Consider the following 57,671-nt stretch of genomic DNA (forward strand, 5'->3'; position numbering starts at 1 on the left):
AAACTTTTCTAATATACTGAATTTCAGTATAGTGCACAACTTATTTGTTAATTTAACTGCCATAAACTATAACTTCCTCAAACCGCACAACGGGTATTACCTATTCTTTCATCGGTGGAAATTAAGAGTGATGTGGCAGCGAGTAGGGATGCCAAAGATAATTATTTGCTAGCATTAAGCAAAGACGGTGCTGCAGATTATCTCATTACCGGTGATCCGGATTTACTAATTCTAAAACAGTATGGAAAGACTACCATACTTACAATGGCGGAATCATGGAAATAAATCCGAAATAGAGTCGATAGGTTGATTCATGCATTCGGATCATAAGACCAACCCGGTTTTCGCTTGCAGAAAGAAAGGGTGCTATGAGAACGAATCTCTTTTCCAAAAAAGGATTGATTTCCCATTGTATATATCAGTTACGTTTGTATCTTCATCGTTGGATTTACTAATTATATTCCAAACCTGTGAGTTTATGATGAATACAAATGATCGACCGCATCAAAACGTATGAACTGCCGGGAAGTACAATTCTTCAGGATTTTCAAATCTATGAGGTCAAAGGTGGTGAAATAGCCAATAAGCGCTATCCGCACAAAACGGATCGGCCGCATCGGCATAGTTATTACGAAGTTTGCCTTTTTATGAATGAAGCGGGCAAACACGAGATTGATTTTAATACGTATCCAATTTTGTCCAATAGCGTTCATTTTCTTTCCCCGGGTCAGGTACATCGTATTTTTAGAGATAAAGATTATCATGGTTATTTGATCGTCTTTTCAAGTGAGTTTTTCCCATTGGGGACTTCCCGCCAGGAAAATCCGCTCTTTTATTTTCCATTTTTTAACAACCCGACCATGCTGCCCGTTCTGGATTTAGACGGACAAGCGTTTGATGAAATCCTGCTGCTCGTACGTCAAATGAAGAAAGAGAGTGATCTCGAACAACAGTCAACCAGTGAAATTTTACGAGCGTATCTGCAACTACTGCTGCTGAAATGCAAGCGGCACTACATGTGGAAATTTGCAGAGAAGCAACATATAGGTACTTCTTATTTCGCCCACGTTCAACAGTTCAATATGCTCGTGGAGAAAAAATTCATGGAGCACCTCTTGATTCAGGATTATGCAGAAATGATGGGGATATCGCCGGCGATCCTCAATAGAGCCGTGAAAAAAATAATCGGAAAGACAGCGGCGGAGATTATTGTCGACAGACTCATCTTGCAAGCCAAACGTCTGTTGATTTACACCGATCTTTCCAACAAGGAAATCGCTTTCAGCTTAAACTATGCAGACCCTTCTTATTTCACGCGCACATTTAAAAAGAAAACCGGTAAAAGCCCCTCCCAATTCAAAAAGGAGCTAAACGAAAAGTACCAGTATTAATTAAAAAAATGCTAGCCATCTTGGTGGAGATCGGTAATTTTGAATCCGATTCGGTAAATTGCTCATCGATCAAAAAATCGTGGCAATTGTTCTGGAACAATAACTGATTCATAAACTTAACAGCATTTTATAGCACTTTGCTACGAATTTGACATGTAAATTCGGAAAAAGAAATGGCTAGCGTACATAAACGGCTTTTTTGGTGGGCAGCATTGTTCTTCATGCAGACTGGTTGCGGAGAGCGGCATCAGGCTATTACGACCAATGATTTCGAGACGGCCGAAATCGGCCCATTTGTCGAGGCGGGATTTCCCTTTATCACGGGACCGCTAAATTCCGACAAGTTGGGGCCGGGTTTCCCGGAGCGCAACCGCTCCGCCAGGACGTTGTCAATCAACCTGGGTGACAGTGCCTACGTAGGGTTCGATATGGATTTACTGCGATGGTCGGTGGCTTGGGACGGTGAGTTCTTGCCCATGGTAACCATGTCCCAAATTTCGTATGACGATTTTTTCAATAAAGGTGATCAGATCCCGTCAATTTTGGGTACGCCTAAAATAGCTACGGGTGAGTACGCTGGGTGGACGATTGATACACCGAATTTTCGCGACCCGAGGAATCCGATCGGCGAGGCGGATTCCTATCGATACGGGCCGTTACCCGAGCAGTTCGGCAGGTGGAATGGCCTCTATCTTAAAGGAGACGATATCGGACTATCTTATACGATTGGAACGACAAATATTCTGGAATATCCAAGCAGTACGCGTTTCGGAACCGAAACTGCCTTTTCAAGGACGTTCGCATTAGATGGATTGCAACACGCATTGTATCTCAATGTTGCCGAAGTCGGGAATGAATTGGATACCGAAGTAACGGGCTCCGTCCTGTATATTTATCATGGAGAGGCGCGGGACACCGTTACTGCAATCGGAGTAGTAACCAATCATGCGGAAGGCTTGAGGCCGTCGATCGTCGACAATAAATACATTACAGTACGTTTCCCACCGACCGATGCTCCCATTGAGGCTACCGTGTTGATGTGGAATGGGCCGGTAGCAAAAAAGGACGCTTTTCTGGAGCTATTTAGCAAAGCCAAAATCGAAATGCCAGATTTCGGTCGTGGTGGACCGGCTTACTGGACGGAAACCGTTTATACGCAGGGTGCGTTGTCACCCGATACGGCCGCATACGTTACGGATATATTGACGCTTCCGCTACCTAATCCCTGGAAACGGAACGTACGGGTCGCTGATGCAGCTTTTTTTGACGGCAAGCGTGCCGCTGTCGTTACGTTTTCGGGTGATGTTTGGATCGTAGAAGGAATAGACAAGAACCTGGAGCGTCTGAAATGGCGCCGGTTTGCCTCGGGGCTGTACGAACCGATGAGCATCGAGGTGGTGGACGGTACGGTTTACGTCTTCGGGAAAGAAGGGATTGTGCGGTTGCATGATTTGAACGATGATGGCGTGGCAGATTTTTATGAAAATTTCTGCAACGAAATGGAGCAATCGCTCCACTCGCGTGAATGGGCGGCGGATATGGTGTTGGCGCCGGGGGGCGGATTCTACGTTGCAAAGGGGGGAATTGGCGGCTCTTCGCAGCGAGGCACCATACTCAAGATATCGGCAGATGGGCGGCATGTGGAGACCGTGGCGACGGGTTTGAGGGGACCCTATATCGGTATTCACCCAACGAAAGGTACGCTATCGGCTTCGGATCAGCAGGGCAATTACGTGCCCTCTACTCCCTTGCTGTTGGTGGAAAAGGGGGACTACTTCGGTTTCCCTACCACGCCCGAGGCGCATCAGGCAACCATCAAATCCCCGCTTACCTGGATTCCGCACCGTGTAGATCGCTCGGGTAACAGTCAGACATGGATTACGGGTGGAAAGATGGGGCCGTTGGATGAACAGATGATCCATTTCTCATTTGCGCGCCCCGGCTTGTTCAGGGTACTCATCGATACGACCTCAAACGCACACCAGGGAGGAGTTTCGTTTTTGCGCGCAAATTATCCGGCTCCTACACAAAAAGGTACCATAAACCCGGCCGACGGCCAACTGTACATAACCGGATTTAATTTATGGGGTTCAAGCTCCCAAGGTATAGCGGCTTTTGTCCGGTTGAGGTATACCGGCTTGCCGTTCTATTTGCCTGAGCGGTTCAAGGCAGGTGCGCAGGGAATTGTACTGCGATTTGGTGTGGAGTTGGATTCGGCAGTAGCTAAGGATCCGTTGAGTTTCCAAGTCAAGAGATGGAATTACAAACGTACAAAGGAATACGGGTCAGGCCATTTCAAGCTAGACGGTACGCCGGGAGAGGAATCGATGCCCGTATTTTCATCACACCTCTCTGCCGACCGTAAGGCGGTTTTGCTGGTTGTACCCAAGATGGAGCAGGTGATGCAAATGGAGGTGCTGTATAACCTTCGGTCGGCGGATGGAGCCGTGTTGGAAGATGGCTTTTGGTTTACCGTGAACGAGGTGGACGAAATCGATCTGACCGGAGAAGGGTTTAACCAGCCGATCGATTTGTCGATAAACCTGGCTGCGGATCGTTCAGGGAGAACCGCTGACGAGCGTCCTTCCGAAGAAAAAGGCGCCCAACTTTTCAAAGCGGTGGCATGCGCAGGTTGTCATTCCACCGGTGTCAAGACCGACGGATTTTACGGCCCGCCCTTCAAGGATCTCTTCCTATCGGAGCGCCGGTTTGAAGACGGCACATCGGGAAAGGCCGACGCGGATTATATCCGTGAATCCATTCTAACGCCCGCTAAAAAAATTGTAAAAGGATACGATGCCGAGATGCCTTCCTATTTAGGAATGCTCTCCGAGAGCGATGTCGAATCGCTGGTGTTATATATTAAAACCTTATAATTGATCGCATATGTCACATCGTAAACAGCCCCGACTCTTGTCACGCAGAAGCTTTATGAAGCAAGCCGCAGTTGCAGCAGCCGTATTGCCGGCGGTCTCAACCGGTTTATATCCAGGTGGTCCGGCAAACGGAAAAAAGGCAGAAAACGCATTGGAAGTGCATATTTTTTCAAAGAGCCTACATTTTCTCGACCATCAGCGCATGGCGGAGTTTGCTGCAAAAGTAGGTTTTGACGGCGTGGATCTCACCGTGCGGCCCAGCGGACATGTGGAGCCGGAAAATGTGTCTGTAGACTTACCGAAAGCGGTCAAAGCAATTCATCAAGCAGGTTTGAAAGCCAAGATGATCGCTACGGCCATGGCAGATCCAGCCGATGCCGTGGGACGTAACGTTTTAGAAGTGGCAGCCGGTCTCGGCATTCGCTTTTACCGGACAAACTATTTCCAATACCTTAAGGATGAACCTGTGCCCGAGTCGATCGCTTTTTTCCAGGATCGTGCGAAAAAACTAAGCGAATTGAATCGAAAGCTGGGTATTGTCGGATGCTACCAGAACCACGCCGGATTGATGATGGGGGCCTCATTGTGGGAACTGTGGGAGATCCTGCGGCATGCAGATCACGACAGCTTGGGGGTGCAGTATGACGTTCGCCATGCCGTTGCAGAAGGAGGTCTATCTTGGGTAAATGGCCTGCGGTTAATCCATCCCCATATCAAAACGATCGTGTTAAAAGATTTCAAATGGGTCGAACAGCAGAGTGGGCAATGGCGTCCCGTTAGCACACCGATTGGGGAGGGAATGGTTGATTTTAAAAAGTATTTCCGAATGTTGAAAGACTTCAATATACAGGTACCGGCGTCGTTGCACATGGAATACCCGTTGGGCGGGGCCGAGTCGGGCGCGAAACAATTGACCATCGGGCAGGAAAAAGTATTTGACGCGATGAAAAGCGATCTGTTGGCGATTCGTAAGCTTTGGCAAGAAGCTTAGTAATAGTATGGGTAAGCCGAACTAAACAAAAAGTACCAGTTTTAATTCGAAAAGTGCTTACCCACCTTCCGGGTGAACGATATATTTGAATGCTATAAAGCTAATTATTAACATTAAACGCAAAAAAAATTATTGAATGATTAGGATCGATTTTAACCTCATGCCGGTTGATTTATCGGGTCAGTTACAGCGATTTTGGGAGCTTTCGGGTGAAAAAATCAGCGCTATCGAAAGGGAGTATGAGCTCGGAAAAGGGACGCCCGTATTTACTGTTGAAGGTAAATATACCACCCGCGGTTGGACGGAATGGACCCAGGGGTTCCAGTTCGGGTCTTCCATCCTCCAATTTGACGCTACGGGAGGCGACGAATTTCTTGAAAAGGGGCGGACAAAGACATTAGCGCTCATGGCTCCGCATGTAAGTCATACCGGTGTGCACGACCACGGGTTCAATAATGTCAGTACCTATGGCAACCTGCTTCGGTTAATGGTGGAAGGAAAGACCCCGTTCAATGAATGGGAGAAGAATTTTTATGAGCTGGCGCTGAAAGTGTCCGGTGCGGTCCAGGCCAGCAGGTGGACACCGATCAAAAACGGTGGATTCATTTATTCCTTCAATGGTCCACATTCCCTTTTTGTGGATACCATGCGTACCATCCGGATTCTGATGCTTAGTCATAAACTCGGACATGTACTGCAACAGGAAAATGACGTGAAAGTAAATCTGTTGGTCCGTGCCTTGCAGCATGCCCGGGCCACCGCAGATTACTCAGTTTTTTATGGTGAGGGCCGGGATCGTTACGATCTTTGGGGCCGGACCGCCCACGAAAGCATCTTCAATACCAACGATGGGAATTTCCGCAGTCCCAACGCGCAGCAAGGGTATACCGGTTTTTCTACCTGGACAAGGGGCCTTGCGTGGGCGATGGTCGGATTCGCCGAACAGCTGGAGTTCCTCGATACGGTTTCCGACGAGGACTTGGCGGCTTACGGAAGCCGGGAGGGAGTTGCGCAATTTATGCGCAGGGCTGCGGAGGCGACCTGTGATTTCTATATTGAACATACACCTATAGACGGTATCCCGTATTGGGACACCGGTGCACCCAACCTGCATAAACTTGGCGATTACCTTTCTGTTCCGGCCAATCCTTACAACGACTTTGAGCCGGTGGATAGCTCGGCTGCTGCTATTGGGGCACAGGGATTACTCAGGTTGGGCAATTACTTGAAGAACAAAGGTGAGCAGGAAAAGGGTACGAAATATTGGCAGGCGGGACTGACGGTTTTACGGTCGTTGCTGGCAGAACCCTATTTGAGCACTGACCCCGATCACCAAGGCATTATTCTCCACTCCATTTACCATCAGCCGAATGGATGGGACCACATCCCAGCGGGCCAGAAGATTGCCTGCGGCGAATCCAGCATGTGGGGCGACTACCATGCCCGCGAGGTCGCACTCTACGTGCAGCGAGTGATCGAAAATAAACCTTATTATACATTTTATAATGGCGTGTTATGAGTGCGGGGAAGATCGTAGACCTCAATAAACTATGTATCCATACGATAACCACGAAGCATTGGTCGATCGAGGAAGCGGCCGAAAACTATAGCAAGGTCGGCGTAAAAGGGATTTCGGTATGGCGGCAGTACCTGGATGGACGGAATATTGCGGGCACGGGGGAAATGCTCCGTGCGCACGGCCTGGAGATCGTATCCCTCGTGAGAGGTGGGTTTTTCGCTTCGACTTCGCTGGATGCGAGAAATAAAGCATTGGCAGCTAATAAAAAGGCGATTGATGAGGCTGCGGCGTTGGGTGCTCCGATGATTGTGTTGGTTTGTGGGGCGGATCCGGGACAGCCGTTGGAAGTGTCGAGACAGCAGATCCAAGCCGGAATCGAAACCCTTTTGCCGCATGCGATCGAAAGCGGCGTCAAATTAGCCATCGAACCCCTGCATCCGATGTATGCCGATACGCGGTCGGCTGTGAACACCCTGGCACAGGCTAATGACATGGCCGAAGCAATTGATTCGGAATATGTTGGTGTAGCGGCGGACGTCTATCACATCTGGTGGGACCCCGATCTCGAGCAGCAGCTCATGCGGTGTGGCCGTAACAATAACCTGTTTGCTTTCCACATCTGCGACTGGATGAGCCCGACAGTTGATTTTTTAAACGACCGCGGACTTATGGGTGAAGGTTGTATTCCCATCCGTAAAATCCGCGGGTGGGCAGAAGCTGCGGGATTCCGTGGCTATAACGAAGTGGAAATTTTTTCCGATCGATTGTGGTCGGGGGATCAGCATGAGTTTTTAAAAAGAATTGTAAAAAGCTATTATCAAAGTTGAGTTAAAGTATATGAAACATCGTGTAGGAATTATTATGAATGGTGTGACGGGCCGTATGGGCACCAACCAGCATTTAATGCGAAGCATTGTTGAGCTAATCAAGCAAGGCGGCGTGAAGCTGGCTAATGGTGATACCATTATGCCCGACGCGGTGCTGGTGGGAAGGAATCAAGCCAAGCTGGAGGAACTGAGCAAACGGTCAGGGATTACTAAAATATCCACGGATCTGGATGCCGTGCTCCAGGATGAAAGTTATACCGTTTATTTCGATGCCCAGACAACCGGGCGCCGCGCAGAAGCCATCCGGAAGGCCGTACAGGCCGGTAAACACATTTATTGTGAAAAGCCAATGGCAACCGACACGGCCACTGCCTTGGAGCTATTTGAGCTATGCAAGAAAGCCGGCGTAAAAAATGGCGTGGTGCAGGACAAACTGTGGTTGCCGGGTCTCAGGAAAGTAAAGCGGTTGATCGAAAGCGGTTTCTTTGGGAAAATTCTTTCCGTCCGGGGAGAGTTCGGTTATTGGGTGTTTGAAGGGGATACCATTCCTGCCCAGCGGCCTTCGTGGAATTACCGTAAAGAAGACGACGGCGGCATTATCGTGGATATGCTCTGCCATTGGCGGTATGTGCTGGACAATATTTTCGGAAAGGTAAAAGCGGTTTCCTGTCTGGGCGCAACCCATATCAAAGAACGGGTGGATGAACAGGGGAATACCTATGCGTGTACGGCCGACGATTCGGCGTATGCCACATTCGAGCTGGAAGGCGATGTCATCGCGCATTTCAATTCATCGTGGACCGTCAGAGTAAGAAGGGACGACCTGCTCACCCTGCAGATTGACGGCACCAAGGGGTCGGCAGTGGCGGGGTTACGGGAGTGCTATGTGCAGCACTACGGCAATACGCCCAAGCCGGTATGGAATCCCGACATTCCGCAACCGATTAACTTCTATGAAGGATGGTCCAAGGTCCCCGATCAGGAGACCTATGACAACGCGTTTAAAGTACAATGGGAACTTTTCCTGAAGCACGTCGTGCTGGATGAACCCTTCCCATGGGATATGAAAGAAGGTGCGAAAGGGATCCAGCTCGCCGAAAAGGGAATCGAAAGCTGGGAGAAGCGGGCTTGGGTTGAAGTTCCGGAATTATGAAAAAGGTAGCATTGATAACCGGTGGGTCCAGGGGAATTGGACTGGGTATCGCGCGATCTCTCGCCGGGGCTGGATTCGATCTGGCCATCAACGGTATGCGGGAAGAAGAAAAGGCCGCAACATCGCTTGAAGCATTGCGGCAACTGGGTGCCGATGTGATGTATTGCCGGGGTGATGTGGGTGACGCGCAGGCCCGGCGCGAAATTATGGACCAGGTAAAGACACATTTTGGGCGGCTGAATGTGCTGGTGAACAACGCCGGGGTGGCACCGAAGGAGCGGAAAGATATTTTGGAAGCCACGGAAGAGAGTTTCGATTATGTATTACGGACGAATCTGACCGGTCCGTACTTTTTATCGCAGGCTGCCGCAAACTGGATGATTGAACAAAAATCGGCGGATGCCGGTTTCGAAGCGGCAATTATCAACATCTCTTCCATTTCGGCTACGGTCGTATCCACAAATAGGGGGGAGTATTGCGTAGGCAAAGCAGGCATGAGTATGGCCACGCAACTGTTTGCGGCGCGATTGGGCGAATACTATATACCGGTATATGAGGTTCGCCCGGGGATCGTCGCTACAGATATGACCGCAAAAGTAACGGAAAAGTACGATAAGTTGATCGCAGAAGGTCTTTGCGTACTGCCCAGGTGGGGGATGCCAGACGATGTGGGAAAAGCGGTTGCGGCGCTGGCTACCGGCTATTTTCCCTATACGACGGGGCAAGTCATAATGGTTGACGGAGGGATGAACATCCCCCGGTTGTAGGTCATTCATAAAACCCAAGAAAATGGATAACAGCATTCAATTGAACCCGATGGAACCAGGACTGAGAAGTTCAAAAAGGTACATCCTTATTACCGCGTTTTTGGCGCTCTTTGCCGTTGTAGGATTTGGATTCTATGGCTTGCCGTTCTTTTTTGATTTCATTATGGAAGAGCGCGGTTGGTCCAGAACCGTCATCACATCGGGTAACGCTGTTGGCAAACTGGTTGTGGCCCCGTTGTTTGGTTTTTTTGCGGGCTGGTTGATCGATCGATATGGGCCCAGGCAGCTGATGATGACAGGCGCTTTGATGTTGGCCATTGCATTGATCGGGATTAGCTATTCCAGCTCCCTGGAAATGTTTTATCTCTTTTACGTATTTAATGCACTAGGTTATGTTTTTGGAGGGCCTCTGCCGTGCCAAGTGTTGATTTCCAGGTGGTTTAATAAAAATAGAGGCAAGGCGATGGGCATCGCCTATTTAGGTATAGGCGCCGGTGGTGCATTAGCGCCTTTGCTCGCAGCCAGACTTGAACAGCGGTATGATTGGCATTTGGCACTGGCTATTTTGGGGATACTCGGGTTTCTGATGGTCTTTATTTTTTCCTATTTTATCAAAGACAAACGGGAAATGCCTGTGCCGGCGGTTGAGCGAAAAGTGGATGGTGGCTCCATGCGGCAGATTCTCAGAAGCCGCAATTTTTACCTGCTGGCCATCGGTAGTATGTGCTCAATCGGGGTCGTAGGCGGCATAGGTCAACATATCAAGCTCTATTTGAGTGATCTGAACTATTCGCAACAGGAGGCCGCAAATGTGATGTCGTTTGTGTTGCTGTCGAGCTTGATCGGCCGGGTCATGATGGGCTGGTTGGCCGATCTAATTAACCGAAAGTATGTCATGTTACTGATATACCTCGTTGTCATGGGATCGATCCCGCTGCTCTTGGTCCCGGAATTTCCAGGACGCATCTATATTTTCGCGATTATTTTCGGTATCGGGCTTGGTGGCGATTACATGATCATTCCCTTGATGGCCGGTGATTTGTTCGGCTTGAAGGCACTTGGCAGGACGATGGGGATTATTCTTGTAGCCGATGGGGTCGCGGAGGCAATTTTCCCGGTTCTCCTGGGTGCATTATACAATGAAAGTGTAGGGTATACCGTAGGGTTTTCGGTATTGATCGGAGTTGCATTGCTGGGGGCGGTGTTTATTGTGCTTATACCCAGGCCTTTGGGAGCAGATCAGGCATACAAAGCCGGGCACTGACGTAAATCAGCTCACACCTCGAATACGGATTATCCACGGGGTAGTAAATGGACAAAGGCTGTAGAAAGCTTGCTGGATACCTGTTGCGGTTATGCAGAAAGAGCATGTGTTTGGACCCGTGCGAAGACTCCAGCCCGTAGCGGACTGGGCTTCGCTTCAACGCTACAACGAAAGCCGTCTCTAGCAAATAGGGCCGGTTTTTTAATTTTCTGTTGTCGGTTTTGTTGTCAGTTTTTGAGCCGTTCCTCTCATTCATTACGTAATCCTAAAAAGCTAATTTATTTAGCTATTCTCTGTTGTATTTATTATGTTTGGCCCATGCCTAACGAAAAGAATAAGATAACCGAAGCCGCTATCTACGATAAACTGTTTCGCGAGATATCGCCTGTTTTCCTGATGGTGTTAGTGGAAAAGGTTCTCGGGTTGGATATCGTGGAATATACCGAACTGAAAGATAAACTGCAGATTACTCGGCAAAAGGAAACCGATACCTTGCGCAAGGTGAGGGACAGCAACGGCAATGTTTTTATCCTGCAGATTGAGATACAGACTCAGAATAATCCTAAAATGGCAGTGCAGATGGCCGATTACTGGATCCTGTTGCACCAGATACATGAGTTACCCATCAGGCAATATGTCCTTTATGTCGGGCCAGATCCATTGGCGATGTCCGACCGGTTGGAGTTGCCCAACTTTAATTTCCAGTATACGTTACTGTCATTTTCAGATTTGTCTTATGATTTGTTTATTGGGGCCGAGCAGCCGGAGGTTAAGATGTTGGCGTTACTGGGTGATTTAAAGGGAACAGATCCATTTGGCCTTACCGAGGACATCGTCAGAACGATTGATAAGCTGCCCGAGCCGGTAAGCATCAAGGAAAACCGGCTGATGCAGTTGCGGATATTGATTCAATTACGTAAATTTACACCACGATTGGAGGTAGCTATGTTGAAAGCAGCATCATTTTTTAAGGAAGAAAAAGACCCATTTTATAAGAGGGGGCAAGTCAAGGGTGCAGAAAAAGAGCGCGCTAAAGCCTATACTGAGAAGCTGAGATCGGCTCAAAAAATGAAACAGAGCGGCTTTGAGGATGCTATTATCGCCGATGTTCTTGAGTTGCCCCTGGAGGTGGTTAGGAAACTACAATAACCTGCGTTCTGCCAAGTGAGGATCGGTCCCGCTGTCTTTCCTGCAATTTCCCTTCGTATTCACCGGCCTCTTTGGTGAAAATCGTTCCAGTTCCCTTGACCATGGCTAGCGTGAGTACATTGCTGGATTCACCCGTAGTGCCCCATGCATCTACCCCTTCCAAGGTTGCCAGCAAGTCACCGCAGTGGGTGATGCCGTATTGCGCAAGATCGACGGTGATCCATTTGTTCTTCGCACCGGTATGGACAACGATGTTCTCGGGTAGAAGGGAGCTGCCCGGTTTGCCGTCTTTAAATGGCAGCAGATCTAACCGGAATGCTACGCTGTCCCATTCGTTGTTCCGGATACGGAATACGAACGATTTGATGGGGTTGGAACGATCTACGTCACGGATAACCACGCCACGCATTCGGCCGCGGCTACTGGAGAAATCCCCCCAACCCGTTCGTCGGCTATCCGGTTTGGTAAAACCGATTGCCCGGGTTTTCCGTTCCCTCGCGGTAACAATGACCGGTTCGATGGTATAGACCAACGGACGAAGTTGCAGCAGGTGATTGGTCGTGACGTCTAGATCTCTAACGCATATACCGTCGTTTGATATCCGATATAGGAAACCGTGATGCTATCTGAGGCGCCTGACCGGGAAATATCCAATGTAAACGTTCCGTCACTTCGGGTGACGACCCGTTGATTCTGTCCAATGATGGAGACGGTCGCATAGCATAGCGGTTCCCGAGTTTCTGCGTCCCCGACGATACCTTTGAGTGTTTGACCGAATCCAAGGAATGAAGATAGCAGCAGGGTGCTAACTAACAGTCCTGCCTGTTTTGAAGTGTTTATCGAGGCCATTGTAATCGATCATTTAGCGGACACTGTTTATTCATCCCTTAAGCTATCCACTGGATTGGTCAGCGCAGCCTTGACGGCCTGCGAACTTACGGTGAGTACCGCAATCACCACAGCAACCAATCCTGCCATCGCAAATATCCACCATTGGATATCAATACGGTAGGCAAAGCCTCGTAGCCAGTCATTCATGATCCACCAAGCGAGGGGCGAAGCAATGACGATGGCTATGAGGACCAGTTTCACGAAATCCTTCGAGAGCAGTCGTACGATGCCTGCAACCGAGGCACCCAGTACTTTACGAATGCCAATTTCTTTGGTTCGGCGTTCCGTATCGAAGGCGGCGAGACCAAATAATCCCAGACATGAGATCAAAATCGTTAGCAAGGCAAAATATTTTGCCAGGACAAGCGTCTGCTCTTCCGCCACGTACTGTGCCCGGAAGGATTCTTCCAGAAATTTCAGATCCAGCGTATAACCTGAATTCCATGTTGAATAAAGGCGGTGGAGCTCGGCAATAACATCGTGCGCCGACCCTTCCCGGATACGCACCATGGCCATACCGATTTGTTCGGGATTGTAGTAAAAAACCAGGGGGGCGATAGGCTGGTGAATGGATGCGGTATGAAAATCCTTGACCACCCCCAGTACGGTCTTTTCTTCCCCCCAAAACGTTACCTTGGTTCCAACGGGATCCGTTAACCCCATGACCGCTGCCGCAGTTTCATTCAACAGGAGGTAGGACGCGTTATCTCCCAAATCAGTCGAAAACGTTTTTCCTTCATCCAGGCGTATACCAAGCGTTGAAATCAGGTTTTCGTCGACCGACCGGACCATGAAGTCGATGTTCCGGCTTGCGTCCTTTCCGGGCCATTCCAATCCATAGGTAGACGATCCCCCGTCTTCCGTGATAAGTGTCTGGCTGATTCCGCCTGCCTGAATTACGCCCGGAACTTTTTTGATCTCTTCAAAGAGGGTTTTTTTGTGTTCAAATGCTCTGCCCTCTAGGTTAAAGTAGACGACGTGTTCCTTTTCGTAGCCAACCGGCTTATTTCGTGCAAACTCAATTTGTTGGTAAACGATCAGGACCGATACGATCAGCACAAACGATACGACAAACTGGAAGATAACAAATCCCTTTCTTACAAGGAACTGACCAATCTTGCCTTCCAATTTTCCTTTGAGTGTAACCAAGGGCTTGAATCCCGAAAGGTAAAGGGCCGGATAGCTGCCGGCCAGTATGCCGGTTATTAGCGTAAGTGAAAAAAAAGCGAACAGCTGGCTGGGAGCGTACTGAAGTGCCAACTGCTTACCCGTAATGAAATTGAACTGTGGTATCAATACGGACACGAGGACCAACGCGATGACCGCCGCCACGAACGTGACCAAAATCGACTCGCCCAAAAACTGGTAAATCAAGCTCCGTCGCCCGCTTCCCAGCAGTTTCTTAATGCCGATTTCCTTCATTCTGCCTGCGACTTTCGCCGTGGATAGATTCATAAAGTTGATCGAAGCAATCAGCAATAGCAGGAAGGCAATGGCAGAAAATAACCTGACATAGGTAATCCTGCCGCCGGCCTGCTCGCCGTCCTCATAGTTGCCGTAGAGGTACGCATCGGAGTATTTTCGTATAAAAAGGGAGAAAATGTTGCCGTTTTGGTACCGGTCGATATACCGTTCAATCTTTTTATTGAACGCCGTTACATCCACTCCTTCCGTTAATAAAAGATACGTTTGAGGACCGGTATTATTCCAGGAAGCGCCGTTTGTCCAGACGTCTTCAATCAACTTTTGCTTGGTGAGTACCACATCGAATTGAAGCGTGGAGCGGGGATCCACATTTTTAAATACGCCTGTCACCGCAGACAGATGGTCAACGCCGAATGCGCTCCATTCGATGGGTTTGCCCAATGCCGCCTCCGTAGTTCCGAATAGCTTTAATGCCATGTCTTCGGAAATGACGACACTGTTTTTTTCCTTCAATACGGCGGCGGATTCTCCTTGTATGAGTGGAAACGTGAAAACTTCAAAAAACGTACGGCTCGAAAACAAACAGGCAGATTTGAAAGATTCTTCACCACTCTTCATCGTAATGTCCATGCCTTCTCGTTCGAGATTCATCACCGTGACAGACTTTTCCACCTCTGGAAGGTCTTTTTCCATCGCTTCTGACAAGGGCCCCTGCGTATTCTCAAGAATTCTTATCTGACTGTTTTCGGTGCTTTTTTGCAGCACCTGGTAGAGCCTTTCGTCATTGACGTGAAACTTATCTACGGCCCTTTCATCTTGTATCCATAAGTAAAGTAAAAAAGCAAAAGCCAAACCTGTCGAGAGGCCCACCAGGTTAATGACGAAAGAAGACCGGTGTTTTCGTACACTTCGGAAAGCGATGGTCAGCATATGTTTTAACATACCGTTGTTTTTTGGTTTCTTGATTTTTTCTCTTTCACTCTCGTTTACTCCTCACGCAAGCTGTCCACTGGATTGGATACCGCCGCACGTATTGCCTGCCAGCTCACGGTGAGTAGCGCAATCACCACGGCCGTGAGTCCCGCCGTAGCAAACATCCACCACTGAATGTCGATGCGGTAGGCAAAATCTTCCAGCCATTTGTTCATGGCCCACCAAGCGATGGGTGAAGCGATGACGATGGCAACCAAAACCAGCCTGACAAAATCTTTGGACAACATGGTTACGATGCCGGAGATCGATGCACCCAGCACTTTGCGGATACCGATTTCTTTGGTGCGGAGTTGTGTGGCGAAGATAACCAGCCCCAGTAGTCCAATGCAAGCGATGGCAATCGCTAATACGCTAAAGATACCGATGATTTGGGCAGTCCGTTGGTCAGATTCATATTGTTGGGCAAGTTCTTCTTTAAGGAAGCTATATTCAAAAGGGATATTGGGCTCAAATGATTGCCACAATTGGTTTATTTTCTCCAATACCGATGATATTTCCCCTGGTGAGACACGGACTGCAATAGTCGAATAAGGCGTATTGTACGATTGAGAGGACTCATGGAACAGCGCAAACGGCTGAATCGGTTGATGCAACGACTCCGTATGGAAGTCTTTCATTACACCGATGATTTGATAAGACTCCGCGGCGTTGCCGCCGGGATACTTGATCATCTTGCCGATCGGTTTTTTATAGCCTATTCGTTTGGCGGCCGTCTCGTTGATGAGAACCGTCCGAGTATCATCATAGGTATCCATAAAATTTCGTCCTGCAACCAAGGATATGTCCATGGTTTCGACGAAATCAATGTCGGTTAGGTACGACACCAGCATGATATCCTTGACACTGGGCTCATCACCGGCGTTGGGCAGCGGCACATAGAAATCGCCATGGCCACCCCTGCCGGGTAGACTGGAGGAAATCGAGGCGTTCTTTATGGAGGTAAGTTGCTTCAATTCAGCTATGAAACTGTTTTGTTGTTCGCCCAAACGTTCGGTGTTTGAGATAACCAATACGTTTTCTTCATCCAACCCCAGATCATGGATTTGTGTATATTTCAACTGCTGGAAAACCACGAGGGTGCAAATGACCAGCGCAATGGAAATCGTGAATTGGAAGATAATCAGGCCGCTTCTGGCGCCGCTATGACCTGCTGATCCGGCCGTGGCTTTTTGCCCTTTTAATACGGCTATGGGGTTGAATGCGCTGAGGTAAAAGGCGGGGTAACTACCCGCAAGCAGGGTACAAATGAAAACCAGCAATACCGGGTATATCCAGTCACCGTATGACCAAAGGTTTCCGAAGGCGATCATCTTGCCGGTTAACTGATTGAAATGCGGAATGGTCATGTAGATGAGTATCAACGACATCAGAAAAGCCAAGACGCTTAACGCGAATGCCTCTGCAAAAAATTGCAGGGCCACTTCTCTGCGACTAGAGCCCACAACTTTGCGCACGCCGATTTCCTTTGCCCGCTTTGATGCACCTGCGGTGGATAGGTTCATAAAATTCACGCAAGCCAATAACAAAATAAACAACGCGATGATGCCAAAAAAATAAACGGTCTTGATATTTCCCTGATCGGCAACTTCCGAAATAATGTTGGCAGAATACAAGTGGATATCCAGTAAAGGTTGCAGACTGAAATCCCATTTTCCGCCCTTTTTCAAAAACTCGTCGTACGGTTGTCCGATGCGATCGAAGGCACTGGCCGCATATTGGCGTACCATGGCAGGGAATTTGGCTTCGAGGTTTGCGACGGCAGCCGCATCGGTGGGTACATGGTCCTTGAATTTGACATAGGTAGCGACATTCAGCCAGACCCAGCTCCAATCAAAGTATTTCACGTCGGCAGCATTTGAGATGGGAATCAAAAAGTCGAACGAGAGCGAACTTGGGACAGGCGGAAAAGTCACAACACCCGTTACGATATAGGGCTGCTCGTCGCCCTCAATGAACAGCGCTTGCCCCATCGGGTCGGCATTACCGAAGTATTTGCTGGCCGTGGCTTCGGTAAGTACAATGCTATGTGGATCTGACAGACATGTGTTACGCTCGCCATATCGCAATGGATAGGTAAGCACCTGCAGGAAATTGGAGTCGACCCCAAGTATACCCCGCTCGTTGAATCGGGCCTTCTGATTCGCGTCTCCCGCCGAGCGGACAATTTTTTGTCCCGGTCGGTAAAGGCGGGTATAGCTTTCGATTTCGGGGAAATTTGCCAAAAGTGTTTTCCCCACCGGGGGTGGGGTATAACCGGCGTAAAACTCTTCTTCACCCATTTTGCCGTTGATATTTACCCTGAAGATACGCTCGGCATCCGCAAAATGACGATCATATTGGTATTCGTTTTTGATAAAAAGTACAATCAGCATAACACAGGTAATGCCTAAGGTCAGCCCAAATAGATTAATAAGCGCTTGCACCCTGTTTCGGGTGGCATTCCGCCAAGCGATTTTGAAGTAGTTCTTTATCATTTTATTCCGTGTTCAGTGGCAAGTGAACAGTGTCCGGAGACCTGCCGTTATTGCCTATAGTCGTTTATACGTCTTTATTCATTTATCGTTGTTCCTCGATCTCTGTTCCTGTAACCCTCTCTTTTTCCACCATCACTGACCACCCACCACCGATCACCACCCACCCATCACTCATCCCTCAAGGAATCCACCGGGTTGGCCATCGCCGCACGTATTGCCTGTCCGCTCACCGTCAGCAACGCTATTACCACCGCTGCCAATCCAGCCACAGCAAACATCCACCACTGGATAGCAATCCGGTAGGCGAAATCTTCCAGCCATTTGTCCATGACCCACCATGCGATGGGTGAAGCAATGACGATGGCAATGAGTACCGGTTTTACGAAATCTTTGGATAGCATAGTCACAATGCCCGAGATCGATGCGCCAAGCACTTTGCGGATTCCGATTTCTTTCGTGCGGCTTGCCGTCATTAATGCCACCAGCCCGTATAAACCAAGGCAGGAAATCAAGATCGCCAGCAACGTAAAGCAACTGAATAAATACATCGTGGTGGTATCCTTTCGGTACTGCGCCGCATATGCATCGTCAAGGAATGTGTAATCAAAGACTTTATTTGGGAACAAGTCCTCCCACACAGCCTTTACCGTAGGAAGATCAGTGGGACTGATCCGGATGGAAATAAACCATGGAGCATCCGTGTGGTAGACCATCACCAAGGGCTCCACGAGATTATGCATCGACTGATAATAGAAATTTTTAACCACACCTACAACTTCACCTTTGCGCCCGAATGCTTCTAACCGTTGCCCAATCGCACTTGGCCACCCCATGGCGCTAACAAAGGCCTCGTTTACCAAAAAAGCCGATTCTCTATCAGTGGGAAGGCTGTCGGAAAGATTCCGGCCTTCCACCAATTGAACGTGGAAAAACGGCACGAAATCCGGGTCGATAAAAAAGTAGTTGGCGAATAAATGGCGTTGCTCGCCATTGCTGGAACCTAACGTTGTTGATTTGGCGATATCGGTTCCCTGCACACCGTTTCCTGCCGTTATCGCCTGTACTTCGGGGAGTTGGTGCAACGCCTCGTAAAAGCCATTCACCGTTCCCCGGTTTACCGAGTCCGTAGGAACCCGTATACTCACTACCTGATTGATGGTAAACGGTTGGTCGGGATGAGTGATGTGCCTTACTTGTTGATATACCACCAATGTGCCGATGAGTAATATGATCGCGATGCCAAATTGAAAGACCACAATTCCCTTGCGGAGTAACATACCCGTTGGCTGGATTTTTCGATTCCCTTTCAACACATCCATCGGACGATATCCTGCCAGCACAAATGCCGGGTATAAGGAAGTTAAAAACGTGGTTAGCATGAACGTGCCCGCTAGGAATACGGCATGATCCTGCCAATGAAAGGAAAGGTCGGTGCGGAGCAGCTGGTTGACGTAGGGAATAGCTAACAGCACAAGACCGATTGCCGTTACCCAAGCTAGTCCGATGAGGAGAAAAGATTCGATCATAAATTGCCCGACCAATTGCAGGGGGCGGGCACCACTAACTTTCCGGACGCCTACTTCCTTGCCTCTTTCGGAAGCCTTGGCGGTAGATAAGTTGATGTAATTGAGTAAGGCAATGGCAAGAATAAACAGTGCAAGTAAAGAAAATACGTAGTTGAATTTCCTGTTTCCTTTCGGGGTATCCATCAGTTTTCCTTGGCTAAAATGCACGTCGGCCAATGCTTCAACCGAGAAGCTGACATGGTAGCCTGTTGCTCCCTGGGCATCCAGCTCAGGCTGTATATATTGAACCGCCAGTTGCTGTATTTTTTGTTCGAAGTCGGGAAGCGTTACCTGCTTTTTGAAGCGTACGAACGTATACACTGAAAAGTCGTCTTCCATCCACGAAGTAACATCCGAGAAACTTGCGGACAACAACCCTGCTACCCGTATATCCGAATTGGTAGGTGGGTCGGCTATAACCGCTGTTACCCGTAGTGGCTGATTCCCAGTGACTAGTGTTTTTCCAATGGCCCGCTGGGGGGTATCGAAATACTTTCTTGCCATCTGTTCCGTCAGCATCACACAGTTGGGATCGGTCAACGCACGGGACTTTGTTCCGGCAATGATAGGGTGCGAAAAGACTGAAAAGATACGTTGGTCGGCCTTGTAAAAATCGGGTTCACTGATTAAATCGCCATCGTAACGAACGGTAAGCGAAGACGATTCCATGCGGACAGCAGCTTCAACTTCCGGATATTTTGATAGCAATGCATCAGCAAGGAGGCAGGGGGATGTGGCGAGCGACGCATCGTCTGCCTCTGGCGTATGCAGCGTCGTTGTGATGCGCGCTATGTGATCGTAATGTTCATGGTGTTGGTCATACGTCAGCTCATCGTGCACAAACAGAAAAATCAACAGGCAAGCGGCTACAGCGATGGCTAAACCGGTAACATGGATACATGTATAGAGCCGGTACTTGTTTAAGTTTCGACAAGCGGTTTTAAAGTAGTTCTTTATCATGGCGTTCGCTTTTTTAGCGGCCTGTTTTTCTTTACCTTTCGGGAAGCACGATATTATGAGGACTACACAGTTATTAGGCCAAACCGTTAAGTTGTTGCTTATTATTGATTTGTGTCAGGATAAGTATGTGAAAGTGTTCGATATCGGACACCCGGTTGTCCCATATCGTACAGTATATTAATGGATGCTCAATCGGAAGCAGCGTACCCGTCGCATTACCATCGAGGTATATAGAATCAGCTGGAGATAATACGTCAGGTATTGCGACGTTTTAAGTATTGCTCGGCGTTCATTACCGGAATTCGTGATACCCCTACGAGGGCTACGGCTACGTATCCATTCCCTGTTCCTCGGGTACCGGCTGTTCGCTCGTTTTTAAGCCCAGCTTCATCAACTCGGGTACAAAAAACGAGACAATACCGATAACACCGATTACGCTCCCCAGTATGACAAACGTCAGACTGATGCCGATCGTATCGGCTAGGAATCCGGTGCTCAACAGCCCGATCATCGACGGAAGCAGCGCAATGCTGAAATACATGGAAAATACCCGCCCAAGCATGGCGGGATTTATCCGTTCCTGCAAGACGGTCGTGAACGACGCATTGTAGATAGAGGCAGCTACGCCGCCCAAGATGGTGAGTGCCACAAAAAGAATGAATCCGGAAGGTGGCAATAAGCCAGACGCCGCCAGACTGATACCCAGCAATAGATGCATGGTGTTGATGATCATGATTTTATTCAATGTGGGTTTGAATATCCCCAGCACACCGCCGCCAACCAGCATACCGATGCCCCAGACTACTTCGATGATACTCATTTCGAATTTTCCTCCTTCAAAATGCTGTAACGTCAACAAGGGAAACAATACGGCAACCGGCATGATACAAAATGTTGCCAGGATGGAAAATCCAAAGAGCCACGATATCCCCTGATTTGAGGTGACAGCCGCAATGCCCAACTTCAGGTCATGTAACACCTCTTTTATTCCTGTTCGTTGTTCCGTTGTAGTCTTTTCAGGATTGGGAATATGTACCAGCAGGAGGGAAGTGATCGCCATGATCGCCCCGGCGATATCCAATAGCAACACATACCCGATGTCCATCAAGCCGATGGCAAAAGCACCCAGTGCCGGTCCGCCGATGCTGGAAACCGACTGAATGACCTGGTTAACGCCTCCGATACGGAGCAGTTCGGATTCGGGAGCTAGTAGGGGTACGGATGCTTGCATCGCGGGCATATGAAATGCAGAGCCTACCGACCGCAGCGCGAGGAGGATGTAAACAAACATCAATTCGGAATATCCCAGATAGAAAAGTACGGATAGGATCAACGTACAGATGGCGATGAATCCATCGGCGGCGATCATGGTCCGCTTACGGTCCCAGCGGTCGATGAAAACACCGGCAAACGGTCCGATAATTGTTTGGGGAAGGAAAGCGGCAATCGCAGCAAACGCCAATACTTCAGCCGATCCAGTCTCTAAACTGAGCCAGATGATGATGGCAAAATTGACTGCCGAGCTGGTTAATAAAGATATAAATTGGCCACTCCAGATAATGGCAAACGTTCGTTTCCACGTAGGTGTCATGGTATCAATGATTCGTTTTTTGCCTTTCCGGATCGTAATAAAGCTACTTCGCAGAAAGGTAAATGATTAAAAATAGGACGTAAAAAAACAACTGATTGTTTCAGGGAAAAACCTGAAAAAGGAAAGTGCCAACGGCTTCGCTGCCTAGGGCCTCAAGCCCGATCCCGATAGTAGCGGGCTATTTGGACGCTGTATGCTCGTTTCATTGGGTTAAATCTTGTGAATGCGAAGATAAAACAATTATTTCCTAATTTTGCTTTTTTTTAGTAAATATATAACACATGAATAAGAAGTATTTGGCAATGGTGGCCTTTGTAATCGCCACTGTAACAGCTTTGGCCCAACAGCATCATGCTATCAACCCGGATTTTATGGATACCTCGGTGCGCCCCCAAGACGATTTTTATAATTATGTGAACGGCAACTGGATGAAAACCGTGGAGATCCCTTCTGACCAGTCGCGCTGGGGAAGCTTCAATGAACTAGCCGAGCATACCAATGAGGCGACGTTAAAAATTCTCAAAGAGTCGTTGGCACAAACTTATCCGAAAGGATCTGATGGACAAAAGATCGCAGATTTATACCGCAGCTATACCGATTTCGAAGCACGGGACAAAGCTGGTATTGAGCCGATCAAACCATTTCTCCTGAAAGTGGACGCCATACGGGATTTTAATGATTTATATCAGTACCTCGTGAAGATGGCCCCGATAGGGGGTAACCCGCTTTTCGGTGTCGACGTGTCTGCCCATATGAAAAATAGCGATGTAAATGCGGTCTATCTCGGTGCAGCAAATCTGGGGCTGGGACGGGCCTATTATCAGGAAGACGATGAGGCGAACGCAAAGACATTAGCAAATTATCAGGACTATATCAATATCCTGCTCCCCAAAGCGGGACAGCGAACACGCGATTTGAAAGGTCCCAAAATTGTTGCTTTCGAGAAGGAGTTAGCCAGTCACATGCTTACGGTGGAAGAGGTGCGTGATGCCTCCCTCCACTATAATCCCGTAGCAGTAGCCGACCTGAAAAACCTGGTGAAGAATATCGACCTCGCACAATACCTTGCAGATCTCGGATTTAAAGCGGATACGGTTATTGTCGATGAGTTGAAGTATTATGAAGAGCTGGACCGCGTGCTGAAACCTGAAAATCTCGAAGCGATCAAAGAATTTCTCCGCTACAAGATCGTTGAGGGTGCAGCTACGAGCCTGACCCGTGAACTGGATCAAATCAGTTTCGATTTTTGGGGAAAGACGCTAAGAGGACAAAAGGAACAGAAATCACTCGATAAACGTGGTCTTCAATTTGTGAACGGCGTTGCCGGTGAATTATTGGGGAAATTATATGTTGCTGAGTATTTTCCAGCGGAGGCGAAGGCTGCCGCTGAAGAATTGGTTTCCTACCTGAGAAAATCTTTTGCGCACCGAATCGGGCAACTGCAGTGGATGTCGGCGGAAACCAAGGAAAAGGCCTTGGAAAAATTGAGTAAATTTAACGTTAAAATCGGATATCCGGATAAATGGAAAGACTATTCCAAGCTCGAAGTCGGCACATCGCTGTTTGAGAATGTGTTAGCTACCCGTCGCTGGCGATTTGAAAAAAAACTTGCTGAGCAGGACAAGCCGGTCGACAAAACCGAATGGGAAATGACGCCGCAAACGGTCAACGCCTATTACAATCCGCCTTATAACGAAATAGTCTTCCCCGCGGCGATTTTACAACCCCCTTTTTATGATTATAAAGCCGATCCCGCCGTCAACTTTGGCGGTATTGGTGCAGTCATTGGCCATGAATTATCGCATGGGTTTGACGATAGCGGTTCACAATATGATGGAGAGGGCAATCTGAATAATTGGTGGACCGAAGCGGATAAGACAAAATTTGAAACGGCTACTGCTGCACTGGCAGCCCAGTTTGAAGCGTATGAGCCGGTACCCGGTGTTTTTGTCAATGGGCGGTTTACCCTGGGCGAGAATATTGGCGATCTGGGAGGTGTATCCGTTGCTTACAACGCATTGCAGATGTATTTGAAAGACAAAGGCAATCCCGGGAAGATCGATGGCTTTACCCAGCAGCAGCGTTTCTTCCTCTCTTGGGCAACGGTTTGGCGCACCAAGACCACTGAAGCATTTGTGGTCAATCAGGTGAAGACCGACCCGCATTCGCCTGCCGAATACCGGGCGATCGGACCACTCGTAAATATGGATGCGTTTTACGAAGCATTTGACATCAAAAAGGGCGATAAATTGTTTGTGCCAAAGGACAAGCGGATTGTGATTTGGTAAGCGTGAGATGAAGTAATCGAAAATCACTTAATCGGTTTCGTGTTTCTGGTACTTGCCGTGTATTTTATTTTAAAAAAGTAGGGATGCGCTTATAAGACCGATGCCCACATGGGCTTCGACTTCAATATTTCAGTATGTATGGGGCAGTTGGGGGCATGTGCGCCCGGCAGGTAGCCCGTACTCATCAGGAACTCGTTGACGATTTCGCCGCCCGTGAATTTGAAGGTTTTTTTGAACAGCTTCATCCATTCGGGAAGTGTTTTTGGGTGATGGTGCTCCAGCCATTTTTCAAACGATCCAAATTCGTTTTGCAGTTCAACAATCGCTTTCGCATTTTCAATGGCTGCATTGATTTTAAGCCGGTTGCGGATAATGCCGGCATCGGCTAATAGCCGTTCACGGTCCGCTTCCGTATACGCAGCTACTTTTGCGACATCGAAATCGTCGTACGCATTCCGGAAGGCTTCTTCCTTACGCAGGATGGTCTCCCAACTGAGTCCGGCCTGGTTGATTTCCAAGATGAGTCTTCCGAACAATTCATGGTCATCGTGGATTGGGAAGCCGTAGTGGTTGTCGTGATAATGTTTGTGCAATGCCCGGCGTGCTTCGGGCTGCATAGTCGGAATGTAATCGCAGTAGGACATTGTCGTAACGTATTGGGATATGGATGCGAATTTAAGCAAAAAATTTTAGCAAGCCAAGGTGATCGTCCGTCCGACGTGAATCTGCTGCAAAAAATAATCATCGTGAGACACGACAATCAGGGTACCCTGGTATTCGTTGATGGCCGCCGTTAGTATTTCGACGTTTTGTATATCCAGGTTATTTGTAGGCTCATCTAACACGATGACATCGGGTGGTCGGTTGCTGATTGTTAGACAGCAAAGCATCAACCGCATCCTTTCACCACCGCTTAGGGCATTGCAGGGTTTATCCCATTCATCCTTTGTAAACAAAAAACGGTTGAGCCGGATTTTGATTTCGTGTTCCTGCAATGCAGATGTATTGAACGTTTGTGTTTGCTCATAAACGTTGAGTCGGTTGTCAATAAGCGAATAGTCTTGATCTATGTAAACCGCTCGACTAACGGCTCGTTGTATTGTTCCCGTTTGCGGTTCCAACGGGCCCAGTAGTATCTTGATTAATGTTGTCTTGCCGGAACCGTTACGCCCCTTCAGGTCGATCCGTTCGCCACTACTGATTTGAAACGCTAGTTTTTCTTTCCAAAGTGGCTGATCGTTGTATGCAAAATTGATATTGGTAGCCGAGAATAGCACCTTACCGGTATGTAATGCCGAATTGTCAAAACCGAATTTCATTTGTTCGATGCCGGGTAATTCCTTTCGCAAATCTTGCAGCTCTTTTGAAATTCCACCGATTTTTTCGGCATGGACACCTTTTATCTTAGCGGTACTTTTTTCGGCACTGTTCCGCAGCGTATTCATCATAATCCGTGCAACACCGGCTTTTTCCTGTTTCTTCTTTCCGCGTGCATCCAAGCGTTGTTGTCTTTCTTGTGTTTGGCGTTCCTTTTCCTTGGCTTTTCGAAGTGCTTTTTCCTTGGAAAGTATGTCGTGATGCAAGGCATCGTTTGCCAGTTGCTTTTGCTCGGCATAAAAATCGTAGTTGCCCCCATAGGTAGTCACACCATAGCTGTCCAACTCGCAGACGGTATGCAACAGGTTCAACAAGATCCGGTCGTGACTTACGATCATTAATGTGCGGGGTGTGGATTCAACAAAATCATATAACAGGCGTCTGCTGGCTGTATCCAGGTGGTTGCTGGGTTCATCCAATAAGATGAGCTGCGGTTGATGGATGTGAATTCCGGCAAGAAAAACCCTGGTCTTTTGTCCGCCGCTTAGGGTTGACAGTGGCTGGGATAAATCCAGATCCGTTAGTTGCCACTTATCGAGGGCCTCGATACATCGGTCTTCGATCGTCCAGTCGTCATCCAATATATTCAGGTTGCCCTCGGTCATCTGGCCATCAAGGATTTCGTGAAGTGCATGGATCTTTTCTGCCACATGCAATGCCTGGGCAATAGTCAGGTGATTATATTGGCCAAATAACTGTGGCACATAATAGGGCAGGACGTCAAGGTGCAATTGGCCTTCAGAGGGTTGCAGTTCCCCTGCGATGATTTTCAGCAGCGTGGATTTCCCGGCGCCATTATTGCCGATCAGTGCCATTTTTTCGGTCTTGTTTACCGATAAACGGACGTTGCTGAATAATAAATCTTTATTAGGGAGCAAATAAGCTATATTTTCTAGTGTAATCATCATTTCTTTCTTTGCGTGAGGAAGTTGATAGCAGATCGCTGTTTCCGATAGCGGGGCTGATATAGCGCGAAAGAAATGAATATTACATAAAGCTTGTCTGTTGTACGGGTGCAAAGATATTGATAATTATCAATTATCAGTTATCAATTTTACGGCGTTAGTCCATCGCGAGCTTCTTGATGTCCTTAACCGTGATCACTGTTTTCGGAAAATCACCCTACCATTCCGGTGCTTCCTATTAGGATAATTTTCATGGGTTATGTCATGACAGGTATGTAAGTTACAAAGATTAAACAGAATTTCGTTGGCAACTCACAAATTTCTAAGTTTGTTAAAATTATCTCAACTATGGCGACAAAAGAAATAAGAGCATTCGGCACGGAGGCTGCGGAGGCCCCGTTGGATTCGTTGAATATCCAACGCAGGGACGTAACCCCGCATGATGTAGAAATCGACATCCTGTTCTGTGGCATCTGTCACTCCGATCTGCATACGGCTCGGAACGAATGGCACGGCAGTGTCTATCCCGTGGTGCCGGGCCACGAAATCGTCGGGAAGGTTACCCGTGTGGGCAACCACGTTTCGAAATTCAAAGTGGGCGAGCTGGCTGCGGTGGGCTGTATGGTGGATTCCTGCAGGGAATGCGAATCGTGCAAAGACGGTTTGGAACAATACTGCGAAGCGGGAAATACCTTGACATACAACTCGCCGGACAAACATTTGGGCGGCCATACGTATGGAGGCTATTCCGAGAGCATTGTGGTGGACGAACATTTCGCACTCCATGTGCCCGAGAGTCTCGATTTGGCAGCGGCTGCCCCGCTGCTTTGTGCAGGCGTCACCACGTATTCTCCATTGAAGCATTGGGGCGTGGGGCCCGGTGTGAAAGTAGGCATTGTAGGCATTGGCGGATTGGGACACATGGGCGTTAAGCTTGCAAAGGCCATGGGCGCTCACGTTGTGGTGATCACCACGTCTGCATCCAAAACGGATGATGCGAAACGATTGGGCGCTCACGAAGTGATCTTATCCTCCGACGCGAAGCAAATGCGGGAAAATGCGAATAGTTTGGACTTTATTTTGGACTGCGTATCCGCCAGTCACGATATCAATGCGTACCTCCGCTTATTAAAAAGGGACGGCACGTTAGCCTTGGTGGGCGCACCGGAGCACCCGCTTCCGGTAGCGGCATTCAGCCTGATCCCCTCGCGTAGAAGCCTGGCGGGGTCGACCATCGGTAGCATCGGAGAAACACAGGAAATGCTGGATTTCTGCGCACAGCATAACATTACAGCGGATATTGAGTTGATCAACATTCAGGACGTCAATAAAGCGTACGATAGGCTGTTAAAAGGCGATGTACATTATCGCTTCGTTATTGATATGGCGTCCCTGAAAAATTGAAAACCAAGCGATAAATAGGTATGATACAACGTGCAAATAGATTACTGCTGTTCGTTTTCGCGATACTGCTGGGCGGGTTGTGTGCGGAGGCACAGGAACGGCCTAATGTCATTTTTATATTGGTGGATGACATGGGATATGGGGACCTGGCCTGTTATGGAAATCCGGTAATAGAGACTCCATTTCTTGATGCCATGGCTTCAAAGGGCGTCCGGGCAACTAATTTCGTCCTCGCTTCCCCGACGTGTTCCCCGTCGCGGGCCGCATTGCTGACCGGCCGCTATCCAACCCGGTATCCGGTGCCCCATCCATTGAGCCCGGGGTCTAATCTTGGATTACCGGCCGCTGAAATAACCATCGCCAAACTGTTGAAAGACGGTGGATACAATACCCAGATGATCGGTAAGTGGCATTTGGGTGATCAGCCCGACAACCTACCGCGGAAGCATGGGTTCGATCATTATTACGGGTTGTTGTATAGTCACGATTATCGCGCGCCGTATGTGCAAACCGATACAACCATCAAGCTATATCGCGATGAGACCCCGGAAGTGTACCGTCCCGCCGACAGTCTGATTACGCCGCTGTACAATCAAGAAGCAATCGCTTATATCCGGAAGCAGCGCAAAGGGCAGCCTTTCTTTTTGTACCTGGCTTATAATATGCCCCATTTGCCGGTGTATTTTGCGGCACACAAATCCGGTTATGACGAGCGTGCTGGTGGCGAACTCGGTGCGGTAATCGGAGAGATGGATGCCGGAATCCGGCAGATATGGAAAGCATTGGAACAGCAGGGGTTGGCCGACAATACGATTTTTGTGTTTACTAGCGACAATGGCCCTTGGACCAACTATCCCGATCGCATGGCAGGCGACGGAGAGACCCGTGCAAACCACCCCGGTTACGCAGGTATCTTCCGGGGAAGTAAGGCAACCACGTATGAAGGAGGAGTGAGGGTTCCGTTTATTGTCTATTGGGAAGGACGTACGCAGGCGAAAACATTGAAGTCGCTCGTAAGCGGTGTGGATGTTTTGCCAACGCTGGCCCGATGGTGCGGCGTTGAACCGCCGCAAGGGGTGGCAATTGACGGACAGGACGTGGGAGCCCTGTTTACCGAACAGGCAGCTTCCCTACACCATAAGCCTGTATATTATGTGCATAATGGCGTGCCCGAAGTAGTCCGAGACGGTGACTGGAAATTGCGGCGTGTAACCGAAAATAAACGGGAAATTGTTGAATTATTTAATTTAGCGGCAGACCCGGCGGAACGGGTTAACCTGAAGGATGAAAACCCGCAGCAATACCAACGCTTGGTGGACTTGCTTGATCGCTATCCTGACGGCGACAACGACGGTAATTAAGCAGACTTGATAGCATCGCATGCTTTGTGTATGTTTGAATTTCGCAAATAAGTACGCCGTATGGAAGGTGTCAAATCTACGTCGCTTGACGAGTTCTATCAAGAGGCAGCAGGCTTTACGGGAAAGCATGTTAGTGAGTTGCTGCCACCGGGTATCCACAAAGAGATCGGACATTTTAATGTTTTTGACATCGCAGCGACCATTGCCGATGTAAAAAGGAAGAATGTCATGCCTTATAATCGTCGGGCTTATTATAAAATCAGTCTCATCCGCGGGCGTAACCGGGCCGAATATGCCGATAAGGTACTGGAAATTGAACAGAACGCATTGCTGTTTGCCACGCCAAAAGTTCCATACCATTGGATTCCTTTGGATCCCAACCAGTGGGGTCACTTCTGTGTGTTTACCGACGAGTTTCTGATCAAAAATAAAAGTGGCGTCATTTTGGATGACTTGCCGATTTTTCAATCAGGAGGGTATCCAGTATTCGAAATTTCCAATGAAGAGGCGGATGAAATTGAGTTCGTTTTGTTAAAGATGAAGAAAGAAATTGTATCTGATTACGCGTTCAAATACGATTTGTTGCGTAATTATGTACTGGAGCTGATTCATTACGGGCAAAAGCTGCAGCCTGCGGCGGCGGTATCCACCACGCAAAATGCCGCTACCCGCGTCGCGTCGCTATTTGTGGAATTGCTGGAACGTCAGTTTCCCATTGACTCGCCCCACCAGCAGTTGAGGCTGCGCACCGCGAAGGACTATGCCGAACGTTTGGCGATTCACGTAAACCACCTGAACAAAGTGCTAAAGACACAAACCGGAAAGACGACCACCGAAATCATTGCCACAAGGGTGATGCAGGAAGCTAAGATTTTGCTGAAACAAACCGATTGGAATGTTTCGGAAATTGCATATAGTCTCGGTTTCGATGAAACTGCGCATTTTTCAAACTTTTTCAAAAAGCAGACCACGTTATCCCCGCTGGCATTCCGTGCTTAATGCGGTTGGTTTGAATTTTGTAAACTATTGTTTGTTCCTTGCAAACAGATCCTGTCGTTATGTGCCATCTTTGTCTCATCAAATTAAAAATGAAAGATGAAGACAACAGCAAGTAAAATAGCACTGGTTACCGGGGGTAGCCGGGGCTTAGGCAGAGACATGGCATTGAAACTCGCCGCCAGGGGAATCGATGTAATATTGACATACAATCGCAACCAAGCGGAGGCGGACAATGTGGCGGCAGCGGTGGAGGCAACCGGACAGCGTGCCGTGGCTTTCCGGCTGGATACACGCGATACGCAGTCATTCGCTGGTTTTTTTAGCAAAGTTTCTAGCTATTTGACCACCCACGGGGGGAGCCCAAACATTGATTTTCTAATCAATAATGCTGGCACCGCGCTCTATGCCCCCTTTGAAGAAACAACCGAAGAGCAGTTGGATGCGATGTTCCAAATCCATTATAAAGGTGTTTTTTTTCTTACTCAACAAGCCCTGCCTTTCATCAACGACGACGGGCGCATCGTCAACATTTCTTCGGGTCTTGCCCGATTCTCATTCCCAGGTTCGTCGGCATACGGTTCGATGAAAGGTGCTGTGGAAGTGCTTACACGGTACCTGGCCCGCGAGTTGGGAGCACGTGGCATCGCCGTAAATGTGGTGGCACCCGGTCCCATCGCAACGGACTTTGGTGGCGGGCGTGTCCGCGATAATCAAGCACTTAACACCCAACTAGCTGGCCTAACGGCATTGGGTCGTGTGGGATTGCCTGATGACATTGGTGGAGTTGTCGCATTTCTCTGCTCGGATGAAGCAAGATGGATTAACGGGCAACGGATCGAGGTATCGGGTGGAGTAAATCTCTAACAAATTTCCCGTACCTTTGACGTTGGCTTTAGGGGTATTCTGAAAGGAATTGAGAAAGACCCTTTGAACCTGATCCGGTTTATACCGGCGTAGGGAAAAGTTCAATCGTCACGTTTGTGTGATTACGTTGCGCTTCTTAATCCTTCGATGGAACCTCTTTAGCCGTTGAAATTTTTTGGTCCGTTCGGCGGATAACTCCTGATGCGGCTACAGAGCAGAAGGGATTTATAAACAGCGCAATATGAATACGAAGAACTATCAATACCCTTCTGTGCTGACCATTGCTGGATTTGATGGCAGTGGCGGTGCCGGTATACAGGCAGATATTAAGACAATCTCGGCGCTCGGATGTTATGCTACCTCGGCACTAACTGCACTGCCCGTACAGAATACGCAGGGGGTACGCGCCGTCTACCCAATTCCTTATCGGGTCGTGGAGGAGCAGATCGAAACTATTCTCGACGATATTTTTCCCAACGCCATCAAAATCGGTATGGTGCATACCGGTGAGCTGGTGTATACCATCACGGATACGCTCGCGCGGTATCCGGATGTTCCGGTGGTGTTCGATCCCGTGATGGTTGCGACCAGCGGCGACACGTTAATTGAGGATAAGACGATCGCAACAATCGTCGAACGATTGTTTCCCTTGGCAGCCGTGATTACCCCGAATATGGATGAAGCGGCCATTCTTGCGGAAATGCCGGTACGTACGCTGGATAACATGCATTATGCAGGGGAGAAGATCCGCAAACTGGGATGTCGTTCAATCTTGTTAAAAGGAGGGCACTTGGATTCGCAACGCCTTACTTCCTTATATTTCGATACGCAGGGTAATGTCCACGAGTTTAGCTTTGACAAGCTCGAAACAAACAATACGCACGGCTCGGGCTGTACCTTATCATCGGCGATAGCAAGCTATATCGCGTTGGGTGATAGTTTTTTGGAAGCAGTGGTCAAAGGGCAGGAGTATGTGCATCAAGCTATCCTTCATGGGTGCGACGTACTTGCCGGTAAAGGCAACGGTCCACTGAACCATTTTTTCAATCCACAGCAACTCACAAAATATGGCCTAGCCTGACATTTGCCATCTGACCAAAATACCCTACATTTGGTGCCATGTATAACATGAAAAACTTACTTCTTTTACTCTGCTTATGGGGGATTTCCGTATCAGCTTCGTGGGCTCAGCGCTATCAATATACCGTGGATTTGACTCAGCTTCAAGATGATAAATTCAACGTATCACTTCTGGCGCCCAACGTGACGGAGAGCAAGGTGATTTTCGCCCTACCGAAGATTATCCCGGGTACATACGCTATCAGCGACTACGGCGCGTTTACATCCAACGTGGTAGCGACCGACCGAAAGGGTAGACGCTTGCCGGTGAAGCAGCTAAATACCAATCAATGGGAGATCAGCAAAGCTAAGAAACTCTATAAAATCAGCTATCAAGTGGAAGATATCTTTGATACAGACAAAGAGCACCAGATCTACCCGATGGCCGCAACTAACATCGAAGATAAGAATATTGTTGTCCATACGCCCGGTATCTTCGGGTATGTCGAAGGACAAAATAACTTGCCCATTGAGCTAACCTTTGAAAAACCGGCTGATTTCTATGGATCATCGGCTAAGCTGCCCGTGGAAAGCACGGCTACCCGTGATGTTTTTCATATGGAAAGTGTGGATGATCTTTACGACACGCCCATCATGTATGGTATTCCCGATACGACAACAGTTCAAGTGGGCAATTGCGAGGTGTTGGTTTCTGTCTATTCCCCGAATAAAGTGATCCAGTCGCGGGAAATTGCCAATTGGTTGACTGACCTGCTCCACGGAGCCAGGAAATACCTCGGAGGCAAACTCCCTGCCGATCGCTATGCGTTCCTTTATTATTTTAAGGATATGAAAATCAAGCAATCCTTTCCATTGGGACTGGGTGGCGCATTGGAGCATACGACTTCGTCTTTTTATTATATCCCTGAAATGCCATCGGATGTGTTAAAAAATATGATTGTCGATGTCTCTTCGCATGAGTTTTTCCATATCATTACACCACTTACCATCGCTTCAAGGGAAGTGAAGGAGTTTAACTACGATACGGCAGTTCTGTCCAAACACCTGTGGCTATACGAAGGTACGACCGAGTATACAGCCCATCATGTGCAGGTACAAAGCGGTATCAATACTCCCGAACAATTTCTGGATAAGCTTGCCGAAAAAATTACGGATTCACGCGAGAACTACAACGATACGCTGGCATTTACTCAGTTAAGTAAATACGCGGCCTCTACCTATGCCGATGAATACGGAAATGTATATCAGAAAGGAGCGCTGATTGGTGCCTGTCTGGATATCTATCTACTGCATCTGTCCGAAGGGGGATATGGGTTGAAGGATCTGACTCATGACCTCGGAATCCGGTACGGAAAAGATCGCTTTTTTGAGGATGATGAGCTTTTCGACGAAATCGCAAAACTGAGCTATCCCGAAGCCAAAGAGTTTCTTGTAAAGTATACGCAGGGAAATACTCCCATACCTTATGTAGATTACTTCGCGTTAGTGGGAGTACGTTATCAACCAAATGAAAAGAAGAAATTGGTCCTTGACGAGTCGGCATCCCCTCAAGCACAAAGACTGAGAACCATATGGCTAACAGGTCAGCCGCCTTGTAACTAGGTAGTGTTGCCTGACCTGCTTGGTACCATGGAGCTCACGGCTGCCTGCAAGAGATCGCCTAAGTTAACCGCATTTAAAGGAAATATTCGTTACATTTGAGTCTGACTAAGTCAGGGAACCGGTAGATTAGATGAAAAAGATATTAGCCTTTAGCTTCGCTGTCATTGGGTGGTTTGCCATCGTTATGCAGTACGTGGTTATGGTGGAGAACCGTGTGATTCCTCTTGGAGAAGCAACGATTCGTTTTTTTAGCTTTTTCACCATATTAACCAATCTGCTGGTTGCTGTTTACTTCAGCTTTGAGCTTTTTCAGGCAAAGCATCCCGGAGCCTACACCCGTCGCCCGGGAGCATTGACTGCACTGACGGTGTATATCACCATCGTCGGCCTGGGTTATCAGATTTTATTAAGGCATTTGTGGTCTCCAACCGGCTTACAATGGTTTGTTGATGAACTTCTCCATTCCGTTATCCCTGTTTTGGTGATTCTGTACTGGTATCGATACGAACTCAAAGCCGGCGTTCATTTCAGGCAGATCGGCATTTGGCTATTGTATCCATTCACTTACTTGATATATGTTTTATTAAGAGGCAGTCAATCAGGTTTTTATCCGTATCCGTTTATCAACGTCACCGATCTTGGACTGGCTCAAGTATTAATCAATTCGTTTTTGTTTGCGTTGGTGTTTGTGTTGGTTGCTGCTGTTTTTATAGGCCTTGGCAGGAAGATTGGACGGTAGAGATAACCGCAAAAAACCTTTTTACGAGTGTTGCGGTTCTCTGCCGAACGCTTTCCGCAGTTCATCCTTTGCGCGTTCCAATCTATCCTTTTGCTTTTTATCCAGATTTTTTCCGGCACGGTTAATATAGAACGTTAGCATGGACATTGCTGAACGAAACGGTGCCGATTTCTTGCGGTCACTCCGTTCGGCCGAATGTTTCAACGACTGCGCAATTTTTTTCGGGTCTTTTGCTTCAAAGATATTTTGCTCCAGATCTAGGGCGTCGCTTTTTTCAGTCACCTTGGCAGACCATTTTCTACCGGTATCAGTCTTCTTCTTTTGTGCCATCTCATTACACTTCTTCGGCAACCGCTTAACGTATCGGCTACCGTTCAAAAGAGCAAACCATTTGTGCAAACAGATGTTTGAATTTTTGGAAAATTCTGAGCTATCTTCAATCAATTTCGATCCAGACGGGCGCATGATCACTGGTTTTTTCCCACCCTCGCACATGTCGATCCACCCCTGTAGCACGAAGCCTTGGTACAACTGCAGGGCTGAGTAGGAAATGGTCGATGCGAAGTCCGGCATTACGACTGAATGCATTGCGGAAATAGTCCCAAAAAGTGTAAATGGTTTCATCGGGATGTAATTTTCTCAGCGCATCGGTCCATCCTTGAGCAACCAACCGACGGAAGGACTCGCGGGTTTCCGTACGGAAAAGTGCATCGTCCACCCAACGTTCGGGTTTGTATACGTCCGATTCCGTGGGGATCACATTGAAGTCGCCCGTTAATATTACCGGGGAACCTTGTTCGAGAAGCGACTGACTGTGGTCGATAAGGCGGTCCAGCCAACGGAGCTTATAATCAAACTTCGGCCCGGGAGCCGGATTGCCATTGGGAAGATACAGACAGCCGATCACTATTTCATTGACCTTTGCTTCGATATAGCGGCTATGTGTATCTTCGGGATCTCCCGGAAGCGCACGGCAAATCTCCTCTGGCTGTCCAATTCGTGAGAGAATGGCGACCCCATTCCAGCTCTTTTGGCCATGCCAAATAGCGTCGTAGCCTGCATCCTTCAAAGCTTCAGCAGGAAAATTTTCCTGTATTGCTTTTAATTCCTGAAGACACACAACGTCTGGCTGGCACTCCTCCAGCCAACGCAATACGATGGGGAGCCGTGCATTGATGCTGTTTACATTATAAGTGGCGAGTTTCATCGAGAAATAATTGTTCAGGCGCTAAATATGGTAAAAATTTCTTTCAATTCAGGTTGTCGTAGTCTATTTTCATTCCGGTAACCGTATCAACTTCAGCGATCAGTTGTCCGACGACCTTGCAATACCCCAATCCATTCGTTTGACAGAAAAGCGTCGCTTCTTCCCATGTTGGCGCATCAATATGCGGTCCACCATAGGTTTTTAACTTACCGTTTATGGGGTCAACAGCCATGATTTCGGTTGCCCATTTTTTCATCTTTCGTGTTATCTGTTAATTTGTTCACAAAGAATAATGGATATTGTTTGAAAAAGAGAGATTGCCGCGATCTTCGGCATTTTAAATCATCATTACTTCCCAATATCGAATCAGTAAATCTTTCTGTCTAAAATTAGTTTCGAGTTGTACTTTCAGCTGTTTCCAATATGGCGTATCCATTACATCGACTAAGACTTCAAAAATTGCCAGCACATCTTTTTCCGTCTTTTTTTCTGTTTCTTTCCAAAATCCTTCTATCGGCATTTGTTTATAGACCGTTACACCGCCGAATTTTTCATTGAGATCCGATTTCAGCGTTTCAAAGTAACTTTCCGAAAAGCGATTACCATCGTTGTCTGTTAACGGTACAAATACTTGAACGAGTTTCATATAAACAATTGATTCCGGGGCGACAAAAAAGCGCTGGCGTTCAGTCCGTGTTACGGTTTCAGCATGGTGTAATGTGCCTCGATTGCCATTCCGATCTCATTAATAGTTTCTTGATCGAGCGAATTCTCCACTGAACTCCAGGAGTTATCGCCATTGTTAATCAGGCTGATCTGTACCGCTCCGAGATCGACGTCGAACGTTTCCGTTTCGTGATGTATGGACGCCACACAGGATTTACCCGTAACCGGGTCTGTGAACTGAACGGTAAAGGGTAGGTTAATCTTGTTTATGCGCTTATCCATATTTAGGCAACGTTTCCCTGGTGGAATTGTTTTGCATGCTTAACCGGCTAAAGTATCTCCGCAGTTAAACGTACATCTGAGTAAGGAAAAAGCCCTTTTTGTGAAAAAAGGGCTTTTAAAACCGGTGACCCCGGAGAGGCTCGAACTCTCGACCCACTGATTAAGAGTCTGTTGCTCTACCAGCTGAGCTACGGAGTCAAAACGTCGTTTCTGACTTACATAGGCAATATATAAACAATTTTTCGAATCACAAAATTTTCTTCCGTTACGTATTTGTTGCGTTTTTATAAGACAAATTGAATTCGTTAACATCCGATAGTATATCATTGTTTCTTACCTTCTAAAGTGGTGCAAACCTCTATTCTTATTAACCCTTCTCTTTTTGCCATCAGAACCATAACTTTGTTTATGATTTTGCCTAATTTCAAAAGGACCGCAGGATGTGTCGGTTCGGAACAATTCTTTCAGTTAAATTCACGGGTGAAGGTCTATTAGCCGCAAGGTCTCTTCATAACGAAGGCAAATCTTAGAACCCAATTTGTTAATTTCGGACAATGCTTGAACAAAACAGAATAGGTCTTGGTATGGCTGCCATTGGTAGGCCACAATATATCAATATAAAACACGAGGAATCCAACGAATCTTTTTCTTTGAAGAATTTTAAAGAAAAAGGAAAATTAGCCATTGAAAACGCCTATCAAAATGGGATAAGGCATTTTGATACATCACCTGGTTATGGTATAGCCGAATCATTACTCATCGATTGGCTAAAAGAAAAAAAAGATCCCTCGATAACTGTATCTACTAAATGGGGATATACCTATGTTGCCGACTTCGACCCCAACGCAACGGAACACGAGGTAAAAGAGCATTCCATAGATAAGCTGATAGAACAGTGGACGGTTTCCCGGAAATTATTGCCCTATCTGAAAATCTATCAAATTCATTCAGCGACACTGGAAAGTAGGGTATTGGAAAATTCCGAAGTGCTAAGCCGATTACATTCGATCAAAAAATCACATAAAATCCATATTGGTTTGTCAACCACGGGAGATAATCAGGTAGAAGTTTTACAAAAAGCAATGGATATATTCATTGAGGGAGAACAACTCTTCCAATCATTTCAATGTACGTTCAACATTTTAGAGCAAAGCATTAAAAAATTTAAAAATGAGCTTGATCATTTAGAAGGCCGTTTGATAATTAAAGAAACGATGGCAAATGGAAGATTAATCCCTAATAAACAATATCCTGAGTATAACGTGCTTTACGTTTTTATGAATACTTTGGCCGCAAAATATCATGTAGGTATTGATGCCGTTGCGATGCAATATTGTATGGAAAGCTTTCCCAAGGCATTGGTTTTAAGCGGAACCAACGACAATGATCATCTGGTGTCAAATTTAAAAGCCAATCAATTTAAGCTATCATCGTCTGAAATGAAACAATTAAGTGCTTTCGGCATAGAAAGCTCAGACTATTGGAAAGAAAGAAAGCGATTAGAGTGGAGCTAAAAAAATGGTTTGTCTTATTGGACTATATCTCCATACCGATTTGTTCTAACCATTTGTTTTTTAACTCGATCCTCCTTTCAAGCAGTTCACGAACAATAGGATCATCATTTTTGTCAATGATTACCTGTCCCATTCTGGTTTGATTATTCATGTTAAATGTGTTAATGATGTCGTAGACTATACGCTGACGATTTTCCTCCGTTGGTTCGAGTTTGTAAATTGAGTGTTTCAGCTTGTTTAACACTTTTTTGGATGCAATTTCATAAGTTTCAGTAACCTCCGGCAAGTCAGCGCCTACCAAATTATCGTTGAACGATTCAGACAAACAACCATCAACTAAAACAGAGAAACAGTCAATGCCTTCATGCCTCAATTCAGCTTGTAATCCTTCCGATAGTGCTATGATACCGATTTTTGACAGCGTTTGAGGTATTAAAAATGGCAATGAAAACAGGGCCGGTCCGCAACAGATATTTAGGATTGTTCCCGATTTATTTTTTCGCATATCCGGCAATACAGCCTGTATCATCCTTATCACATTAAATAGGCCGATGTCAAATATGCTCTTTATTTGAGTGATGGAATTAGCTTCAAGCAGGCCCATACTCGCAACTTCCGCATCGTTAACCAATATATCAATTGCACCATATTTATGAATGATTTTCCCCACATTCTCTGCTATAGATTTTTCGCTGTTCAAATCTATATTTATCACCTCTATGTTGGGGGTAGAACGAAGTTCATCGGCCGCTTCCCGGCTCTTATCATCTGTAATTTCCATTGTTGCAATTACTCCATGCCCCTCTTCAGATAAAGCTTTGGCGATTAACTTGCCATAACCTGAACCACTGCCTGTTATCAAAATTGTCTTTGACATAGAATTAAATTTAGAATACCAATCGGTTGCTCGCCCTACTTTGATCCCCAACGGTAGTATGCAGCCCGATATTATCATGGACCTTTTGGGTAATAATAGGACTCATTTTGTTTAGAACAACTGTCGTTTCATATTTTGTTTCCCAAGAAAAATCAGGACAAAATCTATTTTAACGACAGGCCCGGTTCAAAATCCAATGAAATAGAGTTCATGCAATACCTTTTATGCGTTGGAGGCGGACCGTCATTGAAAATATGCCCCAAGTGCGAGTTACAACGACCGCATTCTACCTCTATTCGATGCATTCCCAGAGAGTTGTCTTCTTTATAAATGACGGCGTTTTCTCGATCCGGTTCAAAAAAACTTGGCCATCCACAGGTACTTGCAAATTTGGCATCAGAGCGGAACAACCGGTTACCGCACACTGCACAATAATAGGTGCCTTTAGTTTCACTGTCCCAATATTCGCCGGTAAATGCGCGTTCCGTTCCTTGCTCCCTTGCTACAATATAAAGATCATGTGGCAGTATTTTTTTCCATTCTGCATTACTTACATGGAGGTGTGTCGTGTCTGTACGGGAGTAATAGGGATTGTCTGTCTTATTCATAATTGTTTTGTTTTGTTGTGCATTACCTTGACAACTGATGAGTACGAGAATCAGAACCCATAGGTTCTTAGCTATGTATTCCATTATAATTTATTATGTATTGTGATTGCCGTTCAATACCTGTATTTGTTGGAATAGGCATTTTTTTAATGCCTCTTGTCCTTAAAAAATTCATCTTATAAATTAGATGATTTCCTTTAAATGTTTATAATTCGATTTTAGCGTTTGCATAGCTTCATCCATTCGACCACTTAACATCATTTTTCCTACTGACAACGTAAAGCCTTTCAATTGCTCCCATTCAACTTTGGGGGGCATCGCCAGTGCATGCGGATTTGTCTTGATATCTATGATAACAGGACCGTTATGTTCCAACGCTTCGGAAAGATCGTCATAAAGGGACTGGTGACTATTAATGGTTACGGATTTAAAACCCATAGCGGTTCCAATCAGCGCGAAGTCAGGATTAACAAGATTGGTTTCATTATCAACGAGGCCCTGGACTTCCATTTCAAGTTTTACCATTCCCAACGACCGATTGTTAAATACAATAATCTTGATAGGCAAATTGTATTGTTTGATGGTTACCAGATCACCGAGCAACATGGTTAGTCCACCATCACCGCAGAGAGCGATAATCTCCTTTTCCGGTTGTGCCAAAGCAGCGCCAATAGCCATGGGCATCGCATTCGCCATAGAACCATGATTGAACGATCCAAGAAATCGGCGTCCTCTGGCACCATCAATATACCGGGCTGCCCATACGCAACACATACCCGTGTCCATCGTAAATACAGCTTCATCGGATACCAATTTATTGATTGTATGGGCAGCAAATTCGGGCTGTATGTGATCTGGTGTACCCGGATCTTCCACATAAGTATTCAGGTGTTTTTTTACATGACCGTACAATGTCAGTTGTGCGCGAAGAAAGCTATCATCGGTTTTATCCGTTATGTAGGGAAGCAATGCTATTAATGTATCCTTAACATCTCCTGTCAACCCAAGTTCCAGTTTGGCCCTTCGCCCCAATTTCTCCGGTTTATCATCTATCTGGATCAGCTTGCTTTTGGTTGGCATGAAAGGTGTATAAGGGAAGTCTGTACCCAAGAGTAAAACCACATCCGATTCATGCATGGCATGGTAGGCAGAAGGTAGTCCCAATAGCCCGGTCATGCCAACTTCATAGGGATTGTCAGGCTGTATGCCGGGTTTTGCAGGGAATGTATAACCTACAGGCGCTCTTAAGGTTTTCGCAAGACGTATGATTTCTTCACGCGCATGGACCGCACCAATCCCGCAAAAGATGGAGACTTTTGGACACCTATTCAATAGAGCCGCTGCCTTTTGTAATTCTTCATCAATAGGACGCATTAGCGTAACGGAGCTGTAATTGTGCATTGAGGTGACACTTTCCTGTGCAGGTTCAGCAGCGATATCACCGGGCAAGCCGATTACCGCTACACCCCGCTGGTGAATGGCATGCTGAATGGCTGCCTGTATCATGCGTGGAGCCTGAGCGGGTGTTTGAATTACCTGGTTATAGCAGCTGCAATCATCAAAAAGTTTTATCGTGTTTGTTTCCTGGTGATAGTCGGTGCCGAATTCACGAGTGTTTATTGTTGCAGCAATCGCTATCACGGAGGCTCCGGAACGATGTGCATCGTAAAGACCGTTAACAAGGTGTACATGCCCGGGTCCTGAGCTACCGGCACAACAGGCAATTCCGTTAAGCTTTGCCTCTGCGGTTGCAGCGTAAGCGCCAGCCTCTTCGTGACGCACATGAATCCATTTTATTTTCCCATTACGTCGAACAGCATCATTCAGTTCGTTTAGGCTATCTCCGGTAACAGCATATATCCTTTTAATACCATTCTCTACCAACATGTCGACGAGCTGCTCGGCTATCTTTTTACTCATATTTTTAATGCTTTAAACATTTTGATTGAATTTCTACCGATGGTAGTATCGTACAATGCAGACACCATCATGTTACTTAATTACCTCTACTCCATTCCAAAATGCGAGATGCCCCTTTATACCTTCTGCTAATGTGGAGGGGTCAGGGTAATACCATGCTGCATCAGTTGCTGTTTCTCCGTTAACCACGACATTATAATAAGATGCTACACCTTTCCAGGCACAGGTCGTATGCGTATTGGATGGTGTTAAAAACTCCTTTTTAACAGAATCTGATGGAAAATAATGGTTGCCCTCAACAATAACGGTATTGTCACTTTCCGCGATCACTTGATCATTGTAAATTGCTTTCATTGATGTTGCTTTTTTATAAAAAATTATATTCTAAATGTTTATTATTCTTCATTGTATAGCTAAAATACAAGCAGATAAAACAGGACTACTACATTGGAATAGATGTTGGGCTATATCCTTCAAGCCTGACACTACCAATAAGTTTAATGCCTTATAAATACATTCGTGTAATAAAGCCGTAATCGTGCTTAATAAAGTACTAAAGTAAAGACTCTGGTCTAAGCAAACATTGATAAATGTCACAGATACTGAAACTCTTACATAGTTTTTCAGACTGCAATCTATTATATAGGTTTTGGCTTTTTTTATCTTCGTGAAAAGACTACTTGAGGCGCTTTCGCTTTGAAATTCGATACCTGCCTAAAAGTATCAGAGATCAAGCATATTGCTGCGTATCCTCGTTAATGTTTCCCTTGATACCCCGAGGTAGGAAGCGATCATATATATCGGAATACGTTCATGTAATTTAGGAAAATTGCGGATGAACTCGCGGTACCTATCTTCTGCCTGGAGGCTGAGCATCATGAATATCCGGTCGCGGCAGACATCGCAATCATTCGTAATAATCCTATTGTTTAGCTCTTTAAAATTGGGTATATTTTCCAAAAGCGTTTTAAAACTATTTGTTGAGAGCTGTATAACAGTGCTGTCTTCCAGCGCATCGATAAACTCATTTGAGGGAGAACCACTTAGCAGGCTAACAGGGTCGTTTACCCAATGACCCGAAGGTGAAAGACCTATGATGTGTTCACAGCCTTCATCATCTATCCGATATGATCGGATACAACCACTGCATACCAACGTGTGATATCTGCATACACTGCCTTGACGTAGCAAAAATTGCCTCTTTTTAAGTTGTTTCGGTATTGCGAGGGACTTAATAGTTGCGATTTCCCCATCAGAGAATAGCTCGTAAGTTCTAATATAATTTTCAAAGAAATTGAATATATCCTCAGGCATTAACAGAAATGATTGATAGATTCAAATAAATAATCCCCCGAAGTGTGCTGCTCGTTCGCGTAACAAAACCATACACTATATTTCGATCAATATTTACTCTCATAGAATCTGATTTAAGACCCTAAAATTAATACATGTGGCAAGGCTTAGAAAGGGACAGAAAGGACAAAGCATAGTAAAAAAAGACCATTTTGGTCAGGCGTATCGATTAAGCGTCGAGGCCCTGTCTTATGCTTTTTCCGGCAACAAAGGAATCAAACGGGCATCCAATTGGGATTTGCACATTTGTGCAAATCCTAATTAATCGGCGTCTTCTCTGACTGATTTACGATACGCTTCAGGAGACATATCCATTCGTACTCTGAAGAAGCGGCTGAAGTACGATATATCATGAAATCCCAGTTCGACAGCAACTTGTTTTATCGGCTTGTCACTTAGGTATAGCTCATGCTTAGCCTGAGTTATAATACGATCTGAAATCATATCGCTTACGGTCTTTCCCAATTGATGTTTAGCCGCACGATTCAATGTTTTAACGGTGATATTCAATAATTTTGCGTAATCTGCTGGTCGATGGTTTCGCTGAAAGTGTTGCTCGATGGCATTGGTTAATTTTCGAAACGTGTAGTAAACGGTCGATAGTGCTTCGACATATACGACACCTTTTTTCAATTTCATCCGTGAGGCATAAACCATAAATATTTTTACCCAGGAGATCGTTATATCGTATCGACCTAAGTCGTTATTGTGGAGTTCTGAAATAAGATTGTCCAATGGGAGCAGTAGCTGACCCATTTCAGCTTTCGTTATTTTTATAGAGGGTTTTTCGCCGATACCAGTAAACAACACCTGTTTACTCGCTATTTCCATGTCGTATTTGTGGTTCCAAAAAAAGTCTGGATGGAATTGTAATAGTATACCGTCAAGCGGACCATCGGCTTCAATTTGAAAAGGCTGGTAAATTGGAAATCTAATTAAGCAATTGTCGGAAAACTCATACATGGCGTTATCAAATGCTATTTTACCTTTCCCTTTTCTGATCAGGATTACTTTATAACAGTTATAGCTTTCCAGGCTTTTAAAATAGCTATCATCGTTAAGCTTTATCAGCTTAAACGCCAAAATGTTTGTTTCGGGGTTTACTAATTCTATTATCGTTTGTTCAGTCATTGTTTCACCATAATGTTTCAATTTCATTTGTTTAAAGACAATTTATCCTTTGAAGTTAGCAATCTTGAAAATCATTTCTGCAAACAAAATGAATAATGGAGTACGCTCATCCCTAAATCTGACGGTACATACTCCATTCCTTAACTCGTTCAAAGAAATCCAACATCTTCTATGGGTTGCAGTACGTGGCTGCAACGGGCAAAGAACTTAAGAGCGAATGCTAATAATCTTTTTTCCTTTGACGCGATTAGGCGAATTGAAGGCAGCTATGGCGTCATCGAAGGAAGATATATTGCCGATGTGTGTCTTCAGACGTCCCTCTCGGAACCGCTGTACGACTTCACTCAATTGGTTTGGAATCGCTTCGACCACAAAATCAATTGCCGATCCGTTAGCAGGTCTGGCCTCGGTTGGACCCGCAATGGTTACCAGCATTCCTCCTGGTCGAATGAGACGTGCGGATTGACTGACGATATCTCCACCAAATACATCAAACACCAAATCGACTTCTTTGACATCCTGTAGCTTTTCGTTCTCGAGATCCACATACTCGTGTGCGCCGAAATCGAGTGCTGCCTGACGGCCGTCCCCACGTCCGGTTCCGATAACATAGGCGCCAGCCGCACGGGCGAGTTGGGTCGCCATTGACCCTACAATGCCAGCGGCACCGTGTACAAGGACGGTCTGTCCAGCCCGAAGGTGTCCATGATCAAATAAACCTTGCCATGCCGTTAGTCCAGGCATCACGAGAGCTGCGCCAACCGTAAAATCCACATCAGCAGGTAGCGGCGCAAGGTTGCGTGCCTCGACGGCCACATATTCCGCAAGTGTACCGTCACGATGCCAATCCGTAAGGCCAAACACCCGTTGACCTACTGACAAGCCTGTTGTTCCGTAGCCGAGTGCTGTAACCACACCGGCTAACTCGTGCCCCGGAATCGAAAACGACCGGTCATGACCGGCACGATCAGTCCAGGTGGATGGCCACGATAGCTCGTCGCCTGTCATACTCGTTGCGTAAACCTGAACGATAACATCATTAATCGCTGGTTGCGGCTCAGGCCGTTCCATTAATTTCATGCCAGCTATTCCTGCTGACTCATCAGTTACAATAATCGCTTTCATAATACCCTTCCTTTTTATGATTATTACAGTGTCTTTCGATATGGATATAAAATTAGAAGTTATTTTGGTTACCTTAGTGGGCCAATTCTAAAATAGATTGGGGTCCAATTATGATTAGAAAGCTTCTTCAAATTACGTTTAAAAAAGACGGGCAACACAGCCCTTTGTACCTCCAATTGGAATCTGAAATTATTCAGTTGATTTGTCGAGGCATCTTAAAACCGGGACAAGTGCTTCCGCCTTCACGCGAACTTGCACAAAGTCTCCGGATTAATCGTAAAACCGTGGTGAAGACCTACGAAGAATTGAACGCGCAAGGTTGGGTGGAGATCCGCGACAGAAGCGGGGTTTACGTTTCCGGCAACCTGCCCGATACTGCTGCACGTAGGATTAGTCAAAATAGCGAAAAATTGATACGAAGCCGACAACCGGCTTATCCACTGATAAGTCGATCTGCCGATATAGCTATACGGACAAGTACAGACGTGGAAATCAATGCGGCGGGAATTCCGGCTCCACTGTATCGAATCGATGATGGTTTTCCTGATCCCAGAATTGCTCCTATTGAAGAATTGATTCGCGAATACAGAAGATATGGAAAGAGCCATTTGGCAAACCATTTGATGATGTATGGTCCGGAGCATGGTTCGTACCACCTTAGGGTTGAACTTGCCAATTTCTTAAACAGAACCAGAGGTATGCAGGTTTCTGAAAAAGAAATACTCATCACAAAAGGGACGCAGATGGCAATCTATTTAACCGCACAAGTGCTGATTCGGCCCGGAGACAGCGTATTTGTGCCGGACCCAGGGTATCATGCAGCAAATCAGGTTTTTAATCTACTGGGGGCCCACCTAACATTTATCCCTGTCGATAAAGACGGGATGGACATCGATCGGATCGAGCAATTGTGTCTAACGAAGCAAACGCCGAAACTTGTTTATATTATTCCCCATCACCATCGACCCACCACGGTTACGCTGTGCGCGGAGCGGCGCATGCGACTGATGAACCTTGCCCATAAATATAGATTTGCAGTGCTCGAAGATGATTATGATTTCGATTATCATTTTTCAAGCAACCCGCTGCTGCCTTTAGCAAGCTTGGATAGTGGATCGCATATCATTTATGTCGGATCCTTCTGCAAAAGTATCGCACCCGGGATCCGAATCGGCTTTATGGTTGCACCTGAAGTGGTCATAAATGAAGCCGCAGCAATCCGTAAATTAATAGACCGTCAGGGTGAACAGTTATTGGAAGAATCGTTAGCAGAACTTTTACGTACCGGGGATATCTCGCGGCACTTAAAAAAATCGCATAAACTTTACGAGCAGCGTTTGGAAAACTCCTGCCGATTACTTCAGGAGCAACTCGGGCCTTATTTAACGTTTGAGCGGCCCAATGGGGGATTGGCCATTTGGGCGAAATACAGGAAAGATATTAGTGCCAAAGCAGTTGCCCGAAAAGCATCAAAGTTGGGATTAAAGATCAGCGATGGCAGTAATTACTTTTTTCAACCAAATATAATCCAGCCCGACAACTTCATACGCATAGGCTATTGTTCTTTAGATGAAACTGAAATGGCAGGTGCCATTGATGTATGGAAACAGGCACTTGTCACATTCGGTTTAAAATAATAATCATTATTGGATAAATTGATGTTAAAGGCGTCGCCGGGTCTCATCGTGGTTATGATTCCAATATAGTCCATCTTGCCTGTAATTGGACATCGATTACGTCATTTTGGTCCAGCCAAGCTCGAAAATCTTTGGGATCTTCAGGATGATGATTAATAAATTTCTCCATTTCCAAGCATAATGCTAAAGAAGCCTGATGCTCCACTAAAATACTTCTTTAATTCGTCCGCCGAATACTCAAAACCAAGATATTGATTTGTCAAAACTATAATTTCTTGTCGTGTAAATACTTTTCACCAGAGTAACCCAACTTAAAATAGTTGGGTTACCATCTTTTGCATTTAGATTTTCTGAAAATTGGGCAACTATTTATTTTCAATTAGATAATGACTACTCTTTATCGACCAGTCGAACGACCTTCACTTGCAGTAACCGCCACAACCAGATATACAACCACTGCATTGATATAATAATACGCCGCATCCAGACCGGCAAAACCAAAAAGAGAAGGTACGAGCATAAATAGGGTCGCAACCAACAGGTCAAGTGTTAGATGTCCACCGAATGGAATTATTTTAAATGCCCCATAGCGGTAATTTGTTGCCATACTGACGACAATGACAAGCACGCCTGTAATCACTGATATCCACGGCGCCAACGGATTACTGCTGCCCAGCTGTAATACAAATGGTGAGACAATTAATGCAACCGCAGCAAGGTAGTCAACAATGCCATGATTAGTGGGGGAAAGAAATCTTAACTTCATGTTTTTTAAATTATAGTGGAAGATTGATAGTTTTCAAAACATCACCTACGTCATCATACCTAAGACCTAAATTAAATGCGAACGGAGCATCCAAGCCGTCTTTTCGTGGTATTCGGTCAGGCCAGTTAAATAGTCACTGGTGCCAACGTCCTTCAAACGCTCCGCTAAGCGGTTAATTTGCGTTCTGATATTGATAGTAATACTTTCGTGGTCGCTCAACAATTCCCTTATGAAACCGGTACTGTCGTTTTTCTCCCTTGTCTGTTCTGTGAGGTGTGTTAATTGCAGAATCTGTTTTAAGGTGGCGGGAGCATAATGTCCTAAGGTCCTCATCCGTTCTGCAACGTTATCGATGATGTCAGCGAGCTCAGTATATTGTGATTCGAACATGATATGCATAGCATGGAAGTTCGGTCCCTCAATATTCCAATGTGCATTACGTGTTTTGGTATACAATACAAATTCATCCGCAAGGATATGAGAAAGAACTTGACTAATTTCAGCCAGATGTTCTTCACTTATTCCGATATTTGGTTTCATAAGAAAAAATTAAAATTCATTACTTTACGCAAAACTATGTTCCCTCAGGCGTATACCCAATGACATTTATCACAATATCATTTCCTTATTAAACGCTATTTCGTAGAATGCCCTCGTTCTACCTTGATGTCCTGCAAAATGGTGATGATTTTATCCAGTTTATCAGTTTCAATCCTACTAAGTCTTACCTGCAATTCTTCGATTTCCTCTTTTGCTTCAAGGTTGGTCCTGTAGTCATCATATGCCTGAATCCTGTCTCGCGCACTCTGACGATTTTGAGCCATCATAATGATAGGTGCAGCGTATGCTGATTGTACCGAAAAAAGTAGATTAAGAAGAACGAACGGAAAAGGGTCCCAATGCGAGAAAAATGCGATTAAATTAATTCCAGCCCACGTTAGAACGGCTGCAGTCTGAATAATAATAAACTTCCATGAGCCCAGGACGTTTGTCACTTTATCTGCGATGCGATCCCCTGGACTGCAATCGGATTCATGTTGTTCGTGCCATGTTTTACTACTTTTCATTAAACGTATTGCAAGCTTTGGTATATGATAAAAATTTTCTGTGTTGATGTCGGAAAGCACCTGATCCTAACATGATGTTCCTCGCTTAATTCAAATAAAATTATGTTCGTCTTAGAACTTGTACAATGACATTTATCACAATAGATACGTAGTCTTCAACATCGTCCTACTGGTTAACGTTGTAAATTCCAAGTGATTTAATCTTTTGCTGTAACACACATATCAGATTTTCCTTAAACCACTCGTTTTTCCTTTGCCATATATTGTTCCGGGGAGATGGGTGTGGCAAGGGGATAAAATTTGGCAAGTATGCTTCATAATTCTTCACCGTTTCTGTTAAGGTCTCTTTAGCACTGTTTTTCAAGTAGTATTTCTGGGCATATTGTCCAATTAGTAAGGTCAGTTTTATCCCTGTCATTGATTTTAAAACCTGCTGATGCCATAAGGGCGCACATTCCGGTCTTGGGGGCAGGTCGCCTGATTTTCCGGTACCCGGAAAACAAAAGCCCATCGGCATGAGGGCAAAGACCTTGTCATTATAAAATGTTTGCTTATCTACTCCCAGCCATTCCCTTAAATTATTACCGCTGGCATCATCCCACGGAATGCCGCTGTCCTGAACCTTTTGACCTGGAGCCTGACCTATTATTACGATTTTTGAAACACTGCTCGCTTGAATGATCGGTCGAGGAAGGTTAGGTAAAAACTTTTGGCAAACCGTACAATTTCTAATTTCTGAAAGTATTTTGTCCATTTGATATATATATAAAGCATAGCCTTCAAGTGTTTTCTTTTGCCTGTATAGAAACTATGCTACATGGAACGATGATTCTTGGTCCGCTTTCTCAGGACTTCAAAATTATCGGCAGCAATTTGATCGATTTTTTTGGGCTCTAAAAAATTCAACTTTACTTGTTCTTCCATTTTCTCGCCACCTATGATTACATTAATCTGTTCCTGAATTAAACCCGCAACAGTCGCTTTTGCTACGTCTTCAGGGCTATCCATTTTGTCTACTACTGCTGTCTTCATCATACCCGTATCAGTTGCTGACGGATAGACCGTCATAACATGTATAGGATATTGATAAAGTTCCCTTCTCATAGCATCGGAGAACTGTGCCACCGCAGCCTTAGTTGCAGCGTATACACTATAAAATGGCATAGCGATGTATCCGTATCCCGAGGATATATTGACGATTGCTCCTTCGTCGCTTTTCTGTAAAAGGCTGGTTAATTTCTTTGTCAATAGCACAAGTCCTGTGAAATTGATATTTACCTGACCAATAATATCTTCATCGCTTTGCTCGGTCAACAAACCGGCGCTGACAACACCCGCACTATTAATTAATATGTCCAGCATTCCCCATTCTTGTGATATCGCTGACACCACGTTGTTTATGTCTTCAGTAACTGAGAGGTCAGCTTGTATAGTAACGAGGTCAGCTGATTTCAACTCAGCTTTTAACATCTCTAAGGGCTCCTTCTTTCTGCCTACAACGGCTATATCCCTTACGCCATGCTGGATGAGTTCTTTGGCAATTGCTTTGCCTATTCCAGCGCTGCCACCGGTAATTAATACCTTTTTGTTTTTTAGTTCCATAATATCTTTAATACACCTGCTAATTGATACGCTTTGCCAATGGAAATTCATTTGGTACCTGAGTAACAGCGTGCAGTATGTTACTGATAGTCCGGTCACCGATGTGAACGATCAAATCAATGAGATTTTCTTTTGTATAACCGGCTTCAAAAAAGGCAGCTACCAAGGTGCCATCGCCCGGATTCCTTTTTTCCGAAAGTTGTTTGGCGAGCTTTACCAGTGCATCCAGTTTTTTGTCAAAACCCGCACTTCCACCTCTGATCTCAAGGGTCTGTTCTTCGGTAAAACCGTTTAGTTTCGCAACCATCGTATGGGCACTTAGGCAATACACACAATTATTCACTTCGCTCACCACCAATGTCGCCGCCTCTGCTTCTTTCCGGGTTAGGGAAGTCTTGCTGTTTTCAAGGTTCATATAGGCTTCCAATGCGTTTTCAGAATAAGCCAATGTGGAATAGAGGTTGGGAACAGCCCCCATTGCTTTTTTTAGCTGGTCGAATATTTGCTGGTTTTTTGAAGAGACTTCTTCTCTTTTCAGGATTTCGAATGTTTTTTCCATTTTACTTTTTCGTTTTTAAAATTATTTATCAATTGAAAAATGATATCACAAAGGTAGGTCGGGATATAGCTTGTCGAAGTGTCAGTTTTTCCCCTTATGTGGTTCAAACTTCCCGAAATACTTTGCAATAAGAGGCCGTACTTTCGAAGGAAAGTTCTTCTCTTATTGATTATCGATGTATTCACCTAAAGCAATGGCCAGTTTTTCAAAAACTTCATCCTCCACCTGCCCATCACGTTGTTCCCAAGCATCGGCACCTTCACCATTTTTCACCATCGTCGTGAAATGTTCGTTGTTTGATACGACAATAAAAACGTCGTTACAGGGAATAAACAAGAGATTATAATAGTCGCCGACATCAAAAAGATCCAACTCTAAATGAAATGCTTCTTGTGGCATTTGAGGTTCGTAAAGGTCGAATTCGTCTTCGTTAATCATGATAAAAATATGTTGGTTTAAAATTAAAATCGCTACAGTTAAAATAGCAATGGACTTATTTCCTTAAGCATGTAGGCAAAATCTATCATGAAATATCGCAGGTCGGTCCGGTGTCAAGCCGCTCCAGGATACTAATGCTCACCTGGTCGCCAACTTCCTTCTCAATTAGCTCCAAAAAATTGCCTTTAAGCGGTAGTTTATGATTGCCGTCACCCAGGGGCATGAACGAACCCTCGAATACTTCCCCTTCGGCTGACGCGCGAACTTTAACACGAGCCCGGGTACCAAAGAAGCTTGCAGACTCTGGCCAAATAACATAAGTCCAACCACGCTTTTCAGTGCTTTTTTGAAGGATTGCTGTGAAACGGGCCAGCGAGTAATTTGGATTCATGGGTACAAAATTTAAACTATTACAATTGCGTTATTCAAAATATGGTATCTCACCCTGAGCCAGTTTTAAGCGCGTCCATACATTCATATTGATGACCACTGCCGCGATCTCTGCGATTTCTACTTCATTAAAATATTGGGTCATTGCGTGGTGAAATCTCTGAAAGCCAACTTTTTTTCCGTCAGTCAGTGCATCACAATATGCCAGTGCTGCTTTTTCTTTTATGGTAAAGAGTTCGCTATTATACCAGGATGAGATATTGTCAACTTTTTCTTCCCCAATACCGATTTCCCTCGCGGTTTTAGCATGAAGTATAACACAATAAGCGCATTCATTTTTTTGTGCGACCCTTAGGCGAATGAGTTGGGCTAACTTACTGTCTGTTTTTAGGTTTTTTGCCGTATAGCCAAAAGCTTCTGCCATTTGTTTAGCTATGTCCAAAAATGGTGTGCTTTCCGGATTAAAACGTGTGTTTTTAAATTTCACTGAACTCATGTTTTAAATTTTTTTAGACGAAGGATCTATTTTATTATCGGAATTTGACGGTTCCTTAAAATAAACTGTTTCCAATCTTTCATCGCGTAGAATGCTGGTGACTAACCATACATATTCCTTTAGTTTAGTGTCATATCCCAGCATGGAAAAACTTTGTCCAAACGGACAGGCCGGAAAATCAGGAAAATCCTTTCTCAGCACATAGCGGTGAGGATTTTCATTGAATTTTGATTTGTGAACTTTTGGCAGTATGCCGAACTTCAAGTCTGAATTACTGTCTTCAAGGGTCAACAGTGTTGTTTCTGCTGACCGGATTTTATGGATGACAAAGTTATCCTCCAATGAGGATAAAGTATTGAACGCATCGATTAGGATGCCCTTTATCCCTTTTTTCGGGATGGAAATTCCATAAACAAGGGAAGAATCTTCAGCAGTATCTGAACTTTCAAGACGATAGGCATGATCTATTTCGAATTGATCGGCATTATACTTAACAGACTTCTCTACCCAAAGTAATTTTTCGTCCTTGATCCTGAATTCTTCCGTGTATCCCTGCTCATCCAGTTCATATACAACTTCCACAATATTGTTCTTTCCTTTCATAGTGTCTTTTGATTTTACGTTAAATAAGAATTAAACACGGTACAACGGTAGCTAAGACCGAACATTCCGCTTTAATGTGTTTTTAATTTTTGCACCATCTCGGCTGTTAATGGATCAGAATACAAACCATAGGCATCAACTAAGACACCTTGATGTCCGGATTTAGTCTTTAGCGCATAAACAATCGATTCATCTCCCGGGTCTGTATTTCCCTCGAACCGATAGAATGCTACGATTTCGAAGTCTTCGGGTTTAAAAGATTTGCCAAGGGCCTTACAATAGACACTATCGCTTTGCATGTTGAAATCTATTGTATAACCTCTTTTATTTAGGCCGTCTAATGCTTCTGAAAGTGTATCATAGGAATTCATCATCTATTTTACTTTGCATGTTAATTTACGACCTCGATGGTGAATTTTTTATTGTTGAATTCAAATGTATCACCTGCCTTTTTTCCCGCTAATTGCCTATAAATAGGTGCATTTACCGAAATGCCCATAAAATGTCTACCATCAATTGTAAAGGGTGATTTTGGTACTGCAATGATCATACAACGGCCATTCACGCTTACTATGGCGCCCGGTTTCACTACCTCTGTGGCTTCGAATGAAATGTTGTTAAGCGCTTCTAAATGTTCAATATGGACATGGGCCTGATGTTCCAATTGATCCGAAACTTCAATACTTTGCCGATGGTGTGACTGATCATCTTGATCTACGATTTCCTCCCTGTCAAGAAGATTCCCCATTAAGAAATCTTCATATTTCATTTCCGCTTCATCTATATGATGTCGTTCTAATTTAATCAGTGCTTGTTTAATTGCGTTTTTATCCATTTTTTCAAATTGTTTTTGTTATGTGCTTTGAGGATGCATCGTTAGTCGAGCACCCATTCAGTTCAGTGCGATACTATCGATGATCGCTGCGATCAATTGGGCAGTTCTTACCCTTCTATAGAATACGTACTTAATTTTTTGGTTTTACTTCGGGTTCAAGGACGGCTAACAACAGGCTGGCGAAACTGACAACGAAAACCGAATAATTGAATGGTGATCGATATCCGGTAAAGAGCAGCATACTCATGGCAAATATCAAGGTAAGCACAAAGCTACCATAAGCCGCAAACCTGATCTTATAACCGATAATAAGCAGAACGCCAAATAACGCTTCGCCGATAGTTGCGATTAAGCCAAAGAAGGATGCCATTTTCGCAGGAAGGTAGGGCATCAATGTATTTGTATAGGCCACAAAATTGGCCCAATTTCCCCATGATACATTGGCGCTGTCCGGTGCACCCAAAAAACCAATACGATCCAATACCGGAAGTATAAAGCCCACCCCTAATGCGAATCGTAATAGTATCTGTGCTGTTGGAGACATCTTTTTCATCTGTTTATTTTTTGTTTTTAGCTGTCAGATGGAGCCTTTGACGATTAAAATAATCATTGCCCTGTGTGCTTAATGATTATTTTAATCATGTCGGGTTCATAATGAAATTTATGTTAGAAAATTCAAAAGCTTCACGAGTTAAACTGAGTAAAACACCCGTTTTTTTACCTATCAAAGTACGTGAGTAATATTCTTTTTATCATTGACATTTATCACAAAAGGAAAAATCGTCATCATACGAAACCAAGCGGTATTTCTTTCTCTAAAAGAGCAGACGCCGTTTCAATTGATTCGATTATGAAAGCTGTTATAGAAGTGCTGCTGGTTTGATTTTTTTCAAATCGAAGCTGTTACGTGTCCATCTTCTATTTCTTTTTTTAAGAAATAAGATGAGTTCTGACAAATAAAATGTGACAAATGTCCTTGAACCGGAATCTTCATTTCCTTTGTTTTGTATGGTATAAATCAGTTGTAAAAGCTTATTGTAATAAATAGTGGTTATGGCATTAAATGAAAACGATCTTATCCATGTGATTGATGAACTGCGCCTCAAAGGGTATACAGAAACCTTTGTCATCAAAGGCAATCTTGTTTATTCGACAAACCTTAATAGGGGATTTAGAGAGGAAGAAATAATTATTGACGGTGCCTATCGATTTGACGTTACCGAAGACGCATTCGATACGCAATACCTATTTGCTATTTCCTTGCCACAACACCGGATCAGGGGGTTGATCATTGATCTTTTAGGGATGTATTTTTACATGGAAGAGCAGTCGGTTACCAAGATATTAAGAGATGCAGACATTGTTAACTACGTTTTTGATGACCAGGACCCTTTTGTAAAATATGGACTCAAAAAAATTACGCCGTCCGATTTTGACGCGGACAGTAAGCGCTACGTATTGCGGATAGGATTTCCCGATTATCCGGCTTGTCCTGTTGGAACGGATTTCACCATGCTGGGCTTTGATGAACAAACTCAGGAGTATGTCTGGCTTGCCACGAGCATTCTTAAAGATAGCCGTCTGAGAAAGGTTGCGTTCACCAAATATGGTACAGAAAATATCTGGATTTAATCTCGAAATGCTTGAATAAACTCATTGTCAATTTCTTACCTGTTAATTATTCAATATACAAACGAGATGAACTGGTTCTTTAAAACATTCAAAAGCTCAATAGGTAAGAAGTTTACGATGGCATTGACAGGCTTGTTCCTGATCTCTTTTTTGATTGTACATGCAGCTATTAATGCCCTTATATTCTATAATGACGGAGGCGCTACATTTAATAAAGGAGCTCATTTTATGGGCACAAATCCTGTAATCCGGACATTGGAAATCGTTTTAATAGCTGGCTTTCTCTTGCATATTATTCAATCGTACCTTCTCTGGTATTCCAACAGGGCAGCACGGCCGGTAAAATACGCCGTGGTAACCCAACCCAAACAAGTGACCTGGAACAGCAGGAGCATGACCCTGCTCGGCACCTTGATTTTATTGTTTCTAATTATGCACACTTCCTATTTCTGGATTCCGAATCGTATGCACCAAATCCGCTATGGAGAGGAGTTACCACTATATGAAATGATGTTGAAGAAATTCAGTAACCCTGTGGTGGTCATTCTATATCTCTTAGGAATCTTTTCGCTTTATTGGCACTTGTTACACGGGTTTGCCACCGCTTTCCAGAGCATGGGTTTGGCCCACAAAAAATACACCCCTATAATAAAAGCCTCCGGCAAAATCTTTTCGATAGTTATCTGTATCGTGTTTGCGCTTATGCCGTTGTCCATTTACTTCAACTGGATCAATTAATACAGGTACACTCGTAGTATACTTTTGTAAAAGGTTGACACTTATTTCCAGTTTCGTTATCCACTTTTCTCTTTGAAAACTGGATTTTTCCTTCTGCATTTTTTTTAGAAAAGACGATTTCCGTTGGCTGAAATTATCCGCCAGACAGTGCCGCTCTCACATGAAAGCATGCATCAAGATGTATAACAATTGTTTACTGCTAAATTTTTGCCAAGTAATCAATTTACCAATTGATGTGTGACAAATGTCAATGTTTGAAAGAAGACAAGTTTATAACTTGCCCTCTTTATCCTTTGATAAATTAAGAAATCGGGCAACATACAGTTTATCTTTTTAAACCCTACTAAATAACATGATATCAACAGACACAGACGAGTGCAGACTTGCAACAAAAAGTAAGGATTTTTATTTAGACGTTATAGAGGGCTTACGGGAAACCCCGAAGCGGTTATCATCGAAATACTTTTACGATAAAAAGGGTGATAGTCTCTTTGAGGCTATTATGCATTCTCCCGATTATTACCTTACCCGGTGTGAAATGGAGATTTTTATCCGGCAAGCCGAAGAGATTGTTTGTCGCATAGCCGGCCAAAATGCAAATTTTGAATTAATCGAATTGGGACCCGGTAACTGCGCCAAGTCAATCCATCTGTTACACGCGCTTACCCAAGTAAATGCAGTTTTTAATTATGTGCCGATTGACATCTCCGAGAATGTCATCAATGAACTCCGGTCATTTCTACCGGTTCATAGTCCGAATCTCCGATTCAATGGAGTGGTGGGTGATTACTTTGATGCATTATCCGTTCATAGCTTATCACCCGGAACACGGAAGGTGGTGATGTGTTTAGGAGGCAACATCGGCAATATGACGGTAGCTGAAAGCAACCGATTCTGCGCGAAATTACGTAGTTACCTGCAACCCGGCGACCAGTGTATCATAGGGTTTGATTTGGTCAAACATCCCGCGATTATCCAGCGTGCGTATGATGACCGTGCGGGATTGACCCGGGAATTTAACCTGAATTTGCTAACACGGATTAACCGGGAGTTGGATGCCGATTTCAGGGTTGACCAGTTTGACCATTACTGTAGCTATGATCCGTTGACGGGTGCTGCCAAAAGCTATCTCGTTAGTTTAGATGATATGGTGGTCAGCATATCCGGCGACCTGATCTCATTTGAGAAGGACGAGTGTATATGGACCGAAATATCACAGAAGTATGCTAAAGATCAGATCCTCCAAATGGCAACCGATAACGGTTTTAGCCATACCGCAGAATTTATGGACTCTAAATCATGGTTTATGGATGCGGTTTGGACAGCAGTTTAAATCAGAAAAAAATGGAAAAATTTGATGCAATCATTATCGGTTCCGGTCAGGCAGGCAATCCCTTAGCCAAGCGGTTGTCCCACGAGGGCATGCGTGTAGCGATTGTCGAATCGGCGCATGTTGGTGGCACCTGCATTAACTATGGCTGTACCCCCACAAAGACATTGGTTGGTCTGGCTAAAAATGTCACCCAGGCGCGTGCAGCGTCAAAGTATGGCATCGTACTAAAAAATGAAGTTCCGGATTATAAGCTAATCAGTCAACGTAAAGATGAGGTAGTAGGCATTTATCGCAAAGGACTTGAAAAGCGGCTGTCTGAGGATGCCAATATCACTGTCTTTCATGGGACAGGTAGCTTTTCGGGATATAAAGAGATTCAGGTAAAATTATCGGACTTGAACTATAGATCCATCACCGCGAATCTGATATTTATTAAC

At 45.4% G+C, this 57,671-nt stretch carries 57 protein-coding genes, 1 tRNA gene and 1 riboswitch (1 of these 59 running past the window's edge); of the genes, 24 read left to right on the top strand and 34 right to left on the bottom strand.

All coding sequences use genetic code 11. The features are described 5' to 3' along the window. Nucleotides 1–114: 114 nt before the first annotated feature. The 10 genes from BMZ56_RS24340 (at nucleotide 115) to BMZ56_RS24385 (ending at nucleotide 11,937) form a co-directional block, all read left to right on the top strand. Complete coding sequence (locus tag BMZ56_RS24340; RefSeq protein ID WP_256213868.1) at nucleotides 115–285, top strand: putative toxin-antitoxin system toxin component, PIN family; 171 nt, start codon at nucleotides 115–117, stop codon at nucleotides 283–285. 206 nt (nucleotides 286–491) lie between these two features. Then, on the top strand, nucleotides 492–1,391 hold the full coding sequence (locus BMZ56_RS24345) for a helix-turn-helix domain-containing protein (protein WP_090632240.1): 900 nt from the start codon (nucleotides 492–494) through the stop codon (nucleotides 1,389–1,391). A 173-nt stretch (nucleotides 1,392–1,564) separates the two neighbouring features. Beyond that, nucleotides 1,565–4,267 (top strand): DUF6797 domain-containing protein, encoded by a 2,703-nt coding sequence (locus BMZ56_RS24350; RefSeq protein ID WP_090632244.1) that lies wholly within the window; start codon nucleotides 1,565–1,567, stop codon nucleotides 4,265–4,267. A gap of 10 nt (nucleotides 4,268–4,277) precedes the next feature. Next, entirely contained in the window at nucleotides 4,278–5,258 is a 981-nt protein-coding gene (locus tag BMZ56_RS24355; protein WP_090632245.1) for a sugar phosphate isomerase/epimerase family protein, read from the top strand. Between the two features lie 136 nt (nucleotides 5,259–5,394). Next, a complete protein-coding gene (locus BMZ56_RS24360) occupies nucleotides 5,395–6,777 on the top strand; it encodes a glycoside hydrolase family 88 protein (RefSeq protein ID WP_090632247.1) in 1,383 nt (460 codons plus the stop codon). After that, nucleotides 6,774–7,604 (top strand): sugar phosphate isomerase/epimerase family protein, encoded by an 831-nt coding sequence (locus tag BMZ56_RS24365; protein ID WP_090632249.1) that lies wholly within the window; start codon nucleotides 6,774–6,776, stop codon nucleotides 7,602–7,604. The genes BMZ56_RS24360 and BMZ56_RS24365 overlap by 4 nt, the downstream gene beginning before the upstream one ends. A 10-nt stretch (nucleotides 7,605–7,614) precedes the next feature. Then, nucleotides 7,615–8,757 (top strand): Gfo/Idh/MocA family protein, encoded by a 1,143-nt coding sequence (locus BMZ56_RS24370; protein WP_090632251.1) that lies wholly within the window; start codon nucleotides 7,615–7,617, stop codon nucleotides 8,755–8,757. Beyond that, the gene (locus BMZ56_RS24375; protein ID WP_090632254.1) at nucleotides 8,754–9,524 is read left to right on the top strand and encodes a 3-ketoacyl-ACP reductase; all 771 of its coding nucleotides are present in this window, start codon (nucleotides 8,754–8,756) and stop codon (nucleotides 9,522–9,524) included. The genes BMZ56_RS24370 and BMZ56_RS24375 overlap by 4 nt, the downstream gene beginning before the upstream one ends. Before the next feature lie 22 nt (nucleotides 9,525–9,546). Continuing rightward, complete coding sequence (locus BMZ56_RS24380) at nucleotides 9,547–10,788, top strand: MFS transporter (RefSeq protein ID WP_090632256.1); 1,242 nt, start codon at nucleotides 9,547–9,549, stop codon at nucleotides 10,786–10,788. Between the two features lie 318 nt (nucleotides 10,789–11,106). Then, complete coding sequence (locus tag BMZ56_RS24385; RefSeq protein ID WP_090632259.1) at nucleotides 11,107–11,937, top strand: RpnC/YadD family protein; 831 nt, start codon at nucleotides 11,107–11,109, stop codon at nucleotides 11,935–11,937. Here BMZ56_RS24385 and BMZ56_RS24390 read toward each other — a convergent pair. The 6 genes from BMZ56_RS24390 to BMZ56_RS24420 all read right to left on the bottom strand — a co-directional run bounded on the left by BMZ56_RS24390 (nucleotide 11,921) and on the right by BMZ56_RS24420 (nucleotide 21,836). Further along, on the bottom strand, nucleotides 11,921–12,469 hold the full coding sequence (locus tag BMZ56_RS24390) for a hypothetical protein (protein ID WP_090632261.1): 549 nt from the start codon (nucleotides 12,467–12,469) through the stop codon (nucleotides 11,921–11,923). The two genes, BMZ56_RS24385 and BMZ56_RS24390, sit on opposite strands and share 17 nt — an antisense overlap. Before the next feature lie 35 nt (nucleotides 12,470–12,504). Then, the gene (locus BMZ56_RS24395; RefSeq protein ID WP_090632264.1) at nucleotides 12,505–12,786 is read right to left on the bottom strand and encodes a carboxypeptidase-like regulatory domain-containing protein; all 282 of its coding nucleotides are present in this window, start codon (nucleotides 12,784–12,786) and stop codon (nucleotides 12,505–12,507) included. A gap of 27 nt (nucleotides 12,787–12,813) precedes the next feature. After that, nucleotides 12,814–15,195, bottom strand: a complete 2,382-nt coding sequence (locus tag BMZ56_RS24400; RefSeq protein WP_090632266.1) for an ABC transporter permease — start codon at nucleotides 15,193–15,195, stop codon at nucleotides 12,814–12,816. Nucleotides 15,196–15,239: 44 nt separating this feature from the next. Next, a complete protein-coding gene (locus BMZ56_RS24405; RefSeq protein ID WP_090632269.1) occupies nucleotides 15,240–17,720 on the bottom strand; it encodes an ABC transporter permease in 2,481 nt (826 codons plus the stop codon). Between the two features lie 167 nt (nucleotides 17,721–17,887). Next, a complete protein-coding gene (locus tag BMZ56_RS24410; RefSeq protein WP_090632271.1) occupies nucleotides 17,888–20,245 on the bottom strand; it encodes an ABC transporter permease in 2,358 nt (785 codons plus the stop codon). A gap of 328 nt (nucleotides 20,246–20,573) precedes the next feature. Next, the gene (locus BMZ56_RS24420; RefSeq protein WP_090632275.1) at nucleotides 20,574–21,836 is read right to left on the bottom strand and encodes an MFS transporter; all 1,263 of its coding nucleotides are present in this window, start codon (nucleotides 21,834–21,836) and stop codon (nucleotides 20,574–20,576) included. A 281-nt stretch (nucleotides 21,837–22,117) separates the two neighbouring features. On the opposite strand from BMZ56_RS24420, the gene BMZ56_RS24425 reads away from it, so the two are divergent. Continuing rightward, nucleotides 22,118–24,124, top strand: coding sequence for a M13 family metallopeptidase (locus BMZ56_RS24425; RefSeq protein WP_090632278.1), 2,007 nt, complete (start codon nucleotides 22,118–22,120; stop codon nucleotides 24,122–24,124). An 89-nt stretch (nucleotides 24,125–24,213) separates the two neighbouring features. Here the strand turns inward: BMZ56_RS24425 and BMZ56_RS24430 are convergent, their stop codons facing one another. Beyond that, nucleotides 24,214–24,768 carry a DNA-3-methyladenine glycosylase I gene (locus tag BMZ56_RS24430; protein WP_090632280.1) on the bottom strand — a complete coding sequence of 185 codons (555 nt, stop codon included), beginning with the start codon at nucleotides 24,766–24,768 and terminating at the stop codon, nucleotides 24,214–24,216. Nucleotides 24,769–24,813: 45 nt separating this feature from the next. Then, a complete protein-coding gene (abc-f, locus tag BMZ56_RS24435) occupies nucleotides 24,814–26,409 on the bottom strand; it encodes a ribosomal protection-like ABC-F family protein (RefSeq protein ID WP_317048207.1) in 1,596 nt (531 codons plus the stop codon). 345 nt (nucleotides 26,410–26,754) lie between these two features. Between abc-f and BMZ56_RS24440 the strand changes: the two genes are divergently transcribed. From BMZ56_RS24440 to BMZ56_RS24470, 7 genes are all read left to right on the top strand, one after another. After that, nucleotides 26,755–27,810, top strand: a complete 1,056-nt coding sequence (locus tag BMZ56_RS24440; protein WP_090632283.1) for an NAD(P)-dependent alcohol dehydrogenase — start codon at nucleotides 26,755–26,757, stop codon at nucleotides 27,808–27,810. Nucleotides 27,811–27,830: 20 nt separating this feature from the next. Beyond that, nucleotides 27,831–29,171 (top strand): sulfatase-like hydrolase/transferase, encoded by a 1,341-nt coding sequence (locus BMZ56_RS24445; RefSeq protein WP_090632286.1) that lies wholly within the window; start codon nucleotides 27,831–27,833, stop codon nucleotides 29,169–29,171. Between the two features lie 60 nt (nucleotides 29,172–29,231). Next, nucleotides 29,232–30,170: a helix-turn-helix domain-containing protein gene (locus BMZ56_RS24450; RefSeq protein WP_090632288.1), complete on the top strand. Its 939-nt coding sequence runs from the start codon at nucleotides 29,232–29,234 to the stop codon at nucleotides 30,168–30,170. A 96-nt stretch (nucleotides 30,171–30,266) separates the two neighbouring features. Further along, nucleotides 30,267–31,034 carry an SDR family NAD(P)-dependent oxidoreductase gene (locus BMZ56_RS24455; protein WP_090632291.1) on the top strand — a complete coding sequence of 256 codons (768 nt, stop codon included), beginning with the start codon at nucleotides 30,267–30,269 and terminating at the stop codon, nucleotides 31,032–31,034. Between the two features lie 20 nt (nucleotides 31,035–31,054). Beyond that, nucleotides 31,055–31,147, top strand: a riboswitch (TPP riboswitch). Nucleotides 31,148–31,275: 128 nt separating this feature from the next. Then, nucleotides 31,276–32,115, top strand: a complete 840-nt coding sequence (gene thiD, locus BMZ56_RS24460; RefSeq protein ID WP_090632294.1) for a bifunctional hydroxymethylpyrimidine kinase/phosphomethylpyrimidine kinase — start codon at nucleotides 31,276–31,278, stop codon at nucleotides 32,113–32,115. A 47-nt stretch (nucleotides 32,116–32,162) separates the two neighbouring features. Continuing rightward, nucleotides 32,163–33,716, top strand: a complete 1,554-nt coding sequence (locus tag BMZ56_RS24465; protein WP_245893397.1) for a M61 family metallopeptidase — start codon at nucleotides 32,163–32,165, stop codon at nucleotides 33,714–33,716. A gap of 130 nt (nucleotides 33,717–33,846) precedes the next feature. Further along, nucleotides 33,847–34,455, top strand: a complete 609-nt coding sequence (locus BMZ56_RS24470; protein WP_090632300.1) for a Pr6Pr family membrane protein — start codon at nucleotides 33,847–33,849, stop codon at nucleotides 34,453–34,455. Nucleotides 34,456–34,476: 21 nt separating this feature from the next. On the opposite strand, the gene BMZ56_RS24475 is transcribed toward BMZ56_RS24470, so the two are convergent. The 6 genes from BMZ56_RS24475 to BMZ56_RS24500 form a co-directional block, all read right to left on the bottom strand. After that, nucleotides 34,477–34,785, bottom strand: coding sequence for a DUF3175 domain-containing protein (locus tag BMZ56_RS24475; RefSeq protein WP_090632302.1), 309 nt, complete (start codon nucleotides 34,783–34,785; stop codon nucleotides 34,477–34,479). 106 nt (nucleotides 34,786–34,891) lie between these two features. Next, nucleotides 34,892–35,662 (bottom strand): exodeoxyribonuclease III, encoded by a 771-nt coding sequence (gene xth, locus BMZ56_RS24480; protein WP_090632304.1) that lies wholly within the window; start codon nucleotides 35,660–35,662, stop codon nucleotides 34,892–34,894. Nucleotides 35,663–35,705: 43 nt separating this feature from the next. Beyond that, on the bottom strand, nucleotides 35,706–35,918 hold the full coding sequence (locus tag BMZ56_RS24485; protein ID WP_090632307.1) for a hypothetical protein: 213 nt from the start codon (nucleotides 35,916–35,918) through the stop codon (nucleotides 35,706–35,708). 81 nt (nucleotides 35,919–35,999) lie between these two features. Further along, nucleotides 36,000–36,308, bottom strand: a complete 309-nt coding sequence (locus BMZ56_RS24490; protein ID WP_090632310.1) for a hypothetical protein — start codon at nucleotides 36,306–36,308, stop codon at nucleotides 36,000–36,002. 50 nt (nucleotides 36,309–36,358) lie between these two features. Next, entirely contained in the window at nucleotides 36,359–36,610 is a 252-nt protein-coding gene (locus BMZ56_RS24495) for a hypothetical protein (protein ID WP_090632311.1), read from the bottom strand. Nucleotides 36,611–36,735: 125 nt separating this feature from the next. Then, nucleotides 36,736–36,808 (bottom strand) — tRNA-Lys (locus BMZ56_RS24500). A 356-nt stretch (nucleotides 36,809–37,164) separates the two neighbouring features. Between BMZ56_RS24500 and BMZ56_RS24505 the strand changes: the two genes are divergently transcribed. Then, nucleotides 37,165–38,124 (top strand): aldo/keto reductase, encoded by a 960-nt coding sequence (locus BMZ56_RS24505; protein ID WP_090632314.1) that lies wholly within the window; start codon nucleotides 37,165–37,167, stop codon nucleotides 38,122–38,124. A 22-nt stretch (nucleotides 38,125–38,146) separates the two neighbouring features. On the opposite strand, the gene BMZ56_RS24510 is transcribed toward BMZ56_RS24505, so the two are convergent. The 7 genes from BMZ56_RS24510 to BMZ56_RS24540 form a co-directional block, all read right to left on the bottom strand. Beyond that, nucleotides 38,147–39,001, bottom strand: a complete 855-nt coding sequence (locus tag BMZ56_RS24510) for an SDR family NAD(P)-dependent oxidoreductase (RefSeq protein WP_177195299.1) — start codon at nucleotides 38,999–39,001, stop codon at nucleotides 38,147–38,149. Nucleotides 39,002–39,165: 164 nt separating this feature from the next. Then, nucleotides 39,166–39,609, bottom strand: coding sequence for a peptide-methionine (R)-S-oxide reductase MsrB (gene msrB, locus BMZ56_RS24515; RefSeq protein ID WP_245893396.1), 444 nt, complete (start codon nucleotides 39,607–39,609; stop codon nucleotides 39,166–39,168). A 183-nt stretch (nucleotides 39,610–39,792) separates the two neighbouring features. Continuing rightward, on the bottom strand, nucleotides 39,793–41,529 hold the full coding sequence (locus BMZ56_RS24520) for a thiamine pyrophosphate-dependent enzyme (protein WP_090632320.1): 1,737 nt from the start codon (nucleotides 41,527–41,529) through the stop codon (nucleotides 39,793–39,795). 72 nt (nucleotides 41,530–41,601) lie between these two features. Next, complete coding sequence (locus BMZ56_RS24525; protein ID WP_090632322.1) at nucleotides 41,602–41,883, bottom strand: DUF427 domain-containing protein; 282 nt, start codon at nucleotides 41,881–41,883, stop codon at nucleotides 41,602–41,604. A 369-nt stretch (nucleotides 41,884–42,252) separates the two neighbouring features. Beyond that, nucleotides 42,253–42,843, bottom strand: a complete 591-nt coding sequence (locus tag BMZ56_RS26210; protein WP_090632325.1) for a Crp/Fnr family transcriptional regulator — start codon at nucleotides 42,841–42,843, stop codon at nucleotides 42,253–42,255. A 300-nt stretch (nucleotides 42,844–43,143) separates the two neighbouring features. Further along, a complete protein-coding gene (locus tag BMZ56_RS24535) occupies nucleotides 43,144–44,040 on the bottom strand; it encodes an AraC family transcriptional regulator (protein ID WP_090632327.1) in 897 nt (298 codons plus the stop codon). Nucleotides 44,041–44,220: 180 nt separating this feature from the next. Then, the gene (locus BMZ56_RS24540) at nucleotides 44,221–45,138 is read right to left on the bottom strand and encodes an NADP-dependent oxidoreductase (protein ID WP_090632329.1); all 918 of its coding nucleotides are present in this window, start codon (nucleotides 45,136–45,138) and stop codon (nucleotides 44,221–44,223) included. A 110-nt stretch (nucleotides 45,139–45,248) separates the two neighbouring features. On the opposite strand from BMZ56_RS24540, the gene pdxR reads away from it, so the two are divergent. Continuing rightward, the gene (pdxR, locus tag BMZ56_RS24545; RefSeq protein ID WP_090632332.1) at nucleotides 45,249–46,775 is read left to right on the top strand and encodes a MocR-like pyridoxine biosynthesis transcription factor PdxR; all 1,527 of its coding nucleotides are present in this window, start codon (nucleotides 45,249–45,251) and stop codon (nucleotides 46,773–46,775) included. 397 nt (nucleotides 46,776–47,172) lie between these two features. Here pdxR and BMZ56_RS24550 read toward each other — a convergent pair whose 3' ends face one another. The 13 genes from BMZ56_RS24550 to BMZ56_RS24610 all read right to left on the bottom strand — a co-directional run bounded on the left by BMZ56_RS24550 (nucleotide 47,173) and on the right by BMZ56_RS24610 (nucleotide 54,084). Further along, nucleotides 47,173–47,541, bottom strand: a complete 369-nt coding sequence (locus tag BMZ56_RS24550) for an SPW repeat domain-containing protein (protein ID WP_090632334.1) — start codon at nucleotides 47,539–47,541, stop codon at nucleotides 47,173–47,175. Nucleotides 47,542–47,607: 66 nt separating this feature from the next. Beyond that, on the bottom strand, nucleotides 47,608–48,081 hold the full coding sequence (locus tag BMZ56_RS24555; protein ID WP_090632337.1) for a Dps family protein: 474 nt from the start codon (nucleotides 48,079–48,081) through the stop codon (nucleotides 47,608–47,610). 95 nt (nucleotides 48,082–48,176) lie between these two features. Further along, nucleotides 48,177–48,608 carry a DUF1003 domain-containing protein gene (locus BMZ56_RS24560; RefSeq protein ID WP_090632339.1) on the bottom strand — a complete coding sequence of 144 codons (432 nt, stop codon included), beginning with the start codon at nucleotides 48,606–48,608 and terminating at the stop codon, nucleotides 48,177–48,179. Nucleotides 48,609–48,774: 166 nt separating this feature from the next. After that, nucleotides 48,775–49,362, bottom strand: a complete 588-nt coding sequence (locus tag BMZ56_RS24565; protein ID WP_090632342.1) for a uracil-DNA glycosylase family protein — start codon at nucleotides 49,360–49,362, stop codon at nucleotides 48,775–48,777. 59 nt (nucleotides 49,363–49,421) lie between these two features. Continuing rightward, entirely contained in the window at nucleotides 49,422–50,210 is a 789-nt protein-coding gene (locus BMZ56_RS24570) for an SDR family NAD(P)-dependent oxidoreductase (protein WP_090632344.1), read from the bottom strand. A gap of 19 nt (nucleotides 50,211–50,229) precedes the next feature. After that, nucleotides 50,230–50,769, bottom strand: coding sequence for a carboxymuconolactone decarboxylase family protein (locus tag BMZ56_RS24575; RefSeq protein ID WP_090632347.1), 540 nt, complete (start codon nucleotides 50,767–50,769; stop codon nucleotides 50,230–50,232). A gap of 162 nt (nucleotides 50,770–50,931) precedes the next feature. Then, nucleotides 50,932–51,207 carry a hypothetical protein gene (locus tag BMZ56_RS24580; protein ID WP_090632348.1) on the bottom strand — a complete coding sequence of 92 codons (276 nt, stop codon included), beginning with the start codon at nucleotides 51,205–51,207 and terminating at the stop codon, nucleotides 50,932–50,934. A gap of 85 nt (nucleotides 51,208–51,292) precedes the next feature. Continuing rightward, entirely contained in the window at nucleotides 51,293–51,598 is a 306-nt protein-coding gene (locus tag BMZ56_RS24585; RefSeq protein ID WP_090632349.1) for a DUF1905 domain-containing protein, read from the bottom strand. Between the two features lie 30 nt (nucleotides 51,599–51,628). Continuing rightward, the gene (locus BMZ56_RS24590; protein ID WP_090632352.1) at nucleotides 51,629–52,093 is read right to left on the bottom strand and encodes a carboxymuconolactone decarboxylase family protein; all 465 of its coding nucleotides are present in this window, start codon (nucleotides 52,091–52,093) and stop codon (nucleotides 51,629–51,631) included. Between the two features lie 3 nt (nucleotides 52,094–52,096). Beyond that, entirely contained in the window at nucleotides 52,097–52,696 is a 600-nt protein-coding gene (locus tag BMZ56_RS24595; RefSeq protein WP_177195300.1) for a hypothetical protein, read from the bottom strand. Between the two features lie 71 nt (nucleotides 52,697–52,767). Continuing rightward, nucleotides 52,768–53,070: a phosphoribosylpyrophosphate synthetase gene (locus BMZ56_RS24600; RefSeq protein ID WP_218146661.1), complete on the bottom strand. Its 303-nt coding sequence runs from the start codon at nucleotides 53,068–53,070 to the stop codon at nucleotides 52,768–52,770. 17 nt (nucleotides 53,071–53,087) lie between these two features. Further along, nucleotides 53,088–53,531, bottom strand: coding sequence for a hypothetical protein (locus tag BMZ56_RS24605; protein WP_090632357.1), 444 nt, complete (start codon nucleotides 53,529–53,531; stop codon nucleotides 53,088–53,090). A 130-nt stretch (nucleotides 53,532–53,661) separates the two neighbouring features. Next, nucleotides 53,662–54,084, bottom strand: coding sequence for a DoxX family membrane protein (locus BMZ56_RS24610; protein ID WP_090632359.1), 423 nt, complete (start codon nucleotides 54,082–54,084; stop codon nucleotides 53,662–53,664). A gap of 500 nt (nucleotides 54,085–54,584) precedes the next feature. On the opposite strand from BMZ56_RS24610, the gene BMZ56_RS24615 reads away from it, so the two are divergent. From BMZ56_RS24615 to BMZ56_RS24630, 4 genes are all read left to right on the top strand, one after another. Next, nucleotides 54,585–55,163, top strand: coding sequence for a hypothetical protein (locus BMZ56_RS24615; protein ID WP_090632361.1), 579 nt, complete (start codon nucleotides 54,585–54,587; stop codon nucleotides 55,161–55,163). Nucleotides 55,164–55,229: 66 nt separating this feature from the next. Next, entirely contained in the window at nucleotides 55,230–55,901 is a 672-nt protein-coding gene (locus tag BMZ56_RS24620) for a succinate dehydrogenase cytochrome b subunit (protein ID WP_090632363.1), read from the top strand. A gap of 352 nt (nucleotides 55,902–56,253) precedes the next feature. Beyond that, the gene (locus BMZ56_RS24625; RefSeq protein ID WP_090632365.1) at nucleotides 56,254–57,234 is read left to right on the top strand and encodes an L-histidine N(alpha)-methyltransferase; all 981 of its coding nucleotides are present in this window, start codon (nucleotides 56,254–56,256) and stop codon (nucleotides 57,232–57,234) included. 11 nt (nucleotides 57,235–57,245) lie between these two features. Next, a protein-coding gene (locus tag BMZ56_RS24630; RefSeq protein ID WP_090632413.1) for a mercuric reductase crosses the window boundary here: on the top strand, nucleotides 57,246–57,671 show its start. 978 nt of this gene lie beyond the right edge of the window; the window shows 426 of its 1,404 coding nt (coding positions 1–426); the start codon lies at nucleotides 57,246–57,248; its stop codon lies beyond the right edge, outside the window.

The sequence above is a fragment of the Parapedobacter indicus genome, from assembly GCF_900113765.1.
GTDB lineage: Bacteria > Bacteroidota > Bacteroidia > Sphingobacteriales > Sphingobacteriaceae > Parapedobacter > Parapedobacter indicus.

Coding starts and splice junctions, on each gene's coding strand:
- BMZ56_RS24345 (WP_090632240.1), top strand. CDS start 492: ATGATCGACCGCATCAAAACGTATGAACTGCCGGGAAGTACAATTCTT.
- abc-f (WP_317048207.1), bottom strand. CDS start 26,409: ATGATGATTACACTAGAAAATATAGCTTATTTGCTCCCTAATAAAGAT.
- BMZ56_RS24595 (WP_177195300.1), bottom strand. CDS start 52,696: ATGAAAGGAAAGAACAATATTGTGGAAGTTGTATATGAACTGGATGAG.
- BMZ56_RS24380 (WP_090632256.1), top strand. CDS start 9,547: ATGGATAACAGCATTCAATTGAACCCGATGGAACCAGGACTGAGAAGT.
- BMZ56_RS24355 (WP_090632245.1), top strand. CDS start 4,278: ATGTCACATCGTAAACAGCCCCGACTCTTGTCACGCAGAAGCTTTATG.
- BMZ56_RS24395 (WP_090632264.1), bottom strand. CDS start 12,786: ATGGCCTCGATAAACACTTCAAAACAGGCAGGACTGTTAGTTAGCACC.
- BMZ56_RS24540 (WP_090632329.1), bottom strand. CDS start 45,138: ATGAAAGCGATTATTGTAACTGATGAGTCAGCAGGAATAGCTGGCATG.
- BMZ56_RS24520 (WP_090632320.1), bottom strand. CDS start 41,529: ATGAGTAAAAAGATAGCCGAGCAGCTCGTCGACATGTTGGTAGAGAAT.
- BMZ56_RS24465 (WP_245893397.1), top strand. CDS start 32,163: ATGAAAAACTTACTTCTTTTACTCTGCTTATGGGGGATTTCCGTATCA.
- BMZ56_RS24350 (WP_090632244.1), top strand. CDS start 1,565: ATGGCTAGCGTACATAAACGGCTTTTTTGGTGGGCAGCATTGTTCTTC.
- BMZ56_RS24425 (WP_090632278.1), top strand. CDS start 22,118: ATGAATAAGAAGTATTTGGCAATGGTGGCCTTTGTAATCGCCACTGTA.
- BMZ56_RS24565 (WP_090632342.1), bottom strand. CDS start 49,362: ATGGACAAAATACTTTCAGAAATTAGAAATTGTACGGTTTGCCAAAAG.
- BMZ56_RS24550 (WP_090632334.1), bottom strand. CDS start 47,541: ATGAAGTTAAGATTTCTTTCCCCCACTAATCATGGCATTGTTGACTAC.
- pdxR (WP_090632332.1), top strand. CDS start 45,249: ATGATTAGAAAGCTTCTTCAAATTACGTTTAAAAAAGACGGGCAACAC.
- BMZ56_RS24620 (WP_090632363.1), top strand. CDS start 55,230: ATGAACTGGTTCTTTAAAACATTCAAAAGCTCAATAGGTAAGAAGTTT.
- BMZ56_RS24440 (WP_090632283.1), top strand. CDS start 26,755: ATGGCGACAAAAGAAATAAGAGCATTCGGCACGGAGGCTGCGGAGGCC.
- BMZ56_RS24490 (WP_090632310.1), bottom strand. CDS start 36,308: ATGAAACTCGTTCAAGTATTTGTACCGTTAACAGACAACGATGGTAAT.
- BMZ56_RS24615 (WP_090632361.1), top strand. CDS start 54,585: ATGGCATTAAATGAAAACGATCTTATCCATGTGATTGATGAACTGCGC.
- BMZ56_RS24555 (WP_090632337.1), bottom strand. CDS start 48,081: ATGAAACCAAATATCGGAATAAGTGAAGAACATCTGGCTGAAATTAGT.
- BMZ56_RS24385 (WP_090632259.1), top strand. CDS start 11,107: ATGCCTAACGAAAAGAATAAGATAACCGAAGCCGCTATCTACGATAAA.
- xth (WP_090632304.1), bottom strand. CDS start 35,662: ATGAAACTCGCCACTTATAATGTAAACAGCATCAATGCACGGCTCCCC.
- BMZ56_RS24625 (WP_090632365.1), top strand. CDS start 56,254: ATGATATCAACAGACACAGACGAGTGCAGACTTGCAACAAAAAGTAAG.
- BMZ56_RS24505 (WP_090632314.1), top strand. CDS start 37,165: ATGCTTGAACAAAACAGAATAGGTCTTGGTATGGCTGCCATTGGTAGG.
- BMZ56_RS24455 (WP_090632291.1), top strand. CDS start 30,267: ATGAAGACAACAGCAAGTAAAATAGCACTGGTTACCGGGGGTAGCCGG.
- BMZ56_RS24400 (WP_090632266.1), bottom strand. CDS start 15,195: ATGTTAAAACATATGCTGACCATCGCTTTCCGAAGTGTACGAAAACAC.
- BMZ56_RS24375 (WP_090632254.1), top strand. CDS start 8,754: ATGAAAAAGGTAGCATTGATAACCGGTGGGTCCAGGGGAATTGGACTG.
- BMZ56_RS24535 (WP_090632327.1), bottom strand. CDS start 44,040: ATGAAATTGAAACATTATGGTGAAACAATGACTGAACAAACGATAATA.
- BMZ56_RS24470 (WP_090632300.1), top strand. CDS start 33,847: ATGAAAAAGATATTAGCCTTTAGCTTCGCTGTCATTGGGTGGTTTGCC.
- BMZ56_RS24405 (WP_090632269.1), bottom strand. CDS start 17,720: ATGATAAAGAACTACTTCAAAATCGCTTGGCGGAATGCCACCCGAAAC.
- BMZ56_RS24450 (WP_090632288.1), top strand. CDS start 29,232: ATGGAAGGTGTCAAATCTACGTCGCTTGACGAGTTCTATCAAGAGGCA.
- BMZ56_RS24370 (WP_090632251.1), top strand. CDS start 7,615: ATGAAACATCGTGTAGGAATTATTATGAATGGTGTGACGGGCCGTATG.
- BMZ56_RS26210 (WP_090632325.1), bottom strand. CDS start 42,843: ATGCCTGAGGATATATTCAATTTCTTTGAAAATTATATTAGAACTTAC.
- BMZ56_RS24430 (WP_090632280.1), bottom strand. CDS start 24,768: ATGTCCTACTGCGATTACATTCCGACTATGCAGCCCGAAGCACGCCGG.
- BMZ56_RS24365 (WP_090632249.1), top strand. CDS start 6,774: ATGAGTGCGGGGAAGATCGTAGACCTCAATAAACTATGTATCCATACG.
- BMZ56_RS24610 (WP_090632359.1), bottom strand. CDS start 54,084: ATGAAAAAGATGTCTCCAACAGCACAGATACTATTACGATTCGCATTA.
- BMZ56_RS24410 (WP_090632271.1), bottom strand. CDS start 20,245: ATGATAAAGAACTACTTTAAAACCGCTTGTCGAAACTTAAACAAGTAC.
- BMZ56_RS24600 (WP_218146661.1), bottom strand. CDS start 53,070: ATGATGAATTCCTATGATACACTTTCAGAAGCATTAGACGGCCTAAAT.
- BMZ56_RS24580 (WP_090632348.1), bottom strand. CDS start 51,207: ATGATTAACGAAGACGAATTCGACCTTTACGAACCTCAAATGCCACAA.
- BMZ56_RS24510 (WP_177195299.1), bottom strand. CDS start 39,001: ATGTCAAAGACAATTTTGATAACAGGCAGTGGTTCAGGTTATGGCAAG.
- BMZ56_RS24585 (WP_090632349.1), bottom strand. CDS start 51,598: ATGAATCCAAATTACTCGCTGGCCCGTTTCACAGCAATCCTTCAAAAA.
- BMZ56_RS24605 (WP_090632357.1), bottom strand. CDS start 53,531: ATGGATAAAAACGCAATTAAACAAGCACTGATTAAATTAGAACGACAT.
- thiD (WP_090632294.1), top strand. CDS start 31,276: ATGAATACGAAGAACTATCAATACCCTTCTGTGCTGACCATTGCTGGA.
- BMZ56_RS24445 (WP_090632286.1), top strand. CDS start 27,831: ATGATACAACGTGCAAATAGATTACTGCTGTTCGTTTTCGCGATACTG.
- BMZ56_RS24575 (WP_090632347.1), bottom strand. CDS start 50,769: ATGGAAAAAACATTCGAAATCCTGAAAAGAGAAGAAGTCTCTTCAAAA.
- BMZ56_RS24360 (WP_090632247.1), top strand. CDS start 5,395: ATGATTAGGATCGATTTTAACCTCATGCCGGTTGATTTATCGGGTCAG.
- msrB (WP_245893396.1), bottom strand. CDS start 39,609: ATGAATAAGACAGACAATCCCTATTACTCCCGTACAGACACGACACAC.
- BMZ56_RS24475 (WP_090632302.1), bottom strand. CDS start 34,785: ATGGCACAAAAGAAGAAGACTGATACCGGTAGAAAATGGTCTGCCAAG.
- BMZ56_RS24590 (WP_090632352.1), bottom strand. CDS start 52,093: ATGAGTTCAGTGAAATTTAAAAACACACGTTTTAATCCGGAAAGCACA.
- BMZ56_RS24495 (WP_090632311.1), bottom strand. CDS start 36,610: ATGGATAAGCGCATAAACAAGATTAACCTACCCTTTACCGTTCAGTTC.
- BMZ56_RS24485 (WP_090632307.1), bottom strand. CDS start 35,918: ATGAAAAAATGGGCAACCGAAATCATGGCTGTTGACCCCATAAACGGT.
- BMZ56_RS24570 (WP_090632344.1), bottom strand. CDS start 50,210: ATGGAACTAAAAAACAAAAAGGTATTAATTACCGGTGGCAGCGCTGGA.
- BMZ56_RS24560 (WP_090632339.1), bottom strand. CDS start 48,608: ATGAAAAGTAGTAAAACATGGCACGAACAACATGAATCCGATTGCAGT.
- BMZ56_RS24420 (WP_090632275.1), bottom strand. CDS start 21,836: ATGACACCTACGTGGAAACGAACGTTTGCCATTATCTGGAGTGGCCAA.
- BMZ56_RS24525 (WP_090632322.1), bottom strand. CDS start 41,883: ATGAAAGCAATTTACAATGATCAAGTGATCGCGGAAAGTGACAATACC.